Source organism: Candidatus Tectomicrobia bacterium (assembly GCA_016192135.1).
Classification (GTDB): Bacteria; UBA8248; UBA8248; order UBA8248; family UBA8248; genus 2-12-FULL-69-37.
The window spans coordinates 169,850-227,520 of record JACPUR010000013.1; the positions used below are offsets into that span (position 1 = coordinate 169,850).

Genomic DNA, 57,671 nt, shown 5'->3' on the forward strand with positions numbered 1-57,671 from the left:
GGGCGAGCCGTAGCGGAACAACACGCTGGAGGCGGAAGAGACGGCGACGCCCTTCGGCTGGAAAAGATCGCAGAGCGAAAGTTCGAAGGCGCCCCGGCCGGTATAGATGGCCGCGGCTTCGGGGCCGGACTCCTCCCGGATCCGAAGGAGCCGCTCCACGATCTCCTCGTAGGCTTCATCCCAGGAAATCCGCTCGAAGCGGTTCGTGCCTTTGGAGCCGATCCGCCTCATGGGATGCCGGAGGCGGTGTCGCGAGTGGACGATCGCGGGGGCATGCCTGCCGCGGAGGCAGAGCATTCCGAGGGGATGGGTGGCGTCCGGGCGGATATCCGCCAGCTTGCCTCCCCGTACCCCCGCTTCCACCCAGCAACCGGCCGGGCAGATCCCGCAAATCCCCCGCTTCCACTTCATCCCGCGTGTCCTGTCATACCGTAAGGTCCCAAGTCCCGCAGGTTTCACCCCGAAGAATCACGGGCACACAGATCGCAGGGAAAGCTGGAAGGCCGCGGGTAGAACCCCGCGGCCTTCCTCCGCGCAACCTCCTGATTCCCGTCCTTGTCCGATCGTCCGGCGCCTACTTCGCCGGGATAATCGGCAGCAGAAGATGCGCCGGCCGCCCCGGCCCCGTATGAAGCGTCACCTTCCGCCCGAACACCCGCAGCGGGCGATCCTGCGGATGGATGTGCCGGAACGGCCCCACGCCGTAGTAGACGCGCTCGCTCGCCTGCTTGGGCGGATTCTCGAAGCCGGGATAGACGTAATCCCGCCCCCGGACGCTCAGTCCCACCCGGTGGCCCTTCGGCACCGCGATTGAGGTCGGCCAGATTTCCACGTCGAGCTCGTATACCTCGCCCGCCTTGAGCGGCTGCTTCTCGTCGTGCGTATGATAGGGCCTGTAAGGCAGGGATTTCCTCGGATCCAGCTTTCGGTGCGAAGCCCTCAGCCAGCCGTGCCCCACGGGCGTGTGCGGGTCGTTCGAGCCCTGGAATGTGATCTCCCGCATCTCGGGGTCGAACACACGCAGCACGAGGAAGAGGTCCGCGTCCTCCGTTTCCGACGAGATGAACAGCTTGGCCGCGGCGGGCCCGGTGATCTCCGTCTCCTTCTCGAAAGGCGCCGTCAGGAAAGTGAGACCCTTCCCCACGGCCTCGTATTCCGCCGCTCTCTCCTTCTCATGAGGCTCCGTGGAGAGAGTGGCGTTCCCGGGATGGAGATAGAATTTCGTCCACCGCGTCCGGGCGAGGGGCCACTCGCTTTCGGCGCGCTCGACGAACTTTTCGCCCGGATGGCGGACGTGAAGAGCAATCTTGGGCTGGGTGGTCCAGCAAGTATCCTCACCCTTGAGGAAGTGGCCGAAGAAGCGCTTCTGCAGGGCGAGGCCGTAGTCGGTGTAGAAGTGGGTGAAATGGTCGAGCCCGTGCATCTCGAGCCACTTCTGCTCCGATGCGGCGTGCATGAATCCCTCGATGTTTCCCCGCGGGTGCAGTCCCACGCCTCCCCAGTTTCCGGCCGAGAGCAAGGGCACGTTGATCTTGGAGAAGTCCGGCATCCGGGCCTTCCAGTATTCGTCGATCAGCGGGTGATCGAGGAGGTCCTGCCCGTAATCGCAGCGGTTGGCGTTGAGTTCCTCGTCCGAGAGGGTCTCGGGCCCCGAGCTCCACTCGCCGTTGATCCGGCTGCGGAAATCGCGCTCCCCCCGCCCGTGCTGGCGGCGCACGACGGTGTCCTTGTACCAAGTGTCGGCGAAGATGCAATAAATCCCGCCGTGGTGGCTGAGGTCGCGGTACCAGTCCGCGGCACCCTCCCAGACGCACATGGCCGCGAGGTGGGGGGGCTGGAGAGAGGCGACGCACCACTGGTTCATGGCATAGTAGGAAATACCGTTCAGCCCCACCTTTCCGCTGCACCAGGGCTGCCCGGCCGCCCACTCGATGCAATCGTAGAAGTCCTTCATCTCCCGGGGGGAAAACACTTCCATGAAGCCTGGGGAACGGCCCGCGCCGCGCGAATCTACCCGGACGCAGGCATACCCGTCGGGCACCCACTTCTCCGGGTCCGCCACCTCCCAGTTCGCGTACTTGCCCGAAGAACCCGCCAGCGACTCGGGATACTTCTCGGTCAACACCTTCCACTGGGCGGGATAACCGTCCATGAGGTGCAGCCACTTGGCATAGGGCCCATAGGTCATGATGGCGGGGTACTTGCCCTCGGCGACGGGGCGGTAGACGTCGCACCGCAGGACGACGCCGTCATCCATCTCGATCGGGACGTCCCAGTCGATTCGCATCCCATTTCGCACTTCACTCTTGAAAGCCTCCATGCTCCCTCCCGTCTGGCGCTTCGTGCCATTCGTTGCGCACCACAAATCCCGCTCGGGGAAATAAGCGTGCTTTCGCGTGCAACTGCATCAAGCTTTTCTCACAGCCCCCCGCGTCGGCGCCTTGCTTCGGCCTCAGGCCGGCGGCGAAGCGGGGGCTGAGGAGGATTCAGCGGGGATTGGCAGGGGGCCCCCGGCCTCCGCCTGCCCCCGCGCGCGGACGTTCTGAACCACGATTCCGGCGATCATCAAGAGCGTTCCCAATGAGAACGTCCACCACACATCGGAGAAAAGAAGGAACGCGGCCAGCAGGAAGTTCGCGCGCTCCAAGACCTTAAGCCTGCACCGCAGGAATCCCTCGAATCCCGCTGCGGTGCAATAGAAGCCCATGAAGGTGGTCACCCATACCACCAGGATGTGCGGCCAGGAGGCATCCTTGTTCATGAGAATCGGGGTGTACGCCATGAGGAAGGGCACGATGTAGAGCGCCCAAGCCAGGCGCACCGATGCGAACCCCGTCCGCATGGGGTCCGCCCCGGCGATGCCCGCCGCGATGAAGGCACCCAGCGCGAAGGGGGGTGTGAGCGGAGCGGTAACGGTGAACCACAGGGTCAGGAGATGCGCGTTGAGGAGCGGCACCCCCAACTTGAGCAGCGCGGGCACGGCCAGGACGGAGAGGAGGATGTAGGCGGCCGAGGCCGTCATGCCCATCCCCATCACGTAGGCGGCCGCCCCGCACAGGAGGATGACCATCGGCAGCTCGGTCCACTGCCAGCCGAACAGATCGACGAAGGTCTGGGCATATCCCAGGACGATCGAGGGAAACTTGAGGCCCAGGCCGGGAAGCGAGATGCCGGCCAGCATGACCCCCACCACCCCCGCCGTTACCCCGATGATGAGCGAGTTCAGGGCGCCTTTTTCCAGGCCATCCAGCACCCGGGGGGAGGAAAGAACCAGGATCGCCGTGACGCCCCAGAAAAGGGATTGGCCGGCCTCGGCGCCCGCCAGCAGGAGGACGGCGGGCACGGCGGTGCCCGCCGCCAGCATCCAGTTCTCCCGCCAGAAAGTTCCGCGGGGGGCCGCCACCGCCTCGGCGACGATGCGCTGGTATTCCGCCTCTATCTTTTCAGCGGAATGGTGGTCCCGGAGCATGGCCGCCTTTACCTCCTCGGCCCTGACCCGGGCCCAGTCCACGCCGGTGCCCCATGGGGGCACGCCCAGGGCGCGCGCGACGAGAGGAGGAAGGCCGATGATGCGTGTATCCTCCCGGAAGAAGCCGAGGAAGATGGAGAGCATGATGGCCCAAAGGGCCGCATCGAAGGGGGAGCGCCCGATGACGAGGCGGATGACAAGCACCAAGACGGGGAGGAGGAGATAGCCCTCCTTCCGCATCACTTCGCCGAGGCGGGGCAGCTCTTCCTTCGGAATGCCGTGGATGCCCCATAGGCCGGCGCGGTGATGGACCGACATGTAGCACTGGTAGTAGTACATCACGGCGGGCATGAACGCGACGAGGGCGATGTAGTTGTAGTCGATCTCGGTGAAGGCGGCCATGAGGAAGGCCGCCGAGCCCATGACCGGGGGCATCAGGATTCCCCCGGTCGAGGCGACCGCCTCCACCGCGGCCGCGAAGTGTGGCATGAAGCCGGATCGCTTCATCATCGGGATGGTGAAGGTGCCCGTGATCACGATGTTGGGCGCTCCGCTCCCGCAGATCATCCCCACGAGCCCGCTCGATACGACGGCCGCCTTGGCCGGGCCGCCGCGCAGATGGCCCACCAGGGCGAACGAGAGCTTCACGAAGACATCCCCCACCTTCGTCATCTCCAGGAACACCCCGAAGATGATGAAGAGGAAGACGTAGCTCGCATAGACCCCCGCGACCACGCCGAAGATACCCTCCGAGCCGAAGAGGAAATAGGAGAGCTCATTCCAGGTGAAGCCGGCGTGATGCAGGCGGCCGGAAATCGCGTTGCCGTGGACCGCGTAAACACAGAACAGAATACCGAGGGCGGGCAGGACCCAGCCGAGGAGCCGACGGCACATCTCGATGGAGATGGCGGCCGCGAGGAAGCCCATGATCACGTCGTGCCAGACGATGATTCCCGCCCGCTCGCCCCGGTCCGCGAAGTTCACGATGTAGTTGAGGACGATGCCCAAGGTGATGACGAACAGCAGGACGTCCACCACCGAGGGTCGGTGCTTCGGGGACCGCTCCCTCGCGGGATAGTAGAAGAAGGTCAGTATCGCCGTGAAGAAGATGTACAGCGTGAGGTAATACTGGAATGCGTAGAGCTGCAGGGTGGGAAACTGGAAGGTTCCCCATATCCAGGAGAGATTCTTGGAGAGCCCGGTCGGAAGGACCGGGCCGAGGAAATAGACCAGCGGCTCGCCGAAGCCGAGCAGGAGATCCACCCGGGCGCTGTTGGCCGCGCCGTAGAGGAAATACCCGCTGAAAACGACCGCCGAGAGCCAAATCGCCACGCGGGGGAAAAGGCATACCCCCGTCGTGTAGAAGAAGAGGACCCCCGAGACCGACAAGCTCAGCAGGGGCAGCCGGATCTCCTGCCAAGCCCATTCGTAGTCAATGGGCATGAACAGGGTGAACGTCCTCCCTCCGATGAACAGTTGATAAATGACAAAAAGAACGGTCAGGACCGCCCAGAGGGGGAATAGTTCCTTCTGAAGGCCTGGCGCCATGATCCGGCGGGGTTTCATTTCTGGGGATATGAGGAATTTCAAGCAGCTGAGCAGGTTTCTGATGCCCGGGCTCATCGCCACCGCGAGCCTTCCTCTTTAGCAAGAACCGGAAGAGAAAAATCCCCGGACGGGATGCGCCCCCGCCCGGGGAAGGTTCGCTGCCCTAATCCACCTTGAAGCCCTTTTCCTTCCAGTACCGCGCCGCTCCGGGATGGGTCTTCATGCCGGTCATCTGCATGATCTGGAGGAATTCCGGGTCCTTGGCCTGCTCCAAGCCGCTCTTCCATCCGACGGCGATGTTCACCATCAGATCGGCGTTCTTCGGGTCGTAGGTGTGCCGCGTCACCTCGTAGACGACGTCGTTGGGCACCTGCGTGTTCGATACGAGCATGGACATGTAGACCACCGTGGTGAACGGCTCGTCTTCCATGCCCTTGTAGAGGTTCGTCTTATACGTCTTCTTGTAGTATCCCTTGCTGTAATCGATGAACGCCTGGATAACGTCGTCGGGCAGGGTCAGGATCCGGATCGGCGCCGAGTAGGAGGCCTGCAGGATGGCAGGCGCCCCGAGCGGGTTCGGAATGCCGAAGGCATCGAGCTTGCGGTCCACCATGTAGGTCGCCGCGTCGTTCCAGTTCATGCTGTCCTTGCGGACGCCCTCCCACAGGCCCGCCTTCTTCAAGGCGTACTCGATCATCCAGGCCGAGTTGCTGCCCTTGGGCCCCAGGCTGACGCGCTTGCCCTTGAGGTCCGCGAAGGTCTTGAGCCCGCCGTCCTTGAGTACCGCCAGCTGCAGGATGGCGTCCCCGGAGGGGCCGATGCCGCGCAGGGTGTCCCGCGCGCCCGTATCGCGCTCGAAGGGATTGAGCTTGCGCTGCCAAAAGTCCACGAAGGGGCCGCTCGACATGGCGATCTGCACCCGGTTGCGCGCGACCAGACGGGTGCCCTCGACGAAGCCGCCCGACTCCCGGTTCGTCGCCTGAAGCATCTTGCTGTTCCGGTTCACCACCTCGGCCACCGCGGCCAGAGCCCGGTAGGCGTTCGCCCCCTTCCCCGCGCCCGTGACGGTGATGCTGGTGGGCGCGGCTTCCGCCGCCATCGGGACGGCCAGACCGCTGGCGAGGCCAAAGGCCGCCAGCCAAAGAAGGGAATTCTTGGGCAGCCATTTCATTTCTCAGCCCTCCTTGAAATGAAAATAATGGCACGAGGATATCTAGGACTTTAAAATCGTAAAATGCACAATCGAGGTTGTCAACTCAATTCAGACTCATTAATCTGCTTAACAGGTGCCAGGATATCTCACTCACCCGGAAGAGGGAAAAATCCTTCAAAAAGAGTGTCTTATTTGGCGAGAAAACAGAAAAAACATGCGCCTTCGGAAAGGAGCCAAGAGATTTCCATGAACACGCCAGCCATTGAGTCGGAGGACTTCTTCATCGGCGCCCTGGATCCCGGCATCCGCCTGCATCTGCGGGAGAAACGCCTAAGAGGGATGAACCGCTTCGAATCCGTTTCCACCCTCCTGATGGTGCCGGGCCGGGGAGCGCCGGGGCCGGTCTCCTTCGACATCTCCGTCCCCGGATATTCCTGGATGGATTGGATGGCCTCCCGGGGGTGGGACGTTTGGACCCTGTCCTTCCGCGGGTTCGGCCGCTCGACCAAGCCCCCGGAGATGCTCGACGACCCGGCGGGCCAGCCCCCGGCCCTCCGGGGCCGGACCATGGTGCGCGACGTCGCCGCGGCGGTGGCGTTCATCCGCGAGAGGCGGGGGGTGGACCGGGTGAATCTCCTCGGCTGGTCGTGGGGCACCACCATCAGCCCCGCTTACACCGCCGACAACAACGACTCCGTGGGCCGCCTCGCGCTCTATGCCCCCTACTACGCCTATGACAATCCCGCCCGCGCCGCGCGGTTCGAAGATCCGGCCCGGCCGGGGGAATGGGACGCGAGGCGGGGCGCCTGGAGCTGGGAAACCGAGGAGGACGTGCGCCGAAGGTGGTGGGGGCACATTCCCGGCGAGGCGCACCATGCGTGGCGGGACGAACGGCTGGCCCGTGCTTATATGGACGAATGGTTCGACCTGGACCCGGAGGGAAGGCACCGCCATCCGCCTGCCATGCGCTCGCCGAACGGCTCCCTGCTCGACGCCTACGAGCGGTCGAAGAATACTCCCATTTATGACGCGGCGAAGGTGCGGCGGCCGGTCCTTCTTATCTATGGCGACCAGGATGGGGCATCCAACGAGGTGGAGGCCTGGGGGCTCTACCAGAAGCTCGCCTCTAGCCCGGAAAAGCGCTACATCGTCATCAGCGGCGCCACGCACTTCTTCCAATACGAGTTCCGGAGGGAGGTCTTGTTCAAGGAGGTGCAGCTCTTCCTAGAGGGTTGACGCGGGAAGAGAGCCTATCCCGGGAACGCCAGCTCCTCGATGAACGAGTCTTGAAAATCCTTCCGCCCTGCCAGTTCCACATACCGCGCCTTGCTCTTGAGCGATGAGGCGCGCGCCAGCTCCGCCCGGGAGAGGAGGGCGAGGCGCGCTCCGCTCGCGGCGGCGTTGTTCACGACGCGGACGCGACCGGCGGACTCCCTGGGCAGGAGGCCGATCCTGCACGCCCGTTCCGGGCGCAGATGGGCGCCGAAGGCCCCGGCGAGACAAACTTCGTCCACCTGCCCCCACCGGAGGCCCGCTTCCTGGAGGAGAAGCTCCGCGCCCGCGCGCACCGCCGCCTTCGCCGCCTGGAGCTTGCGGACATCTCCCTGGGTCAGGACGACCGCTCCTCCCTTTCCGCCACCGCCCAGGAGAACCCCCCGCCCCCCCTCCTCCTCGATGATGCGCCGGCGCAGGGGCCCCTCCTTGAGCGCGGCTGCCGCGCGTATCTTCCCCGATGGGTCAACGACGCCCAGGTCGAGAAGGCCCGCAGCCGCCTCGATGAGTCCCGTCCCGCAGATCCCGGAGGCGGATAGTCCCCCGACCGTGCGGAGGGTGAAGTCCCCTTCGCCTGGTTCCATCGCGCAGATGGCACCCGGGCCCACACCCATCCCGCAGCGGATCTCGCCCCCCTCAAATGCCGGGCCGGCCGGGGTCGAGGCGCACCAGATCCCTCCCCCCGGCGTCCCCAACAGGATTTCCACGTTCGTCCCCAGGTCCAGGGCCAGGCAGACGGACTTCCGCTCCGGCCGGCCGAGCCCCAGGGCGAGCGCCACCCCCACCGCATCCGCGCCGACGAAGCCGGCGAGCAGAGGGAGGAAATGCGCCTCCGCCGAGGCCGGCAGGCGGAGACCCGCTTCCCGGGGGCGGAAAGGAACACCTCCATCCGCCAGGGGCGCGTAGGGCGCCGTGCCGAAGGATTCCACCGGCATCCCCAGGAACAGGTGGTGCATCACGCTGTTTCCCGCGAAGACCAGCCCGGCGACCTGGCTCCGGCGCGCCCGGATGGAGCGGAGCAGGTCCGTGAGAAGGAAATCGACGTCGTGGCGGACGGCGCGGGTGAGTTCCTCCCCGGCGCCCCCTCCGCCCGTCTCCCGGGGGCTGGCCGCCAGCACCCGCGTCATCAGGTCGGCGCCCCAGGTGCGCTGGCTGTTCGGCCTCGAAGCCTCGGCCAGCAGGGCGCCCGTTTCCAGGTCGATGAGATAGCCGCACAAATTGGTGGTGCCGATGTCCACCACCGCGCCGTACGCCTTCGCCTGCGATGAAATTCCATTCCCGCAGCACCAGGGATCAATGCGCAGCGGAAGCGAGGTGTCCATCGTCTTGGGGACGGGGCTCTCCCCGGGCGGCGGGGCGAGGACGGCGAGCCTCCCCTCCACCCGGACCTGACAGGCCAGGCGCCATCCCGCCCGCAACTCTTCCCGGGAGAGCTGGAGAGCCTCGGCGGGATTGGGAGGTCCAAGCCAGGCGGGCGGCCCCTGGTTCGGGTCCGCGCTCCCCAGAGGAATGACCCGGCAGCGGGTGCATTTGCCGAAGCCGCCGCAGTCGGTCGCGATGGGAAAGCCGGCGGTCCGGGCGCCCTCGAGAATGGTGGCGCCTTCGGCGAGCCAGCCGCGGCGGGCGGGCTCACCGGAGAGAGGAGAGGCGCCCTCGGAACTCTCCGGGGAGAGACGGTAGAAAAGGACCTCGAAGCGATTTTCCCCGTCCTCCTCCCCAGGGGCGGAGGCTCTCTCAGTAGCGGCCATATTCCATCGCGGCTTCGAACATGGCGCAGACGTTCTCGGGAGGGACCTCGTCCTGGATGTTGTGGACGAAGTTCAGGACATAGCCGCCGCCGGGGGCGAGATCCCCGATGCGCCGCTTCACCTCTTCAAAGATCTCGGCGCGGGTGCCGAACGGGATCACGCGCCCGGTGTCGATGCCCCCCCAGAAGAACAGGTCCTTGCCGAACTCCCGCTTGAGCCGGGCGGTGTCCCCCATATTCTTGGCGGAAACCTGCACAGGGTTCAGGCCGTCCACCCCCACCTCGATCAGGTGGGGGAGGAACATGTCGATGCAGCCGTCGCAATGGTAGAGGAGCTTTCCTTCGGGCGCCGCCCGTTTCATCGCGTCGAAAAGGATTTTCTGGCGAGGCTTCACGAATTCCTTGTACATCTGCATCGAGATCATGGGGCCGTTCTGCGTTCCCAGGTCATCTCCCAGCAGGAAAACATCCACGTAGCCCCTCGTCTCCTCCAAGGCGCGCCCGATCATCTCCAGCTTGATCTCGACAACCTTGTCGAGAAGCGCGTGGATGAACTTCTTGTTCGTCACGAGGTCGGAGTAGAACTCGCCGAAGCCTCGCAGCCATTCGGCTTCCGCCCAGAATCCGCCGCGCGGGTAGAAGACCACCGCGTAATCCGTCTCCTCATGGAGCTTCCTCGCTCTCTCCCTCAGGCCGCGGTAGAGGCCCGGGTCCTTCGGATCGGGCCACGGGAAGCGCCGGAGCGCTTCGAGGGTTCCGTTCCCGTCTCCCTCGAATGGCCCCTTCAGGAGAAAATAGGAGTTCGATTCCTCGGTCTTTTCCCACTGGACGCCCCATTCGTCCTGATAAGTGCGCGGGCCGATTTGGATGTCCCGCCAGTCCTCCGAGGGGCCGAGGAGCAGGGGGCGCGTGTCCACGTGGAAGCGCCCGAGGATCTCCTCATCCACGAAGGCGACCTGCCCCTGCTTGGTCATGATGCGCGTCTCGGCTTCGACCCCCATGAAGCGCTTCAGCTTCTCGTAGGCCAGCGCCGAGATGCTGCTGACCGAGGTCGAGCCGAAGTCGATCGGGACCCGGTCCGCCTCCTGGTGGCTGATCGCCCGCCGGACCCGCTCCCTCGGGGTCGGCGCCCCGTTTCGGGAAGTCATCTTAGGTATCTCCCATGGGCTCAGAGCGCCCGGACGTGGGCCGGCGCGCACAGCGCCTTGAAGCGGTCCACGGCGACGGCTGCGTCCTTGGCGTAGCCGTCCGCCCCAATCTTCCTGGAGTAGGCTTCGTCGAGGGGGGCGCCGCCGACCACGATCCGGACCTCCGGCCCGAACGGAGCCCGGCGGATCTCCTGAATGATGCCACTCATGCGGTTCATGGTGGTGGTGAGGAGGGCCGACATGCCCAGCAGGCGCGCCCCCGTCCGCTCAATCGCTTGGATGAATTTCTCGGCGCCCGCGTTCACGCCCAGGTCGGTCACCTCGAATCCGGCGCCCCGGAGCATCATGGCCACCAGGTTCTTTCCGATATCGTGCATGTCGCCCTTCACCGTTCCGATGACCACCTTGCCGAGCGGCTTCACGCCCGTGGCCTCCAGCAGGGGGCGGAGCAGCTCCATGGCGGCCGTCATGACCTTCGCGGCCGCCATGAGCTCGGGAATGAACGCCTCTCCTCGGCCGAACTGGTCGCCGAGGATGTTGATCCCGGGGATCAATCCCTCGTTGAGGATCGCCACCGCGCCCCGGCCCGCATCCAGCTCGGCCCGGATCAGCCTGAGCACGGCTTCCTTGTCGCCCGATACGACTCCCTGCGTCAGCTCTGTATCGTGTGGCATGGCTCTCCTCTTTGCGACGCGGGTTTCCTCGTCCGCCCCGGTTCAATTGCCCCGCCGCAGCGCCTCGCTCATGGCGCGGATGTGGGCGGGCGTCGTCCCGCAACACCCTCCGATGTACCGGGCTCCCCCCTCGCGGCATCGGACCGCGTGGGCGGCCATCTCCCGGGCGCCCGCCTCGTAGCGGACCTCCCCCTCCCTCGCCCGAGGGATCCCCGCGTTGGACTGGACGATGAGGGGGAGGCCGGGATTCGCCAGGCTCATCTCATTGAGAATCTTCTCCATCTCGGAGGGGCCGTTGCCGCAGTTGGATCCGATCGCCCGGATGCCGGCCCCCGCCATCTCCAGGGCGGCCCGTCTCGGGGAAACCCCCATCATGGTGCGGCCGTGCGTATCGAAGGTCATGGTGCAGAAGACGGGCAGTCCGCAGGCCACGCGAGCCCCCTCCGCCCCGGCGCGAACTTCCTCCAGGTCGCTCATCGTCTCGAGCAAGATGAAATCCGCCCCGCCCTCGGCGAGCCCCCGGCACTGTTCGGCGAAGATGTCCCGGGCGTCCTCGAAGGAGAGCTCCCCCACCGGCTGGAGAAGCGCGCCCGTCGGCCCCGCCGATCCCGCCACCAGCACCCGCCGCCCCGAGCCGTCCGCCGCTTCCCGGGCAATTCCGGCGCCCGCCTGGTTCAGCTCCCTCGTGCATCCATTCAGGCCGTGAAGGGAGAGACGGAAACGGTTTCCGCCAAAGGTATTTGTGGTCACGACATCGGCCCCGGCGGCGATGTAGGCCTCATGGATGGAGCGGACGACCTTGGGACTCGCCGTATTCAGCCGCTCCGGGGCGTCGCCCGGCTCCAGGCCGGCGGCCTGGAGCATGGTGCCCATCGCGCCGTCTCCGATGAGAAGGCCGCTTCCCGCAAGCCATTCGTCCAGAAGGCTCATCTCTGGAACTTCCCCGGCAATGCTTCCCTCAACAGCCCCGGCGACCATCAGTATTTAAGAGTAACATATCCTGTATAGGCCCAAAAACTTCCTCTTGCCCCGGGATGTAACCGCCTGGTTTCCCCCAGCCTGCATTCGGCGCAGGTTCCGGCCATGCATAAACCGATGGCGCCTTAAAAGGGGGCCAAAAATCGCACAGATCAGGCAGCGGCCGGGCCACGCCAGGGCCGGCCGGTTCCCGTGCGGGCGGCCTGATAGGCCCGGGGAACAGGGGATTGGACTGGAAAAACCGGGGGCCTCCCGCTTTATCGCGGGACGGCCCCCGGTGGATCGGATGCTTTAGTTGAGTTTGGCCTTCCAGCCTTCCGGCGGGTTGTTGCCGTCGAAGTCGTAGCTGTCCACGTTCTTGGGCGTGACGATGACGGTCCGGTTCCACGTCATCCCAGGCACCTTCTGCCCCAGGGCCATCTTCACGGCCAAGCGCATGGCATCCCTCGCCATGTTCACGGGCGTGTTGGGCACCAGGACCTGTACATAACCCTCCCGTAGGGCTTGCTCCTGATGCTTGGCGATGTCCTGACAGGAGACCATCACGTCGCCCGGCTTCTTGCCGCGGGCCTTGAGGGCCTGCACGACCCCCTGCTGAATCAGGCCGCCGAAGCAGTACACCCCCTTCAGGTCGGGATGGGCTTGGAGGATATCCTCCATGTTCTTGAGGCCCTCGGCCGGATCGCTGGCGGACCACTTGGTGACCACGACCTTGATGCCCTTGAAGCGCCGGAGATATTCGAGCGCGCCGTCGTAGCGCCACTTGGCCGCGTCGGCCCCCGGAGGGCCAGGGAGCATGGCCACCTTGCCCTTGCCTCCGATGGCTTCCGCCAGCCCTGCCCCGTTCAGCATCCCGATTTCGTAGTCCGACTTCATCACCTGCACCGCGACCGGCGTGCGGAGAGCGATGTTGTCCACGACCACGGGAATCTTGGCCGTGACCGCCTTTTTGTACGTCGGCACCATGCCCGTGCTGCTGACTGCGTTGAGGATGATGGCATCCGGTTTCGTCTGGATCGCATCCTCGAACTGCTGGATCTGCTTGCTCAGGAAGGCATAGCCGCCCGCGTCGAAAATCTGGAAGGTCACGCCCAGCCGCTTCGCCTCGTCCTCGTATCCGTACCACTTCGACTGGAAGTAGGGGTCCGGCCCGTTGGGGATGAAGACCACCACCCGGATCTTCTTGCCGGCCGGGACCTTGGGGGCGGCCACCGCCGCCGCGTAGTGATCCTCCGCCGCCCATAGTTCGGGGACCGGGCCCAGGAGCAGCATCGCCAGGGGCACTGCCAGCAGGGCCAGCCACAGCATCTTTCGTCGTGTCATAGCGTCTTCCTCCCGATTCGACTCGACCGCCACGGAACCTGCAACTCCCTTTTCTCTCCCGCTACGCGACCCGCCGCCGCGCCACCGAGAGCCAGAAAGCGGCGATGATGATGCCCCCAATGATCATCTGCTGGACGAAGGTGGACACCCCCAGGATGTTCAGGCCGTTCCCCAGGAAGGCGATGATGAGGACGCCCATGGCCGTCCGGTAAATGCCGCCCTCGCCGCCCATGAAGTTTGTCCCTCCGATGGCCACGGAGGCGATGCCGTCCATCAGAAGGGGGAAGCCTCCCAGGTGGGGATGTCCCGAGGCCGAGCGGGACGAGAGGAGATAGGCGGCGACGGCCACGCAGAGGCCGCTCACCATGTAGATGACCATCTTCACCCGCTGCACCGGCACCCCCGACATGGCGGCGGCCTCCTCGTTCCCGCCGATGGCGTACACGTACCGGCCGAAAGGCGTCCGGCTCATCAGGAGGTACAGGAGGCCCGCCACCCCCAGGGCCACGAGGAGAGGGACCGGGACGGGGCCGATGTGCCCCTGCCCCAGCCAGAAGAAGACGGGCGCTTGCACGCTCTTCCCGGTCACGTCCATGAAAAAGAGGGTCCGGCCGGAGGTATAGACCAAGGCCAGCCCGCCCGCGATGTAGAGCATCCCGACCGTCGCCAGGAACGGCTGGATCCGGACGTAGGCCACCATCAGCCCGGTGAAGAGCCCGGCCGCCGCGCCCGCGAGCAGTCCGATGGAGGTTCCGGCCGCGAAGCCGAAGTGGATGATGGCGTCCACGGCGACGACGCTCACCAGGCTCGCCACCATCCCCTGCGAGAGATCGATACCCGCGCTGAGGATGGTGATGGTCTGGCCCGCGGCGATGATGTAGAGGATGGCCGCGTGGCGGATCACGTTGCCCAGGTTCTCGCCCGTCAGGAAGTGCGGGCTGCGGAGCGAGAAGAAGACCCCCATGCCCACCAGCGCCGCCGCCAGCAGGACCACCTGCCAGTCCACTTCGGCAGGGAGCTGAGGCCGCGCCACCGCCGTGCGAATCCGCGCTGCGGCACCGGCCGCGTCCAAGGCTTGCGTTCTCTCGGGTGCCGTTTCCATCGGTCTTCCCTCGGCCATCCTCAGCGCCGCTGCACGCCCCGCATGGCCGTGGCGGCCACGGAGGCCAGAATAATTCCGCCAATGACCACCTGCTGAATGAAGGTGGACATCCCCAGCAGGTTCAGGCCGTTCACCATGAGGCTGATCACCAGCATCCCGAGGAAGGTCTTGAGGACGCCCCCCCGGCCGCCGAAGAGGGAGGTTCCCCCGATGACCACCGATCCCAGGGACTGGAGGAGAAGATCGCCGCCGCCCAGGAGCGGCTCGCCCGAGATCGCTCGGGCCGTGAGGATGTATCCCCCGATGCCGCTCAGTATCCCGCTCAGGGTGTAGACCCCGACCAGCACCCAGGGCACCCGGATTCCCGAGGTAAGCGCCGCCTCGGGGTGCCCGCCCACTGCGTAGATGTGGCGGCCCAGCCGCGTCCGCTGGAGAAAGAAGTGAAGGAAGACGAGCCCGATGCCCATGAACACGGCCGGGACGGGCACCGGGCCCAGGCTTCCCTGCCCCACCCACGCGAAGTAGGGCAGGATGTCCTCTGGGATGCCGGCGATGGGCTCCCCCCCCGTATATTGCAGGGCGAGGCCGGCGGCCACGAACGATGTGCCCACGGTCACGATGATGGGGCTGAGGCGGACGATTCCCACCAGGACGCCGTTGATGAGCCCCACCACGAGCCCCACCAGAAGCCCGGCGCCGGTGCCCGCCGCCAGGCCGAACTGCATCATCACTCCAATGGTGATCACGCTGGTCAGGCTCACGATTGAGCCCTGAGAGAGGTCGATGCCGCCCGCCAGCAGACAGAGGGTCTGGCCCATCGCCAGGAAAAAGAGGGGGCTGGCCTGGCGCAGGATATTGGAGAAGTTCTCCACCCGGAGGAAGTGGGGCGAGAGACTCGTATAGACGACGCCCATGCCGGCCAGCACGGCCAGGAGAGCCACATCGCTCCAGGCGATGTTCCAGCCCTTCCGTCCCGGCAGATGACCCGCGGCCGCCTCGACCGTCGCCATGGTTCCTCCCTCAGACCGCCGCCGGCGCGGCGGGCGGGGCTTCGTCCAGCATGGCGGCGCGGAGGATCTTCTCCTGGGTGGCTTCCGCCCGCGAGAACTCGCCCGTGAGGCGGCCCTCCCGCATCACCAGAATCCGATCGCTCATGCCCAGGATCTCCGGCATCTCCGAGGAAATCATCAAGACGCCGGCGCCGCCCCGGGCCAGCTCCACCATGAGCCGGTGCACCTCGTACTTGGCCCCCACGTCGATGCCGCGCGTCGGCTCATCGAAGATGAGCACATCCGCCCCCGAGCAGAGCCACTTGGCCAGGACCACCTTCTGCTGATTGCCACCGCTCAGGAACCGCACCTGGCGGTCCAGCCTCGGCGTGGCGATGTTCAGCCTCCCGGCGTACTCACGGGGCAGGACTGCCTCGCGCTTGCGGTCGAGGAACAGCCACCGGACAAGGCGCCCCAGGGCGACCAGGGTGATGTTGGCGGCCACGGAGAGAAGGAGGATGACACCTTGGTTCTTGCGATCCTCGGGGATGAGCCCCAGGCCCCGGCGGATGGTATCGCGCGGGGTACGGGGGCGGAGGCGCTCACCTCTCAGCACGATGTTTCCCTGGTCGGCGCGATCCACCCCGAGGATAGCCCGGGCCATCTCCGTGCGGCCTGCGCCCACCAGCCCCGCCAGACCCAGGATTTCCCCTCGGCGGAGCGAAAAGCTGATGTCCCGGAAGGCGTTCCCTTCCCCCAGGCCCTCCACCCGGAGCACCTCCTCGCCAGCCTCCCGGGGCTCCCAGGGGAACTTCTCCGCCAGCTCCCGGCCCACCATGAGGCGGATGGTGTCTTCCGGCGAGAGCTCCTGTACCGGACCCGTGTGCACGTGACGTCCGTCCCGCAGGATGGACACCCGGTCCCCGATTTCCGCCACCTCCTCGAGCCTGTGGGAGATGTAGATAATCCCGACCCCCTGTTCCCGCAGGCGCCGGACGACAGCGAAGAGAGCCTTCACTTCCTCCTGGTCCAGCGATGAAGTGGGCTCGTCCATCACCATGATGCGGCAGCGGGCGCGGATGGCCTTGGCGATCTCCACCATCTGGCGGTCGGCCACGCTCAGCTCTTCCACAGGGATGCGCGGATCCAGCGAGCGGCCGAGGCTCCGAAGGAAATCGGCCGAGACGGAATTCATGGTGGCCCGGTCGATGAGACGGGCAGGGCCGACCGGCTCCTCGCCCAGGAAGATGTTTTCCGCGACCGAGAGCTGAGGGATCAGGTTCAGCTCTTGATAAATCGTGCGTATCCCGAGCTCCCGGGCGCGGCGCGGCGAGTCTATTTCCACCTCCTTCCCCTCCAGAAGGATGCGGCCTTCGTCCTTCTGGTAGAGCCCGGCGAGAATCTTGATGAGGGTGGACTTTCCGGCGCCGTTCTCGCCCAGCAGGACGTGTACCTCCCCGGCGCGCAGGTCGAAATTCACGGCGTCCAGGGCGCGGACCCCGGGGAACTCCTTGGCGATTCCTTCCATGCGGAGCACCATCGAAAGCGTCCTTCCCGAGCTCGCGCCGCATCTCACGCCCGCCGCTGGAACCGCCCGGCAAGATCGAGGAGATGCCCGGCGTGAGCGCCAGACTGGAGGGGCCATGCCGGATAACAGGGTGCCCAACCGCTGGGGAAACAAGAGAAATATAGTTTCTACTCCGATTTTATGTCAACCTCCCTATCTCATTTTTACCGCTTATTAGCTGGCCGCAGATGATCCCCGTAATTTTTAAGGGCCCAAATGGGACCAAAGACATCCAATTCAAAGACTTGTCCGACGGCTCGCCCGGACGGCCCGAGCCCGCCGGGAGGCTCCCACCCCCGTCTTGCCGCATCGTGTTCCGGAGATCTGGGGACCCCCCCTGAATGCGCTTTACCTCGGCATCAAGCCGACGAGCGTCTCTCGCCCGGATGTCAGGCCGGATTGGCGATCTCGCTTCGCCAGCCCAGTTCCTCCTCGCACCAGCGGGCGGCCGCCAGGAGATCGGATTCGCCGAAGCGTCTCCCTCCCAGTTGAAGCCCCATCGGCAGGCCCTCCTTTCCCCTTCCGGCCGGAAGCGTGATGCAAGGCAAGCCCGAATGGCTGAACGCCTCCGTGGCCAGCCGGTTCACCTGGGAGGGCTTCCCCCCCGGAGCAGCTCCCCAGGGAGGCGGGAAGCTCGCCATGGAAGGGAGGAGTAAAAGCTCGTGGCGCCTCAAGAGCGTTTCCAGCTCTCGGGCGAGCCGGGCCCGGAAGCGCAAAGCCCGCAGATAATGGACGGCGGGAATCATGAAGCCCGAGAGCACGGTTTGCCGGATGGTCGGGGCGTAGTCTTCCGGGCAGGCACGGAAGAGCGCCTCGTGGTAGCTCGCCGCCTCGGCCCGCATGATGATCCGGTGGGTGGCATGCATGAGGTCGAAGTCGAAGGGCAGATCCCCCTCTTCCACAGCGACCCCCGCCTCCCGCAGGCGCGCGGCCTCGCGCAGGGCGGCATCCGCGACCTCCGGATGGGCCCGGGAAAGAAGCCCTTTCAAGAAGAGCACGCTCCCGGGCCGGCGGGGGAGCGACTCCGCCGGGTAGTCGGGGACGGGCGCGTCGGCGGCGGTGTCGTCCGCGGGATGGGCCCCCGCGATGTGGGCGAGCAGAAGGGCGGCGTCCTCCGCGGTCCGCGAGAGGACCCCCAGGTGGTCCAAGGTCCAGGAAAGCGAGAACACGCCCGCCAGGGGGACGCGCCCGCGGGTCGGCTTGAAACCCACCACCCCGCAGAAGGTGGCCGGTCCGATGACGGACCCCCCGGTCTGGCTCCCGAGGGCCGCCGGGACCATGCCGCAGGCCACGGCGGCGGCGGAGCCGCTGCTCGAGCCGCCGGGGGAGCGGGAGAGGTTCCAGGGATTTCGGGTGGGGCCTGGATCCGGATTGGCGAATTGGGTGGTGACCGTCTTGCCGAGGATGATCGCGCCCGCCGCCCGGAGCCGCCCGGCCGCGACCGAATCCTCCTCGGGCACGTATCCCTTGAAGAGGGGCGAGCCCGCCTCGCGGACCAAGCCCTTCACGTCGATGATGTCCTTGATCCCGACGGGAGCGCCGGACAGCCCTCCCCGCATTTCTCCCTGATCGATTCGTGCCGCGGCCGCGAGCGCCCCTTCCCGATCCACTTGCACCCACGCCCGCACCCGCTCCTCGAGCGCGTCGACCCGGCCGAGCAGGGATTGGACCCACGCCGATGCCGTCAGCCTCCCCTCGCGGATTCGGCGGATGCCCTCGGAGAGGGTAAGCCGCCACGGCTCATTCATGCGCGCTCTCCGCCCTCCGGCGCCGGGGCATGGCGAGCCCCTCCTCGGGGCGCAATTCGGCTCCAGAAAGCCTTTCGAGGTCCTTGGCCACCTCCTCGGCGGCGGCCCGGCTCCGCGCATCCACCGGAAGGCCGTAGATGAGGCGCATCGCCTCCTCAATCTGCGCGGGAAGCAGTCCTTTTTCAGGCATCCCTCACCTCATCGGCGGCGGCCTATAGGTACTTGCCGAACCAGTCCAGCATCTCCCGTGCCCCGATTGCGTGCATCTCGGGATTCACGAAGTAATAGGAATCGTAGTGATTCGCCTTGGGGAGCATGACGATCTTCTTCGGCTCTCCGCACGTCTTGTAGCACTCAAGGGCCTCTTCGACCGGCACCACGCTGTCCCGCTCGGCGTAGATGAACAGGACGGGGCGGGGCGCTATGCGGCTTACCACCCATTCCGGCTTGTAGCGCAGGTTCGTCTCCGCGCTCTCCAGATCGTACTCCTTGACATAAAGAGGATGCTTTTGGTGGTGGGCTTGGCTGATGCCTGCGGTGTGGGGATCGCGCGGGTACATTTCGGTGGCCGGAATCATGGTGCGCTCGCCCGTCCGGACCCGGCGCCTCGCCGCCTCCTGGATCCGGTCGCGGAACTCGTACCACTCGTAGCGCCGCCGCCCGTTTCGCAGCCAGCGCTCCCCGTCGTGAACCCCCACCGAGGAGACGACCGCCTTCACCCGTCCATCGAAGGCGGCGACCCAGATCGCATTCGCTCCGCCATAGCTCGTCCCGTAGAGGCCGATCCGCTCTGGGTCCACGCCCTCGACCGTCTGCAGGAAGGTGATGCCGTCGTGGACATCCTGCGCCTGCTCAAGAGGACGGTGGCGCCCCCGCACCCCTTCGCTTTTTCCAAAACCCCGGTGGTCAGGCGCTAGGGCGAAGTAACCGGCCTCGCAGAGCTCCCGGGGCACATCCAGCCCGTAGATTTCCTTCATGCCCGTATACCCGTGGAGGCAGATGACGGCCGGACGGGGAGAATCGCCCGCCTTCCAGTCCTTGGGCTTATAGAGATAGGCCGCAATCTTCAGTCCGTCGCTGTAGTAGTTCACCTCTTCATACAAGAACGAGTCTCCTCTCGCCCTCTGCGGATACCCTGGTGGGTCCCGGCATGCAGGACAACCCGCTTATTTGTCCAGCCAGACGTCCCGCATCGTGAAATTCGCCTTATTGAGGAAGACGAAGCCCTTCACGTAGTCCCGGGCGGCCTGGATGAAAGGCGAGCCGCCGATCGCCGGGTAGTAACCCTGCTCCAGAATGTAGCGCTGAAGGCGGTGGCTGATCTCAAGCTGCTTCCGGGGGTCGATGCTGGACCGCCATGCCTCCACCATTTCGTCCACCTTCGGGTCTTTCATGTTGTAGTAGTCGAGGAAGTTCTTAGAGTAAAAGGTGTGGCTCCCCGAGTTCATGTCGTAGGTGGGGAGGGAGTCCTGGATGGTCATGTCCACCATGCGCTGCCTGACGAAGCGGTTGCCCCAGGTGCCGCGATCCACGACCTGGATGTCCATCTGGACGCCGATTTGGGCGTAGGTCGTCTTCATGACCTGCGCCACCTCGGAGTAGGTGGGGTCTGTATTCATCACCACCATGGTGAACTTGAAGGGATTCTGCGGGCCGTGGCCAGCCTCGGCGAGGAGCTGCCTGGCCTTGGCCGGGTCGAAGGGACACCCCGCCGTGAGGTCGATGGCATCCTTCGCGCCCGGCGAGGAGAAAGTGGTCCAGGGGGCGGTGAGGCCGCGCAGCGCCGTCTTCACGATGAGGGCCCGGTTGATCCCGTAGCAGCCGACGGCCTTGCGGATGCGGATGTCCTTGAAGGCGCCGCGCTGGTTGTTGATGGGCGCCGCCAGGGTGGTCGCGGTCTTATCCGTATAAAGCTTGACGCCGGGCATCTTCTCGAGAGTCTGGACGAGCGACAGGGGGACGCTGTTGATCATGTCGATCTCGCCGGCGCGCAGGGCGTTCAGGCGCTGGCTCGCATCGGGCATGTAATAGACTTCGATGCGGTCCAGGTAAGGCCGGCCCTTGATGTAGTAATCGTTGAACCGCTCCATCTTCACGTACTGGTTGTGCTTGTGCTCCACGATTTTGAACGGCCCACTGTAGACCGGCGACCTGCGGAACCGATCGATGTTCTTGCCGTATGCGGTCGGGGAAACAAAGACAAACCGCGTGAAGTAGCCGGCGAGAGCGGGGAGTGTCATCCCTTTGCCAAGATCCTGCTGGTGGAGCCGCACCGTATGCTTGTCTACCACCTCCACATTCTTCACCTGGTAAAGATAGAGATTGTAGGTCGTGTTGAACTTGTACTTGGGGTTCTTCTTCTTCTCCTCCTTCATCCATTCCGTCTCGATCCGTCCGTTGATGAGATCGAGATTCCATTTCACCGCCTCGGCGTCAAGCGGCGTGCCATCGTGGAACTTGGCCCCGGGCCGCAGGTGGAAAGTGATAACGCGGCCATCGTCCGAAACCTCCCATTTGTGGGCAAGGTCGCCCACGATTCCGAACTTCTCGTTCAGCATCACAAGATTTGATCCGGCGATTTCTCGGTAGAACTTGATGATGGTGCCCGTCACGGTGGCTCCGTCCAAGTGGGGGACGTTCCCCTCGATCGCCACCCGGAGGGTGCCGCCGCGCTTGGGAGCCCCCTCGGCAGGCAGAAATCCCAATGAAAGGATGATGCCAGCCATTCCTGCCGCCACAAGAATGCGACGCATTCGCATTCCTCCCCTGAAATGAAAGTCAACTTAGGTCCGTCATCTATCTAAGGAAAGCGATTGGTTCTAGATACAAGATACGGCTGCAATGGGCAATCCGGGTTTCCGATGGGCCCTGCGTGGGTTCCAACCGGTGGGACAAGGCAATCCGGCAGGCGATGGTCCCGCTGCCTTGCCCGCAATTCGGGCCCGATTCCCGTTCCGAAATGGACCTCAGCGAAATTCGAATATATCCGCCATCATCCCCTTGATCCGGCCGTCGCACAGGTGCCCGGCGTAGATCTCATCGAGCTTCCCCTGGCCCGCCGCTGAGCGTCAGGTGGAGGTGGACGTAGGGCTCCGGCTCCCCCTTCCACCGGTGCGTCGGCAGGAGGGTTTCGGGCGGAGCCTCGGGCCAGGTGATGACCCCGTGGCCGTGGACGTCCCGCCGGTCACTCAGGTGCTTGCGGGTCTGATCGTGGAGAGGCATCGGAGGAGAAGGCGAGAGCACCCCGGGGATGATGTCGCACTCGTAGAAGGCCCCGATGAACAGCACAAACCCGGAACGGATGCGCTTCTCCATCACGAAGCGGACGAGCGAGCCGTAGAAATCCTCTCCTTCGCCGAAGCCCAGGCTGAACATTCGCCCCAACTTCCGCTCCCTCACCTTTATGGCTCTCTCCCGCCGGCTGCCTAGGCGATGCGGACCTCGGCCTGATTTCCCTTCAGGCCCAGCCGGGTTCCCAGTTTCTTAGAAAGCTCCTCCATGGTGCCGAGAATGTCCCGGCACTTGGGTCCCCCCTGCCCCGGGATGCCCGGCCGCCCATCCTCTCCGATGAAGACCGGCTGCCACGTCGGATAGAGAGATCAGCGCCCCCCCCGGATGGCGCCGGGTGGAAAGATTGACATCCGAGAGCGGCGGCCCGGAACCGCTCTATGGTTTCTTCATCAGCCCGGGATGCCGTCCGGACGCGGACGGGCAAGGATGGGAAGGTAGACCCAGAGATAGAGGAGGAACGCGGCCGCCCAAAGCGCCCCGGAGAAAATGAGCGCCTCGCGGTAGCTTTCGTAGATCGCGATCGGCGCCAGGGTGCGGACCAGCGCGGCCGCGGACACGAAAAGGTAAGCGGCGGCGATCGCGGGCCGGATTTCAGCCGGCCGTCCCGTATGCAGGAGGCCCACGATGGACATGACGGCCAGAACCATGGTGCCGATGCCCCCCGCCGTCATGGCGTGCAGCCCGCTCACCCAGGGCACGGGTCCTCCCAGGTACGCCCAGCCGACTAGCGCCATGCCGGCGGTCAGCCATGCGTAGCCCAGGTGCAGGGCGCAGATGAACGGCTTGAGCAGCTCGCGTCCCGCGCGCCACACCGCCATGCGCGCCGCCTGAGCGAGGGCGGTTGCGAGGGCCGCGCCGCCCGCCCATGCCGACTCATGCATGAAAAGGTCGAGGAGAACGAACAACGCCATCGAACCGACGGCCAGTCCCTCGAGCCAGGGGCGGAAGGCCGGCTTGCGGGGAAAACCTCGTCCCAGCCTCGCCACATTCAGGAAGGTCGGGACGATGCGCCCGATGATGATCACGATCAGCAGGGCGAGTAGGTTCACCCCCAGCCGCAGGCCCACGGCAGCCGCCCCCGCCACCCCCGTCCACGCCTCCAGGTGCACCAGGGCGTTGGCCAGGAAGAAAAGACCCAGGGCCAAGAGGAAGAGAAGATTGTGCCGGTTCCCCCGCGACAGGAGCACCGGCAGGATGGCCGCCGCGAGAATCGGGAACAGGGCGAGATCCGCGGCCGCGACGAGGATGGACGGCAGAATTCCGGACAGCCACATCGCCGCCCGGCCGGCCGCCCATGCTCCGATGACCAGCGCGAGCTTCCGGCCCGTCACGGGCGGGATCTGGCTCCAGGTGGACGAGGCCGTGAGAAGGAATCCGCACACCGCCGCGGCGGCGAACCCGAACACCATCTCGTGGCCATGCCATACGACGGGATGAAAGGCCACCTTCACGGGCAAGGATTCCACGAACGCGGCCAGCCACAGCGGCAGGAACAACGCCCCATAGAGCGCGGCCAGCAGGAAGAAGGGCCGGAATCCGTGGCTCAGGAGAGGCACGCAAGCCGGCCTTTCCGGAGGCGCCGCAGAAATCGTCAGCAGCGGCGGCGCCGCCCGCCGGTCCTGCGCCGCCGGGAATGCCCCGCGGGAAGGCGGAACGGATGATTGTCCGCGCGTCACGGGGAGGTGCATTTGCAATGGCATGGATGAAACCTCACTCGATCCGAAGCTTGTACCACGTGGTGACGGATTTCTGGCCGTTTCGGTCCCGCCGGAAGCCGTCCCACACCGCGAAGCCGATGGGGTGGATCGAGCCCGCCAGGAGCTGGGCATCCTGCTTGCCCGGGCTCTCCATCGAGCGCGTGAAGACCACCCGCCACTTGCCCCTGAACCACCGCGCCTGCCCCTGGACGTTCTGGTCCTTCGGGCCCTGGGGCTGGAGGGTGCCGAAGCCCCCCGCGTTCAGGTCCATGAATGGCCGGGCCAGGCCGGGCGTGGAGATGGGGTTGCCGGCCGCCCAGGCCGAAACGAAGGGCGTCCGCGTGGCGCGCGAGGCCGCGATGGGGGGGTGCCCCATCTCCTTCCGGGGATAAGGTTTCCCCGAGAGAGGATAGTCGTCCACGGCCATGCCCGCGTAGGTCGCCTCCACATCCACCGGAGGTGCGGCCCAGTGCCAGATGTTCACGAGGTTGTCGCGAGCGCCCATCACGAAGAGGGGCGGATCCTTCTCGCCGAGGGAGAACTGGATGGCGGCGGCATCCCCGAAGGTGCCGACCGACCCCATCCGGTCGGGCGTCGCGTCGTCCCATTCCAGGAGGATGGAGATGCTCGTCTCGTCGTGGAGGGCGCGGACGTTCATCTCGATGGGCGGCCGGCCGTCGTTGTTGAGCTGCATCATGGGGATGGGCGTGGGGATGACCTTGGCCCATTGCGGGTCGTCCGTCCGCAGGGACGCCTTGCCCTGCGCCCGCCGGGCCGGGATGACGCCGGTGCTCGGCTGCCAGAAGTCGCGGCCCTTGGAGAACTGCCGCACGTAGTGGGCCAGGGCGATCACGTCCTCTTGCTTTTCGAGCACTTCCGCGTGGGAGGGCATGGGGGTGCCCTCGATGCCGGTCAGGATGCGGGTGATGATGGACTGGACGTCGCCCCCTCCCTTGAATACCCCTTTCGTGTAGTCGTTCGGCCGGATGGGCCGCTTGAGATAGTCCTTCAGCTCGGCCGCGCTGGTGCCCTTTCCGTCCCCCTTGTCGCCGTGGCACTTGTTGCACTCGTACTTGAGATAGGCCGCCTTGCCCTTGGCGAGCCATTCGGGCGTCGCGGGGGGCGCCTTGGGGATTTTGACGAACTCGGCGGGCTCGTTCTCGAAGCCCGCCAGCGAGAGGACGTACTCGGCCACTGCCCGGAGGTCGCTCTCGGGGAGTGAGACGAAGCTCGGCATGGTGGAGCCTGGAAGCCCCAGGAGGAGGACGCGCACGATGTCCGACCGCTGGGGCGCCTCGCCCGAAGGGGTGGTGCGGATCTTGAACATCTTGGAGGTGAAGTCGCGCGGGGCGGGAAAGAGGAGATAGGCGGCCTCGCCGTCCCCCTTCCCCGCCGGGCCGTGGCAGACCGCGCACTCGCGCGCATATACGGCCTTGCCCCGCTCGGCCAGCTTGGCGTCGATCTTCATGGGGGCGGCCCAGCCGGGGGAGGCGGCCACGGCGAGGAAGAGCGTCCCAGCGGCGAGGACCATTCCCTGTCTCAAAAGCATGGCGAGTCCCTCTCAGAGCGAAGCCGGGCCGTTCTCCCCGGCGGTTTGCCAATCGGAGGCGTCCCACTCGTCGGCGGCCATCGGGAGGAATTCTCCCCGCGTGACATCGGCCACGGCGGCGGGAGAGGCGGCATTCGCCCGCGCCTCGGCGGCGATGTAGTCGGCCAGCATCCGCGCCGCGGCTCTGTAGGGCCCCTCCGCATTCCAGCGCTTGAGGCGCTTCGCGAAGACCCCCGCCCAGCGGCCCAGGTGATCCTCGATGAAGGAGACTTGGGCATCCCGGCAGACGCAGGCCGCCTCGGCGTCCCCGCCCTCCAGGGCGCGCGCCTCCTTGAAGGCCGCCAAATGGAGGAACTCGAGCTGGATGGCGAGGTGATCGAGGCGCTCGGTCCCTTCCCTCACCCGTACGCCGAAGGCGCGGTAGAAACCGGCCAGGTCGGCGAGGAAATCGGACTGCTGGAAGAGGTGCATGTTGGTGTACTCGGTCTCGTAGGGCGGGCACTGCTTGGAGATGGTGTGGCCGAAGACCTCCCCGTAGGTTTCGCGAAGAGCGCCGAGGCTCCCGATTCCGCGAAGCCGCATTCCCCCGCCGTGGAGGCGGAGGGCCTGGTAGGGCGCCTCCTCCCCGAGGAGGGCGCAGGCGAAGGCGAGGGTGGCGCGGGACTTCCTGCCCGTGAGTTCCCTCCAGGCGGCCTCGTCGGGATAGCGGAAGCAGGCGGCGAGGTAGGCGTAGAGGCGCGACCTTGCATAGGCCGTTACCGCCGGTGAGCCGGTCATGGCGCGTCTCCTCAGATGCTGTTCGCCCGCTCTTCGGGCCGCTTGTGGAAGGGCTCCTCGACGGTCACCCGCACCAGCTCTTGGCCCTTGTCGTCGTAGCCGATGACGGTGTCGTTGTAGAGGGACCAGGGCTTCCCGTTGATGGTGGTTTCGAACACCTTGGGCCCGGGCTTGATGTCGTAGCGGAAGATGACGGCCTGCTGGGCCCGGAAGAGCTGGAGCACGGCCAGCAGCTCGCGGGAGGGGGCGGAGTACTTCTCGACCGCCTCATCCGCCCCAGGGCCGAACATCTGCCGCAGGTAGGGGCGGGGCACCCAGCGCGGCGGGATGTAGTAGCCGTTGGGCTCGGTGCCGAACTGGGGATAGAGGGGCAGGGCCACCTTCTCCTTCTTCACCAGGAAGTAGAGGGGGTTCTGCGGGTCCTCGGCCCAGTCGCCCGTCTTCTGATCGACTTTGACGAGGCCCTGCATCCGGATCTTGCCCACGCAAGCCGCCATGCAGCGCGTCTCCCATATCCGGCCCTCGGCGAGGGGCTCTTTGCCCTCGATGCGGGGGTAGCAGCCCACGCACTTCTCGCTCGTGCGGGTGGTGACGCGGAACATGGACTTCTTGTAGGGGCAGGCCTCGACGCACTTGCGGTAGCCGCGGCAGCGCTCCTGATCGATGAGGACGATGCCGTCCTCGGGCCGCTTGTAGATGGCCTTGCGGGGGCAGGCGGCCAGGCAGGCCGGGTAGGTGCAGTGGTTGCAGATGCGCTGGAGGTAGAAGAACCAGCTCTTGTGCTCGGGCAGCCGGACGCCTTCCTTGTCGAAGTTGAGGGCGGCGCCCTTCTGCCCCTTGGGGGCGTCCTCCCCGATGTTGGGGAAGCGCCACTCCTCGTCCGTGGGAAGGTAGCCCAGCACCCGCTGGGGGCCCTCGGGGCCGATCCGGCGCTGGGCGGCCTCGAAAATGGTCATGCCCTCGAAAGCGCCGTAGGGGCGGCGGGCGCCGTTCTTTCCGGCATCCCACACCTGGCCGTCCGGATTGGCCTCCTCGAGGAGCTGGAGGATCTTCACGTCCCAGTGCTGGGGATAGCCGCCGTAGGGCTTGGTCTCGACGTTGTTCCACCACATGTATTCCTGGCCCTTGGAGAAGGTCCAGGTGGACTTGCACGACATGCTGCACGTCTGGCAGCCGATGCAGCGGTTGATGTTGAACACGAAGGCGAACTGCCGCTCGGGATGGCGCTCTTCGTAGGGGTACTCCATCTTCCTCCCGAGCTGCCAGTTGTAGACCTGGGGCATGGGGTGGTCTCCTTATCGAACGGCCGAGGGCCAGCCGGCGAGGGCTTGGGTCACGATTTTTCGGATCTCGTCCTCTCCCATGGCCCGGCAGAGATTGTGGAGCACCGAGTAGAAGGGGTCCCGGAACATGGCCAGTATCTCCTCCGGCGTGTGCCCCATGCGGAGGTATTCTTCGGCCAGGCATTTCGCCATCTCGCGCTCTATCTCCGCCGCGGCCCCGGGCATGGGGATGGAAACGAGTTCCATCGGGTCTTCGAATTCGAACTCATCCTTGGGCATCGAATATCTCCCTATGCCTTCTTCACCCTGACCATGCCTTCCAGATAGCGGCGCATGAAGGCGTTCTCCCCTCCGGCGGAGAAACCGGTCGCCGCCGGGGCCCAGACGCCGCGCCCGCCGAGGCCCCCGTCCTCCGCCTTGGTGATCTTCACGAGCGTCTCCTTGGGGACCGTGTTGACGGCGTGATTGTCCGCCTCTCCCCCAAGGATGAAGCCCATGAAGGCCTTCGTTTTATGGAATAGGGTATCGAGCTGGTGCATGGGCATGAGCCAGCCCCGCGTGATGGATTGGTGGGAGCCGTAGCGGTAGCTCGCCTGATAGCCCGTGTCGGCCGAGACGGCGCGGCCGTCCTTGCGGGTTTCGTGGCCTTTCACGCTCTTCTCGGTGGCGCACCAGGCGCCGTGCTTGATCATGACCACGTTGTAGGGATAGGCCGGATTGAATTTCAGGCGCAGCATGAGGCGCGCCACCTTGTAGAAGGGATCGTCCGGCTTCCAGCCGATATAGGGCCGGTCGGCCGGGTTCGCGTCCACGTAGACGTAGTCGCCCTCCTTGAGCCCCAGCGCCTTGGCCGCCTCGGGGTTCATGCTCACTTGGTTCTCGGAGACGCCCGGCTGGCGCTTGTCCATGCGGTAGGGGTCGCCGAAGTCGCTCCCCCAGATGAAGTTCCAGTCCGTCACCTGCCAGGAGGAGTGGGTGGTGTGGCGGCTCTTGGGAGTGAGGCAGAAGAAGCGGTAGCCGGCCTCCCATAGAGGGTTCTTCGTCCGCTTGGCCTCGGCCCAGGGGAGCCTGATGTTCCGCACCTGGCGCTCGTCCCAGCCCATGTGCCCGCGCGGGATGCCGTAGTCCTCGGGCCGGATGTAGGGGTTCGAGCTCACGATGACGTTCGGCAGGTAAGGCGTCGCTTCGGGCCCCTCGCGGTGGACGATGAAGTTCTCGCCGTACTCGATGGTCTCGGGCTCGTCGTTGTAGGCCTGGAGGCGCCCCGTCGCGGTGTAGAAGGGGACGGAATCCTCGATCTGCTCGAGGAAAGGAATCCGCGGATAGGACCGGAAGAGCATGAGCGCAGAGCCCGGCTCGCCGTACTTGCCCGCCATGATGTCGGCGTACTTGTAGCCCCGCGTGGTGGTGGAGGAGTCGAGGAGACGCTGGATGTACACCTCGGACTTCCGCTCAAGAGCGAATTTCCAATAATCGGCGAAGCGCTTGTCGCCCAGGAGCTCCCCCATCTTCTGGGCCATCTCGGCCATGATGAGGGTGTCGTCCTTGGTGTCATAGATGGGCTTCACGCCGCCCTTCCAGATCTGGAGGAAGGGGTTTGAGCAGGAAGCCGTGATCTCGGGCTGCTCGAACTCCATCCAGGTGTTGGCGGCGAGGATGATGTCCGAATACTCGGCGGTGGAGGTCATCTCGATCTCGGAGCAGACGATCATCTCCACCTTCGGATTCACGTTCTTGAGCATCTCGTAGAGCCACTTGGCGTTGTTGAAGAGGTTCACGTTCGTGAACCAGAGCGCCTTCGTGGGAGAGGGCATGTGGGTCATGCCGGTGAACACCTTGCGCCCGTACTTGGGGGTCTCCACGACCAGGGGTTTGTCGCCGTAGTTCCAGTAGGCGGGCTCCTCGTCCTTGGTGTAGCCGTGGGCGTGAATTTCCTTCCCGTCGGCTCCTGGGTCGAGGTTTACGTCGAAGGGGTCCTCGGCCACCCAGCCCTTGAAGCCGGGGCCCGTCCAGGCGGAGCCCTGGAAGAGGGCCGCCTTGTAATTGCCCGCCCAGGTGTGCGAGCCCGCGCCCGGCTTGCCGATATTCCCGGTCAAGATGAGCGGAAGATAGGTGGCGCGGTTGATCCCCGTCGCGTGGAACCAATGGTTGATGCCCTCGCCCACGTGGATGGCGGCGGGCTTGATGGTGGCGATGTCCTTCGCGATCTGCTCGATGAGCTCCTTGGGCGCCTGTGTGATCTCGTGGACGGTGTCGAGGTCGTAATCCTTGAGATGATGAGTCTTATACATCTCGAAAAGGGGCATGACCTCGACGGTTTGGCCATCCACTGTCTGGACCTGAAACTTGCCCTCGAGGGCCGGGTCGAGGCCCTTCTTCACGAAATTCTTCCCGACGTCGTCCCGGGTGATGACGGCAGCGCGGTTCGTCCGCCGATCCCACACCATGAAGTCGCCGGTAATTTCGCGCAGCTGGGGCGTGAGGCCGTGGACCTTGAAAGAGGCTCCTTGGGAGATGTCCTGGTTCTTGTAGCCGGGGACCACGTCCTGGGGCTGGAGCCGCTTCAGGGTGTCCGTCCGGACGAGGAGGGGGAAATCCGTGAATTCCTTGACGAACTTCTCGTCGTACCATTTGCGGTCTATGAGGATCTTGGTGACACCGAGCAGGAGGGCGGCGTCCGACTGCGGCCGGATGGGGACCCAGTAATCCGCCTTGGTACCCACGGGGCTGTACTCGGGCGTGATGACGGCGACCTTGGCGCCGCGTTCCATGCACTCGATGAAGAAGTGGCTGTCGGGCCGTTTGTTCTCGACGAGGTTCTTTCCGATGTGGAGATGGTATTTGGTGGAGCGCAGATCGTTGAAGTCGCAGTCGGAGGCCTGAAGGCCGTGGACGAAAGGGTGGCCCGGCGCCTGGTCGCCGTGCCAGGTATAGTTCGACCAGACGCGCCCGCCCTTGGCCTTATCCGGGCTCACCCCCCGCACATGGGTATCCAGCAAAGCCATCGTGTTGGCGAAGCGGTACATGCCGTACTTGCCGATGACGCCGAGCAGGCCCATGCCCCCCCGGAACTTCATGACCCGGGTGCCGGCCCCCTCCACGTGTGAGAGCATCTCGGGGGCGTAGCCCTGGGCGAGGAGGCGCTTCTTTCCTTCCTCTCCGCTATAGGTCCTGGCGATGTGGATGAAGCCCTTGGCGGCATAGGTGTAGGCCTCGTCCCAGCTCACGCGGAGGAAGGTATCCTGCCCTCGGGCGGTGAAGCCGTACTTCTGGGCGTTCGCCGGGTTCAGCTCGGGGAAACCGTCGTCCGCCCAGCGCTTCCAGCCGCGCCGGATCATGGGGTAACGCACCCGGTAGGGGCCGTACATGCGGCGCTGGAAGGTGAAGCCGTTGGCGCACCCGCGCGGATTCCAGTGGTGGGTGGCCTTGTTCCCGTCGAGGTCGCTGATCCGGTGCTGGTCGTAGTTCTGCTCCGCCCGAAGGACAACGCCGTTCCGGGTGAAGGCGCGCATCCGGCACTCGTGGGTGCAGTTGGGCGAGCAGACCCAGGTGAAGGATTCGTCCCATTTGTATTGATCGCGGTAGACCTTCTCCCAGCCCCGGGAGGGATAACTGCCCAGGGGGTTGTCCACCTCGCTGACAGGCGCCAGGGCCGCGAGGGAGAGCCCGCGGGCGCTCCATGCGAGGAGCCCCGCGCTGCTGGCTGCCAGGAACTGGCGTCGGGAGACGTTCATCGGCGTGAGCCTCCAGTCAGGGATGGTGTCCGGCCGTCGGAGCGGGACACCGGGGCGAAGAACGCCCCGAGAAGATAGCGGTTCGCGCACTGGGTGCAGAGACCCTGGGAGGGAGACCAGGCGGGGTAGTCGGCTTGAACGGCCTCGATGAGTCCTGGGGAGGCCTCCGCCCATTCGAAAGTGGTGAAGCGGCATAGTGGGCAGGGAGATCCGCCCGGGCTGCGGGCGGGCCGTTCCCTGGAGGCGGATGCCTCAAACGGAATGCCCAGGGCCGCGCACAGCTCCGGAGCGCCCCTCACCATCCGGCGGAAGGCGGGATCGGAGGGGCGGGGCCCTGACCACAGCGTCTCGATGGCCTTCGCGGCGCTCTCCTCATCCAGGGCCGGGAACAGGGAGCGGAACTCGGCGGCGCGACGTTCGCGGACGTCGGAAGGGAGCCGCCCCGACCGGCCGAGCCGCCCGTCCACCGAGAGATCCCATAAGGTGCGATAGCGGTCGCGGAGGAGGCTCTCCTCGGAGGGAGCGGCCGGAGCGAGGGGTGACGCGGGGTCATGCTCGAAACGCGGATCCAGCATGTCCTGAATGTGGGTGAGCTCGTGGCGAAGGAGGTAGGCGCAGGCCGCCTCGTCCAGCAGCGTTTCGGTCCGGATCCGCACTCCCAGTATGCTCGCATCCTCGCTGAGCTGGATGCCTTCTTCCTCGCCCTTGAAGGCGCGGGAGAAGAGGCATGCCGCAGGCAACAGGGCGTCCGGCTCTATCTCGCAGATGAGCCTTTCGAGCCGGCCGGCATGAGGGAGGGCGGCCAGGGTCCTTTGATAGAGGGAGAGAAATGCCGCCTGGCGCCTCTGAAGAGGGATGGTCCGGTAGATGGCGTCGGCCGCCCTGCGGAAATCCCGCATGGCGGCGGGGTCGCCGCCCCGAACCTGGGCGCCCATCTCCCTCTCGACCACCTCTTCGCATAGAGCGTCGTCGAAGAGCAGTTTCATTCTAGGCTCCAAAAAAGAATTAAAGAGATTTATTTCCTATATGGTGCCACAAGAACTCTCCACCCTTTGCTGCCCCGTCTCCGTCTGAATATTACCTCAATAGAAGAAAATAAGATATTATTTTCAATATATATCCCTTTTTCTTCCCCGCAAGGCCTCCTGCAAAAAAAGATTCACGTGAAAAAATGACGAAAATTGCCCCGCCGGGAAACGCTTCGCGAGGCGAGCCCATCACAGGGCACGGGGAAAAGGACGGTTTGGAGGGTCTTTTTCCAGGAATGCGGCTGCCGGTTCTGCCAGCCGCCCCATGAAAGACAGGGGAATTCAAAGCGGAGGGTTCTCATGATCCGCTTGAGCGTCAGGACGGAAAGTCTATCCCTAGGCGGCCGGCGATCATTACTTCCGCGTGCAAACCAGAGCCCCACCGTAGGTGCACTCGATGGGGCCGAGGTTTCGCCAGAATTCTTCAAAAAGATAATTCACATTTCGATAGAGGTTCTCCGTCCCGGGAGCCGGCCGGATGAGCGCGTAGTCCCGATCGAAGGGGCCGACGATGTGGCCCGAGGAAGTCTCATTCCGGCGGAACACGGCATCGGCCGGAGAGTCAGGAGGCGATTCATTGGATTCGCCCAAGGAAACGGGATTTGGGGAACCTCCCGCCGGTGTCTGGGTCGTGCCGATGGATGCGGCGACGGTGTTCGCCTTCTCATAAGTTCCAGGAAGTGGATTCGGCGTTTCCGGAGTCGTGACCGCCGGGGCTGGCGCAGGCGCCGGAGTGTTCGGCGCCGGGGTTGGAGCCGGCGCGGGAGCCCCAATCGGGTGGCCGTTCATCGTATAAGGCCCGGCCTTGGGTCCCTCAATGGTGATCAGGGCCGCGGCCCCGGCGCCGCCCGCGCCGGCGACTTTCCCCGTGAGGACCGCGCTGGCGCCCGAGATGGTCAGCGAATTCACGTTCAGGTCGCCGGTGATGGTGCCGCTCGCCAGCAGTTTGGTGTTTCCGGCGGTCATGTTCCCTTTGATGTCGGTGGCCTTCACCGTGACGGCCCCGGCCGCGTCGAGGCTCGCCGTGCCGAAGTCCGTTGTTCCGCTCCCGGCGTCCTGCGTCAGCGAATTCACCCGGAGGACGTTCCCCACAGTCACGTCCCCCGCGCTTTCGATGGTCAACGCTCCGAGCCGCGCCGTTCCGCCCGCCGCCGCGTTGAAGGTGACGTCGCCGGAGGTGCCGGCCCTCAGGGTGAGATCCTGGCCCCCGGCGGACGCCGCGTTCAGCGCGCCGTTCAAGGTGATGTTCCCGCCGGCCACGGTCTCCCCTCCGTTCGTCGTGTCGAGCGTGAGGCCCGAGCCGAGGGTCAATCCTTGGTTGAAAGTGATGCCGCCGCCGGCCCGGGTGGAAATGACTCCCCCCGCATTGATGTTGTCGTTGACCGTCACGCTCAGCGCGTTCAGCGTGAACCCGCCGGCCCCGGTGATGCCCCCCGCCGTGGCGTCCAGGGTGAGCGCCCCGGCCGAGGTGAGGGTCACCCCCGCCGCGATCCGGATGTCGTCGTTCGCGTCCGCGGCGTTGTTCGAGTTCCCGTCCAGGGCGAGGCCGCCCGTGTCCGTCGTCAGGCTGGCGTTGAGGCTGATGCGGTCCCTAGCCTTCACCGACAGGGCATTAAAGGTTGAAGCGCCGCCGGAGAAGGTCACCTGGCCCCCCGCCGCCGTGGCCTCGAGGGTGAGGGTACCGGAGACGTTGTTGCTCTGGCCCGCGGTGACCCCATCCACGGTGATCCCGGTGGTGTTGGCCCCGCCCAGGGTGAGGCCGCCGGCCGTGATGTTCTGAAGCTCGGCGCCGCTGATGTTCATGTCGCCTGCCGCCCCCAGGCCGATCGTCCCCGCCGAGGAGCGGGAGATGGTGGTGGCGGCCCCCCCGCTGCTCAGGCCCCCCTGGAGGCCGAGGTCGGCGGCGGTGATTGTGAGGGAGTTCCCCCCGGTGGAGAGGGACATGCCGGCCGCCACGGTGAGGGTTCCCGTCCCGTCGTTGTTTGTGTCGGCGTTGACTGCCGTCGCTCCCCCGGTGGTGAGGCTCTGGCTGAGGGTCACCCCCGCCAGGGCGTTCACGTTCAGGGGCTTGTTGATCGTGGAGGCGGCCCCGGAGAAGCTCACCGTGCCCCCCGCGCCGGTGGCGGTTAGGGTCAAGGTCCCGGAGATGCCGGCGAGGTTGGCCGCGGTGACGCCGTCCACGGTGAGGGTGGTGGTGTTGGCCCCGCCCAGGGTGAGGCCCGCCGCCGTGATCTTCTGGAGCTCGGCCCCCGAGATCGCGAGCCCGACCGCAGCCCCCCCGAGGCGGAGCGTCCCCGCCGAGGAGCGGGAGATGGTGGTGGCGGCCCCGCCGCTGTTCAGGCTCCCCTGGAGGTCGATGTCGGCCAAGGTGAGCGTGAGGGAGTTCCCCCCAGTGGAGAGCGTCATGCCGGCCGCCACGGTGAGAGAGCCCGCCCCGTCGTTGTTGGTGTCGGCGTTGCTCGACGTCGCTCCCGCCGTGGTGAGGCTGTCATTGACCGTCACGCCGCCCGCGGCGTTCAGCGTGAGCGCGCCGGCCCCGACGATGCCCCCCGTCGTGGCGTCCAGGGTGAGGGCCCCGGCCGAGGTGAGGGTCACCCCCGCCGCGATCCGGAGGTCGTTGTTGGCCTCCGCTCCACCGCTATTGCTGTTGTTGGCGTCCCCGTCCAGGGTGAGAGCACCCGTGTCCGTCGTCAGGCTGGCGTTGACGCTGACGCGGTCGTTGGCGTTGACCGCCAGGGTCTTGAACGTCGAGGCCGTGGTCTGGAAGGTCACCGCGCCCCCCGCTGCCGTGGCGTTGAGGGTGACGGTCCCGGAGATGCCGGCGAGGCTCAGCGCGGTGATGCCGTCCACGGTGAGAGTAGTGGTGTTGGCCCCCCCGATGGTCAGTCCCGTGGCCGTGATGTTCTGAAGCTCGTCCCCCGAGATCGCGAGCCCGACCGCCGCTCCCCCGAGGCTGATCGTCCCCGCCGAGGAGCGCGAGATCGTCGTGGCCGCCGCGCCGCTGTTCAGGCTCCCGGTCCCCTGGAGGTCGAGGTCGGCGACGGTGATGGTCAGAGGGTTCCCCCCGGTCGAGAGCGTCATGCCGGCCGCCACGGTGAGGGTTCCCGCCCCGTCGTTGTTGGTGTCGGCGTTGACCGCCGTCGCCCCCGCCGTGGTCAGGCTCTGGTTCAAAGTCACGCCGGCCAGGGCGTTCACGTTCAAAGCGCGGTTGACCGTCGAAGCTAACCCCGAAAAGGTTACCGTCCCCCCCGCGCCGGTGGCGTTCAGCGTCAGCGGCCCGGTGACGGTATTGAGGTCGGCCACCGCGAGGTTGTTCACCGTCAGCCCGGTGGTGTTCGCCCCCCCGATGGTGAGCCCGCTCGCCGCCGTGATGCTCGCTAACTGCGCCTTGCTGAGGGTCATGTTCGCCCCCGCGGCGTCGCCTAGGCCGATCGTCCCCGACGAGGCGAGGGTCACGGAGCCCGCGCTGTTGAGCGTGCTGTTGAGCGCAATGTTGGTGGCTGAGATCGAGAGGTTCCCCGTGTCGGTCGTAACGCCGACGTTCATCGTGGCCGCGCCGGTGGCGTTCACCGACAGGGCGTTGAAGGTCGAGGCCGCGGTCTGGAAGGTCACCGCGCCCCCCGCCGCCGTGGCCTCGAGGGTGAGCGTGCCCGAGACATTGTTGCTGTTCGCCTCCGAGATGTTGTCCACCGTGATCGCGGTGGTGTTGGTTCCCCCGATGGTCAGCCCCGTCGCCGTGATTTTCGCCAGCTCGATCTTGTCGAGGATCAAGCCCACCGCGCCGTCACCAAGAGTGATCGTCCCCGCCGAGGAGCGGGAGATGGTGACGGAGCCCGCGCCGGTGTTCACCGTGCCCACAAGGGCGAGGTCGGCGGCGGAGATGGTGAGGGAACCGCCTCCCGGCGCGGTGAGGTTGTCGTTCAGCGTGACGATGCCCGTGGCGCTAAGGGTGTGGGCGCCTGCCCCGTCCAGGACGATGCCGCCGGTCGTGGCGTCGAGCGTGAGGGCCCCGGCCGAGGTGAGAGTGACTCCCGCCGCGATTTGGATGTCGTTGTTCGGGACCCCGGCGTTGTCCGCATTCCCGTCCAGGGTGAGGGCGCCGGTGTCCGTCGTCAGGCTGGCGTTGACGCTGACCCGGTCGTTGGCGTTGACCGCCAGGGCGTTGAACGTCGAGGCCATCCCCGAGAAGGTCACCTGGCCGTTCGCCGCCGTGGCCTCGAGGGTGAGCGTGCCGGAGATGTTGTTGCTGTTCGCCTCCGCGACGTTGTCCACCGTGATCTTGGTGGTGTTGGTGCCGCCCAGGGTGAGGCCATTCGCCTTGATGCGCTTGAGCATGGCCCCGCTGAGGGTCATGTCCCCCCCGGCCGCCCCGAGGCCGATGGTGCCGAGGGTCGAACGCCGGATGGTGGTCGCGGCCGTCCCGCTGTCCAGGCTCACGTTGCCGTTGAGGCTGAGATTGGCCGCCGTGACGGTCAGGGTGTTGTTCCCCGTGGACAGCGATCCGTTCGGCGCCGCAACGGTGAGGGTGCCGATGCCGTCAGCGTTCGTGTCGGCGTTGACGGTGGAGGCGGCGGCCCCGGCGACGGCGTTGGAGATGGTCACGCCGTTGCGCCCGTTGAGAGTGATGCCTCCGCCGCCATTCGTGTTCAGCCCGCCGACTGTGACAGTGGCTCCGTCAATGCGGATACTGGCCCCATTGGTCCGGATGGTGTCGCCGATATTCATCGTGAAGGCGCCGGCGCCGTTGCCATCCGCGTCCGCCGTGAAAACCACCGACGCCGTGGCCCCCAGAGCCAGCAGGTTGTCGTCGAGGTTGCTGATCGTGATGTTGTTGTTTGCTTGGAGGATAATGGTAGCCTGAATCAGCCCTTCGAGCGCGGTTTCCGAGATGGTGTAGGGAGTTGGAGGAGTGGCAGCAAGAATGATGCCGCCTTGTGCCACTAGATCCAAGTCTTGCGCGCCGCCACCGCCGTCAACGATATTGATGTCGTCGGGATCCAGCAAAAGCGTGCCCGTCCGGCCCTTGGGCGCGCGGGTGTCCACCCATCCCCGGAAGGCGAGGTCCTGCTTGCCCGAGACCTCGACGAAGCCGCCGTCCCCGCCCGAGGGCCCGCCCCGGGCGGTGATGGAGCCGGCGAACCAGGTGGTCCCGTCGGCCCAGACGATGACCTTGCCGCCGTCGCCGAGCGTCAGGGCGTCGGCGGTGAGGGAGGCGCCGGGGGCCACGTAGGTGACGGCGGCGGTGGGGATGGCTCCCTTGCCCTGGTAGTCGCCCCCGATGAGGGCGGTCCCGCCTCCCCCATCCCCCGAGACGTCGATGAGGGCCCCGCCGAAAAGCCCGATCCTGTTGCCCAGCACCTCGACCCGCCCGCCCCGCTGCCCCGCCTGCTTGCCGGAGGCGTCGAGGGCGCCCGAGACGCGGACGATGCCCTCGTCCCCGCCGGCGAGGATGATCTCGCCGTTTCTCTGGACGGCCGTCCTGGCCTCGACGACGCCGCTCAGGTTGATGACGTTGTCGACGATGCCCTTCGCGGCCTGGGCGGTGAGGAGGATGGTGCCGCCCTCGGCGCTGATGCGCCCGGAGTGGGCGAGGAGGTCGGCGACGGGCGTCCCGTCCGGCCCCGTCATCTTCTCCAGGACCTTGCCGTCCGCGGCGAGCTGGATGAGCCGGTCCCCGTAGAGGTCGAGGGTGAAGGTGAGACCCGCCCCCAGCGCGACGCGCCCCAGGCGGGCCTCGATGACCCCGGAGTTCTCCACCCACGGCGCCACCAGGGCGACGAGGCCGCCCTCGGCCGCGGTGATGGTTCCGCGGTTGATGACGTAGCCGCCGCCCGCGCCCGGCGTCTTGAAGCTGTACCGGCCGGCCAGGAAGTCGTCGTTGCGGATGTCCGAGGTGGTGGCGACCAGGCCGTTGACGTCGATCCGCGCGGATTGCCCGAACAGGATGCCGTTGGGGTTGACGAGGAAGAGGTTGCCGTTGGCGGTGAGCCGGCCGTGAATCTCGGAGACGTTGCCTCCGGTCACGCGGTTGAGTGTGACGGAGGAGGCCGAGGGCTGCTGGAAGTCGGCGTGCTCGCCGGCGCCGATGCTGAACGAGCGCCAGTCGATGATCGCCTTCTGGGTGCCCTGAACGACGTTGAGGCGCTTAGGGGAGGGCTGCTCGATCCGGGCGGAGCCCGCGATCAGCCGCCCCCCCATGGGGTTGGCGCGTGCGGCGGGGGACGCGAGCAGGCTCGCCGCAAACACGGCGGCCCCCGCCCGCCGGGCGAGCCCGGCCCGGCGGGGGGACATGCGGGAGCGTCTCCTGGACAGCCAAAATCCGCATTCGTCCATCGTTCTCGGGCGTGAATACCTCTTTAAATTTTCCTGAACTGAGAATTAACATATTAATCGGCATCCTCTTGAAATACCACGAATTTTGAGGTTTTTCCGGATGATAGAGCTGTTGCGTTTTGAGAATCCGGGGAGTGATATATCTGGTATTTGCGTTTCAGATTCAGAATCTCATTACGACCCCGAAAAAAAGACGGGGATCATCCCCATCGCCTCCGCGCGCCGCCACCCCCCGGGTGAGAGGAACGGCGATTTCCAGATGGCCGGAAATCATGTCGGTGATGTTGAGCCGGACTCCCCCGCCCGCCGACGCCAGCGATTCCCGCCGCCCGCCGCCGCTCGTTGCGCGGTTCCAGACGGCCCCAAAATCGTAGAAGGCGTACAACTGGACGCCCCGGGCGGCCCGAAGACCGAAGGGCTGATCAAGCCGAAGCTCCGCCTTCAGCGCGATTCCGTGGTCGCCGACAATCTCGGAGGGATCGTAAGCCCGGCCGAACTGCCCGCCCCCCACGCCGAATTCTTCGGAGGCGAGGAGCTGGCTGCCTCCGTACTGCCCCTGAAACGACATGAAAAGCGACAATTCCGAGAACAGGTGCTGAAGACGCGACAGTTCCGCCGTCACTTTGGTGAAGTCGCTTTTCCCATTCTCCCGGGAGAGGTTCGGGGAGCCGGTTTTCGTTTCGCCAAAGATGTCCAAACCTTGGCTCAGGCCCACGTCCAGCAGGGTCACGCCGCGCAGGCGGTCGGCGAAATCGTAGGTGAAACCGAAGGTGGCGATGCGCAGGCGGTCTTCCGTCAGGCGCTCCCCCAGTATCTCGCTCTCCGACCGCCGGGCGGTGATCCCGGCCCGCATCAAGAGGTTTTGGGTGCGGGAACGAATGAAGGGCTGAATCAGGGTGAGTGAAACCGCCGTATTCCGGTTTTCGAACTCAAGCGGCTTCAGGTCATCGCCCGGCTCCGACCGGCTGTGGTTGACGGAAAAGATCGCCTTGGTGCCTTCGGCGCCCAATGGGATCTCGTGCATGAGCTGGCCGAATCGAAGTTCCTTCGGCGGCAGGGCGTGTATGAACCGCAGATCGGTTCTTTCAAACAGCCCGAAGGCCGAGTTGAAGGCAAGGCCGTAATAGAGCTGGTGGGGACCGATGAACTCGGTGCCGCGGTTGTCGAAACTGACAAACCCGTCGAAGTTATCCTGGGTGACCTCCAGGATGAGGTCGGAGGCTCCCGGCTGGGTCTCGGATGGCACGAGCACCGACCGCACGCTCACACCCGGAAGGTCGTTCGCGAGCAGAAGGTAGTGTTCCAGCTCCCCTACCCGGAGAGGGCGCGACCGCTCGATTTTGCCGGCGTAACTTCTAAGGAGAGCCGATGAGCCAAGTATCTCCCCTTTGATAATGACCTGATTGATGAAACCCTCGATCACCCTCAGCCGAACTATGCCGCCGCGGATGTGCTGGGGAGGCACGATCACCTGGGAGAGGATGTAGCCATCGTTCCGGTATTTGGCGGTGATGGCCGCGGCGATCCCGTACACGTCCGCGAGCGAAATCTCTTTTCCTAAGTGATGCTCGTAGAACCGCAGAAAATCAGAATCTTTATAGACGGTGGAGCCTTCGACCACCACTCCGGCGAGGGCGAAGCGTATCTTCCCGGCCTCGCCCGGGGGAAGCGCCCGCTCCGCCGGCGGGACCACCGGCTCGATCGCCGATCGCGGCCTCTTGGGCGCTTCGAACCGCTCTTCGATTCGCCCAGGCTCCACAGTGGGAGGTACCGCCTGAGCGGAAGCTTCTTTCATGCCCAGCGCGGTCGAGAGCGCGACAAGAACCGTCATCCAACAAAAAAAGCGGGTCGACCCTGTGCCAGAGCTGCGAGATTTCAGGCGGCTGGCGGTGTACAAAACGGCTCCGTACACCCGGGCGGGGATTCTTGAGAAACGGCTGCTGTCCTTATTTTACGAAAGCTTAACACAACAATCCGCCTTTAGGGCGCTCCCAAGAGCCATATTTCCCCTCTTGACATCCTCAGTACGATCTATCGTCACGCCCCTACCGCTAGGGTGGACGCCTGCGCCGGATGCCGCCGCGGGAGATGTCATTCCCTCGCTCCTGGGATGACCGCGACAGCGATGTTCTTCCTAGATGGTCAATTGAATTCGTTCGCTTCCTACGGCAACTTTTGGGCCGCCGTGAGGACGTGAACCACGTCGGACGCCAAGTGAAGAAAGACGGTCATGTCACGCATGATCTTCTCGACGGGCGCATCGCGCATGACGCCCATCCCTCCGAAAATCTCCACCGCCTGCTGAGCCACCTTGATGCAGGCCTCGGTCGTGAAAACCTTCAGGAGCTGCTTCGAAGCCGAATCGAAAGCGGCTCCTTTCTCCATGCAGCCCTCGACCACGCGGAACAAATACCCCCGCCCCGCCTCAAGACGCATGTACATGTCGGCCAGCTTGAGGGCGACCCCCTGATGCCCGATGATAGGGCGGCCTCCCTGGACGCGGTTCCGCGCGTGCTCGAGGGCATGCTCGAAGGCGGCCTGCGCCATCCCAAGCATGTTTGCGGCGAGCTCGACGTCGTTGAATCCCGAGACATTCTCCTGCCGGACGCTCTTCCCCTTGTTGACTTCCCCAAGGCGGTGGGCATCGGGGATGCGGCAATTCTCGAAGATGAGCTCGGCGTTCTGATACGTCCGCCATCCGACCTTGTCGTGGGTTCGCCCAATCCGGAATCCAGGGGTATCGGCCGGGACGAAAAACATCGTGGTCCCCTTGGCCAGGGGGACTGCCGAGTCGGTCCGCGTCATGATGATATAGAGTTTAGCCACTCCGCCGTTGGCGATGAAGTGCTTCATGCCGTTCAATATCCAGTCGTTTCCTTGCCGGACGGCCGACAATTTCAAGCCCAGCTTCGGGTCGCTGGAAGGCCAGCGGTTGTCCGACCCCGCATCAGGCTCGGTGCTTCCCATCCCCAGCAAATAAGCATCGTCGTTCATGAAGGGAGGCAGGAAACGCTCCCGCTGTTCATCGTTGGCGAGTTCCGTGAGCATGGGGGTCCACTTCCAGCATTGGCTGAAAGTCTTGGCGATGCCTCCATCCCCGCGGGCGAGTTCCAGGATGACCAGCGTTTGGCCCATCAGATCCACACCCGGGCCTCCGAACCGCTCGGGCACCGCGAGGGTGCGCAAGCCCAGGGCAGAGCCCTTCCGGATGACGTCCCAACAGATGGTCTCCCGAGGGTTGACGATGCGGTCCCTCTCGGCCGAAATGGGGCGTATCTCTTTTTCGGCGAACTCCCTCGCCAGCTGCTGCAAGGCCAAGTTTTGTCCGGAGACTTGCGCGACGGCTAGTTCCATTCGATACATCCTCCCCAAGAAGGCTCAACCGCGTTTTGGCGCCGTGAGTGCAGGAACCACGGCCTCATCAGGCGCAGGTTCGCCTGATTTCGGCGGGTGGCGGCGTCTCAGCCGCCCATGTCGTCGGGGTTGGCGATTTTTCTGATCAAAAACATGATGGCCAGCATCATGATGGTCTGAATCATGGAATAGGCGGCGATCTGGGGCGCCGGGGCATCTTGCAGGAGAAGGAAGAGGATCACGGACATCACCTCGTTCCCCTCTGAGTACAGCAGGATGGAAGCGTTCAGCTCCCGCATGAAGATGAGGAAGAGCACCATCCAGCCCGAGAGAAGGCCGGGCTTGACGAGGGGAACCAGAATGCGCCGCGCCGTGGTGAGCCAGCGGGCGCCGCAGAGCCGGGAGCTGTCCTCCAGTTCCTGCGAGAGAGAGAGAAGGATCGCGGAAACGTTTTTCACCCCCAGGGGAAGGTACCGCGTCACGTAGGCGATGAGAAGGAGCCAGATGGTGCCATAGAGAGGGGTCCGGATGTAGGCGATCAGCACGCCCATGGAGAGGAGAATCGCCGGCATGCCGATGGGCATGGATAGAAGGAAATCCAGGACGGCTTTGGATTTTCCCTCCAGATGATGAACCGTATAGGCTAGGACGAAGCACAAGGTCATGGCCGCCGTCGCGCCGAAGAATCCAAGAAAGAGGCTGTTGGAGATGCCCCGCTGGGTCAGGGGATAGCTGACCAGGACGTAGAAATAGTGCTCCCAGGTCAGCCGGCTCAGGTCGATCTGCCCCAGCCACGCCTCGGAGATGGAGACGATGAAAAGAGCCAGGATGGGCAAAATGACGGCCATGAGCAGATAGAGGAACTGGAAGGTGAATGTAAGGTACTTCCATTTCCCCAGGTCGATGACCGCCGGCCGGTAGCCCTTTCCCGTGACCGTGGTGAATTCGCGGGGCAGGAGAATCTTCCGCTGCACCAGGAAGATCGCAAAAGTCGTGAAAAGGACGAACATTCCAAGGGCGGCGCCCAAATTATAGTTCGGCGTGCTCCCCTCGATGGCGCCATAGAGGGCGGTGGCGAAGACCTCGATCCGCACCGGAATGCCCAGCGCCGCCGGCACGCTGAACAGCCCCATGCTCGTCACGAAGGTAAGGCTCAGGCCGAAAAGGATTCCGGGAAGCATGAGTGGCAACGTGACCCGAATCGTCGTCTCCAGCATGCCGGAACCGGCCGTGCGCGCCGCCTCTTCGAGAGCCGGATCCATCTTCCGGAACGAGCCCACCGTGAACAAGTACATATAGGGGGCATAGAAGAGTCCCATCACCCAGATGATTCCCGTCCTGGAGTAGATGTCGAAAGGTCCCGAGGCGAGGGCGAATAGGCCGCTCAGCCATTGGTTGAGGAGGCCCACCGAGGGCGAAGCCAGGTACATCCACGCGATGGCGCCGACGAGAGGCGAGAGGTAGAAGGGGATCAGATTAAAAGGCTCCAGTGCGCGGGCCCCGAAGGAATTGGTCCTCGCGTTGATCCAGGCCAAGGCAATCCCGAGGAAACCCGCGAGGAGGCAGGTACCGACGGAGATGAGCAATGTGTTGGCGAAGGCCATCAGAAGGCGGGGCTCGATGGCCTTGCGGTAATGCTGGAGAGTGAACCCGATCGCCTCTCCCCAATCGTCCGTCCGTTGGAAACTCCCGAGGAGCAGGGTGTAGAGCGGGTAAAGGATGAGGAAGGCGGCCAGCAGGGCGGCCAGCCCCATTCCCAGGTGGGCGAGAGACCAATCCTGCCGCCTCGGCACGAATTGGCGGAGTTCAATCACTTTCGCTGCCCAGGCCAATGCCACCCCCGCTCAAAGCGGCCTGAGGGATGCCCTCGCGCCCATCCACGTCCCCGGCCCGTCCGGGAAGCCCTTGCGGGCCAAGGATGAACCTCCGCTGGCCACTACTTGGTGTAAAAAATCTGCCGGTATTCTTCTTTCCAGTTATTCATTTCCTTGCCGATCCTCTCCCACTCCATCGGGACGATTTTGAGTCTCTCCAGGGGAGGGCTGAAGGCGGTAATGTCGGAGGGAAGCTGAATGCCCCTCATGCCGGTGGAAGCGGCCTTGAGCATCATCCATTTCAGATGGCCCCGCTTGCCGTGCAGATAGTCGATAAAGAGCTTGGCGGTGTTGGGGTTGGGGGCCTTGGCCAGGATGCCGAACGGGTAACCCAAGGCGACGGTCCTGCCCTCGGGGAACACCACCTTGAGAGGGGCCCCTCGCTTCCAATCGGGGTAGGCCAGGCCGGATGTGATGGGAAGAGCGATCCACTTCTCTCCGGTCGCCACCTTCTGAACGCTCTCGCGCTGGGCCAAGATGAAGATGGGATCCATTTTGGCGAGCTTCTCGAAGTATGAACGGGGAAGAATCTGCCGCATCCCCACATACACGTATGAGATGGTCCCCGACTTGGTGATTTCCGAGACGATGATTTTCCCGTTGAACTGGGGATCGAGGACATCGTCCCAAGTCTTGATTTCCTTTTTGACGTATTTGGTATTGTAGAGGATGGAGGAAATGTTCACCTGGCCCGAGATGTAGTACCCAACCGCTCCGTCGGCGCCTTTCTTCTCTCCGGTTACCTCGGGGATGAAATTGTTGTATGCGAGAGAGCCGTACTTCATCAGGGCCTTTCGCTGGAGAAGCTGATGGAAAAAGTCCGGCGAGCCGACCTGAAGGAGGTCAAAGCTGTGCCGGCCCGCGCTGATGTCGTTGCGAAGGGTGGAGATGACCCCGCCGGAGCGCTTCATCGTGTGGCGCATCCGGATGTGCCCGAGTCCGTAATATTCCTGGAAGTCCTTGTACAAGGCCTGGGCGAAGGGAGGATCGAGGGAATTCGTGATGATCACGAGCTCATTTTCTTTCTGGGCGCCGGCCAGCAGCTTTGCCGTATGCGCTCTCTCAGCCCCCGAAAGTTCCCGAAGGACCGGCGGCTCGGCCGCAAGAGCCGGTCCTGGGCTCATCCAAAAAATCACGCTCAGCGCGAGCCATGCCATCTGTGTCGGGAACGTCGTCTTTGGCACCATGGGCGCCTCCTTTGCGGCGACGGGTCGCAAGGCTTCCCATCGCATCGGGACAAGGGTCGGCTGCAAGTTAACGTAAATAAAGACCTGAATTTCGGCTATTAACTCAAATATGTTGCCTGGTTGGGCAATGTCAATGGCGCTTGAACATAAAATTCGCCGGCTGGAAATCGGACCTGGCTGCCATCGATGCGTGGGACGCTACGGCTCCCCTCGGATTGAAGAAGAACTTGGTCGGGAAGCCAGAAGATCGAAGCAGGGAAAACAAACAATTATCAGCGAAATCTGCTTTCCCTTTGGGATGGACAGGATGCCGTCTCCCTTTTTTCCCCGCCTCCCGCGAGGCGATTTTTGCCTGCCCATGGTTCTTTGAACGCCTTCTCTTCATTATAATGGCCCTATATCCATCGGACTGAAGGGCACATGTTCGCCGGTAGGTAGAGTGGCGTGAGGCCGCCTTCGGGTCATCCGGCGAACCGTGGTATCGAGGCTGTTGGCGATGGATGAGGGGGCGGGGCCTCAATGGGAGGGGGTGCCATGACAGAAAGCCGCAAGCTCAACCGCAGGACGTTCATCGGCGCGATGGCGGCAGGAGGAGGGTTGCTGGCCGCGGGGATCGCCCGCCCGGGCACGGCCCGCGCGGCCAAGCCCAGCGGCAAGCCGGTCAAGATCGGCCACATGTGCGTCCTCTCGGGCGTCCTCGGCGGCTACGGGCAGTTCATGCAGATGGGCGCCACCCTCGCGGCCGAGGAGATCAACGCCGCCGGCGGCATCCTGGGCCGTCCGCTGGAGTTCCAGTTCCGCGACACCCAGGTCAAGCCCGACGTCGGCGTCAAGAACGCCCGCTACTTCGTGGACGAGTGGGAGGCGGACTTCGTGGCGGGAATCGACTCCAGCGGGGTGGCGCTCGCCGTGGGCAAGATCATGCCCCAGCTCAACAAGGTGTTGATGATCACCCACGGCGCCACCGAGAAGGTCAACGAGCAGCTCGTCTACAAGGAGGGAATCAAGCAGATCTTCCGGATATCCGTGCCGGTCTACCAGGACGGCATCGCCTCGGCCATGATCGCCAAGGACTTCCCGATCAAGCGGTGGGCGACCATCTCTCCCAAGTACGAGTACGGCTACACCTCCTGGGAGATGTTCAAGAAGACGCTGAAGCAGTTCCGGCCCGACGTCCAATTCGTGGAGGAGTCGTGGGCCCCCTTCGGGACGCAGGACTTCGGCCCCCACATCTCCAAGGTCATGTCCGCCAACCCGGAGGGCATCTTCACCACCGAGTGGGCCGGCGAGGCGGTCTCGCTGGTGAAGCAGGCGAAGCTGTTCGGAGTCTTCGGCAAGATCAAGGAGTGGGTCAACCCGATGGGCGGGGCCATGGACGTGCTCGAGGGGCTGGGGAAGGATTACCCCGAGGGACTGTGGGTGAGCAGCCGCTATTGGTTCCTTTACCCGCCCACGGGCGTCAACGAGAGCTTCGTGCAGCGCTTCCACAAGCGCTGGAACCGGTATCCCCATTACTCCTCCGAAACCTCCTACTCCGCCTATTGGGCGATCAAGCAGGCCTGCGAGCGGGCGGGGAGCACCGAGACGGACAAGGTCATCAAGGCTCTTGAGGACATGACCATGATCAGCCCCGGGGGGCGGCGCTGGTTCCGCAAGGAGGACCACCAGGCCGTCTACGAGGTGCCCTGGGGGCGGACCAAGGCCGATCCCAAGTATCCCTTCCGCATCCTGGGGGACATCAGGACGGTCCCGGCCGAGATGTACTACCGGCACCCCCCGTTCACTTCCTAAGCACTTTCCGGCGACCCGGTCGCGGGCCTCTTCCAAGGAAGGAAGAGGCCCGCGCTCCCCCGTGCGAGGAGGCCAGGAAGTTGCTTGAGCAGCTGCTCTACCAGGGCATGATCGGGCTGAGCCTGGCCATGTTCCTGTGGCTCGTCGCCGCGGGCCTCACCCTCATCTTCGGCGTGCTCGGGGTGCTGAATTTCGCCCACGGGAGCCTCTACATGCTGGGGGCTTACCTCAGTTACAGCGCCGTGCGCATCCTGGGGATGGACTTCTGGGTGGGGCTGGCCGTGGGTCCGCTCCTGGTGGCCCTCGTGGGCGGCCTGATGGAGCGCTTGTTCATCCGGCGCGTGTACCACATCGACGAGGCCTACCAGCTCCTCCTCACCTTCGCGTTCATCCTGATCTTCGCCGACCTGGTGAAGTGGGGCTGGGGACCCGTCTACCAGTCGGCCCCGGTTCCCGGATTTCTCGCGGGGGCGATCTCCATCCTCGGGCGGCCCTTCCCCGTCTACAACCTCTTCGTCATCGCGCTGGGGCCGCTGGTGGGCCTGGGGCTGTGGCTCCTGCTGGAGAAAAGCTGGTGGGGACGCACCATCCGGGCCGCCGCCGCCGACCGCGAGATGGCGGCCGCCATCGGAGTGAATGTCCCGGGGCTGTTCACCGGGGTGTTCATGTTCGGCTCTTGGCTGGGGGGCGTGGGGGGGGCGCTGGGAATCCCCATCCGCACGGTGTCGCCGGGAATGGCGGAGGACTACATCATTCAGGCGTTCGCCGTGGCCGTCATTGGGGGGCTGGGCAATTTGAAAGGGGCCTTCTTCGGGTCCATCCTCATCGGGCTCGTGAATGCCTACGGGCACCTCTACGCCCCGGTCTTCGAGCTGGCCTTCATGTACATCCTGATGGCGGCCATTCTGCTCGTCCGCCCTCAGGGCCTCTTCGGGGCTTCCTAGGCCCGAGACAGGGAGGGAAGGGAATCCATGCGCGCCTTGCGTTGGACCTTTTGTCTGGCGGCCGCGATTCTCCTGCTGTGCATCCCTCTCACCGGCGAGCGATTCTACATGTATCTCACCATCCAGGTCCTCATCCTCGCCCTCTTCGCCATGGGCTTCAACCTCCTGTTCGGCTACACGGGGCTCCTCTCATTCGGCCACGCGGGCTTCTACGCGGCGGGCGCCTATGCGACGGGCCTCCTGCTCATGCGAACGCCCTTGTCTCTCCTGCCGAGCATCCTCGGCGGGGCGCTCGTCGCCGGCGGGCTGGGGGTCGTGATTGGATTCTTCTGCGTCCGCCACACGCGCATCTACTTCGCCATGCTCACCCTGGCATTCGGGATGATGGTGTACGCGCTCGCCTTCGACTGGAAGTCCGTGACGGGCGGGGACGACGGGCTGATCGGCATCCCTCGGGGATCCCTCTGGATTCCGGGCATGGGCGCCGTGAAGATGAACGCGCTGTGGACCTACTACTACCTCGTCCTGGCGATCACCGCGGCCGGCGTGGGGATGATCCACCGCGTGGTCCACTCCCCCTTCGGCCTCGTCCTCCAGGGCATCCGGGAGAACGAAAACCGGGCGGCCTTCGCAGGCGTCCCGGTAAGACGCTACCGCTTGGCGGCGTTCGCCCTCTCCTCGTTCATCAGCGGCCTGGCAGGCGCCATGGTGGCTCCCCTCGAGAACACCGTCGCTCCTACCGCGGCCCATTGGACCAAGTCGGCCGCGCCCGTGCTGGCCACCCTCCTGGGCGGCATCCATACCTTCGCCGGCCCCATGGTGGGGGCTTTCCTCTTCTACGTGATCCAGGAGTTCATCGAGCGGATGACGGAATTTTGGCTCCTCGGCTTCGGCCTGGTGCTGCTTGTCCTCGTTCTGGGATTTCGGGGAGGCGTGGTCGGATACTACGAGGCGCACATCCGGCCGGCGCTCTGTAGGCGGCTCGGTTGACGGGCCCCGCTCGTCCCGAACTTCTCCGGACGGAGAAGTTGCATAAATCCTTCGGCGAGGTGCGCGCCGTCGACGGCGTCGACTTGGAGCTGAAGGAGGGCGTGCTGACAGCCATCATCGGGCCAAACGGCGCCGGGAAGACCACGTTCATCAACCTGCTCTCCGGAAACTTTCTCCCCGACGCGGGCCGGATATTCTTCCAGGGCGAGGAGATCACCCGGCTCCCCGTTCATCAGCGCGTGCGCCGCGGCCTGGGACGATCCTTTCAGATCACGAACGTCTTCCCCCAGCTCGCCGTCCATCAGAACGTCCAGATCCCCCTCTTGAGCCATCTCGGCACCGCCTGGCGTTTCTGGCGCGCGGTGGACGTGAATGGGGAAATCCGCCGGAGAACGGAGATGATCCTGGCCGAAACCGGCCTGGAAGAGAAGGCGAATCTTCCGGCCGCCACCCTTTCACACGGCGACCAGAGGCTGCTGGAGGTGGGCATCGCGTTGGCCGCCGAGCCGCGCTTGATCCTCCTGGACGAGCCCACCGCGGGGATGAACCCCGCCGAGCGCGCCCGCATCCTGAAGCTGATCTCGGACCTCAGCGCGGCGGGGCGGACCACCTTCGTGCTCGTCGAGCACGACATGGACGTGGTCTTTTCACTGGCGCACGAGATAGTGGTGCTCCACCAGGGCCGGATTCTCGCCCGCGGAACCCCTTCCGCCATCCGGGGGGATGCGCGGGTGCGCGAGATTTACCTCGGAGGGGAGGTCGCATGATCCTCCGGGTGGAGAATATCAATACCTTTTACGGCGCCAGCCACATCCTCCAGGATGTCAGCCTGGCGGTCGAGCGGGGCGAAGTGGTGTGTCTCCTGGGCCGGAACGGCGTCGGCAAGACCACCACGCTGCGCAGCGTCATCGGGCTGGCGCCTCCGCGGAGCGGCCGAGTCGTATTCATGGAGCGGGACATCGCCGGCCTGGCGCCCTACCACATCGCGCGCCGCGGGGTGGGCTATGTCCCGGACGATCGCCGCGTCTTCGCCGAGCTAAGCGCGGAAGAGAATCTTGAGCTGGCACGCCGTTCCGCGGGCAGCCGGGAGGGTGCGTGGACGCTCGAGAAGGTTCTCGACCTCCTGCCGGCCCTGAGGCCCCTGATTTCCCGGCGCGGGAGCCATCTCAGCGGCGGCGAGCAGAAGATGCTCTCCATCGGGCGCGCGCTGATGACCAATCCCTCGCTCCTCCTCCTCGATGAACCCTCCGAGGGGCTCAGTCCCATCGTGGTACGGAGCCTCGTCGAGATCATCCGCACCATACGGGAAGAGAAGGTGACCATCCTGATGGCGGACCAAAACCTCAGGTTCTCCCGCTTGGTGGCAAGCCGGGCCTATATCCTGGAGAAAGGGGCCGTCCAGCACGCGGGGACGCTGGAGGAGATCTACGCCGACGAGCAGGTCGTGCGGCGCTACCTGGCAATTTGATCGGTGCCGGAGCCGAAGCGCTCTCTTCTAAATATCGGCCAGATCGCGGATGACCTTGACCGAGGTCTTGATCCCCTTGCGGAAAAATTCGAGATCCAGGTTCTCGTTCGGGGCGTGGTTCGCCTCGTCGTAGTTGCCGTAGGGCACCTTCACCATCGGGATCCCCAGGAGCTCGTTGAAGATATAGCTGGGGTTGGAGCCCCCGGTGACCGGGTAAAGCAGGGGCTCCTTGCCGAAGATCTCGCGCACGGCCGCGACGACGGCCACGCTCATCGGGTGGTCGAGCGGGGTCTTGGAGGGGTGATAGGTGAGGAGCTGGATTACCTCCAGGTCGCCAAAGCCATGCCGGCGGGCGTGGGCCTTGAACTTCTCGAAGATCTCGGGCGGGGTCTGGTTCTTCACCAGCCGCATGTCGATCTTGGCCGAGGCCGTGGAGGGGATGACGGTCTTGGTGCCGGGGCCGCCGTAGCCCGAGGTGAGCCCGCAGATATTGAGGGTGGGCTGGAACATGATCTTCTCGAAATAGCCCATGCCCGAGGGACCCGCCTCCTCGGCCACGCCGACCTCCCGCTTCCAGGCCTCCTTGTTGAAGGGGATGGCCGCCAGGGCACGGCGGTCCGCCTCGGTGGGGGGAATGACGCTATCAAAAAAGCCTGCGACGGCGGGCCGGCCGTCAGGGTCCCGGAGGGTCTGGAGGAATTCCACGAGCCGCCAGGCGGCGTTCGGCATGGGCCCCCCGAATTGGCCTGAGTGGACGTCACGGCGCGCGGTGCGGACCCTCACCTCCACATAGCAGGAGCCCCGGTTCCCGAAGGAGAGGAGGGGCACGTTCCCCTCGGCGGCGATCCCGTCGGCGTTGTAGCCGAAGTCCGCGCGGAAGAGATCGGCGTGGGAGGTCACGAACGCCTCCAGCATGGGGCTCCCGATCTCCTCCTGGGGATCGAGGAGGATGCGGAGGTTGAGGGGCACGCCGCGCCCGCTCCGCTGGAGGGCCTCGACGGCCTTGAGGTGGGCGAGGAACTGGCCCTTGTTGTCCCCCGTGCCCCGGCCGTACATGCGGCCGCCCTTGATCGCGGGCTCGAAGGGCGGGGTGTCCCAGGCGTCGAGGGGCTCGGGCGGCTGGACGTCGAAGTGCCCGTAGATGAAGAGGGTGCGCCGGGCGCCCGGGGCGTCGAGGCGCCCGTAGACGAGGGGCGGGTTGTCCGGCCCTCCCATGGTCATCACCCGGGCGTCGATTCCAATCTCTTTCATCCCGCTTACGATATGACGCGCGCAGTCCTCCAGGCCCTTTTTCTGGGCGCTCACGCTGGGGATGCGGCAGAGGGCGGCCAGCTCCTCGACGAAACGGTCGAAGTTCCGGTCGATGTAGGCGAATGCTTTTTCCACGTTCCCCTCCCCTCTGCGCGGCCGGCTCAGCCCGCCAGGGACGCGAGCGCCGCGGCGCCCATCTTGATCCCCATCATGAAGTGATCGATGCGGATGCTCTCGTTCGGGCCGTGCTGGCCGCTGTTCGGCTGGGAGTAGTTCGTGGTGATGACGGGCAGGCCCAGGTACTGGTTGAACACCTGGGTCGATGCGTTGCTCCCCCCCGAGATGGGCATGACGAGGGGGGAGGCGTCGAGCACCCCCTCCCGGTGCATCCGCCGGAAAGCCTCCAGGACGGGGCGCACCATGGGGTGGTCCAGGGGCGTCTTGTTGGGCAGGCTCCCCCTCGTCAGGCTGAGGGTGGCGCCGGGGATGCCCTGGGCCTCGACGTGGCGCTTGATCTTCTCGAAGGTGCCCTCGGGGGTCATGTTCTTCACCAGGCGCGACTCGAGGTAGCACATGGCCTGGCCGGGGATGATGGTGGACTCCATCCCGCACTCGAAGCCCTCGATGGTGAGGGTGGGCCGGAAGAAGAGCTTCTCGCTCACGCTGTACCGGGGAGAACCGTAGATCTTGGAGATGCCCAGCGCGCGGCACACCTCGGCCTCGTCGTCGGGGATGTCCGCGAGGGCTTGGCGCTCCAGCTCACTCGGAGGAGCCACCTCGTCGTAGAAGCCCGGGATCAGGACCTCCCCCTCGGGATCCTTCATCGTGTGGAGGATGTGGACGAGGTCCCAGGCCGGGTTGCGGACGAGTTCCCCGAAGTTCCCCGAGTGGACGTGCTTCCCGATCTCGTTCCGGACCACCAGCCGCATGCAGAGGTTGCCGCGGTTCCCGAGGCGGACGGTGGGCCGGCCGCTGGTGTGCCGGGGGCCGTCCGAGGCGTAGTAGAGGTCGGCCCGGAGCTCCTCTCGGTGGGCCTCCGCGAAGCCCTGGAAGCTCTTGCAGCCGATCTCCTCCTCCCCCTCGAAGACGAAGATGACGGCCACCGGGAGCCGCCCCATCTCCTTCAGGAGGCGGACGGCAATGGCGTTGGCGAGGAGCTGGCCCTTGTCGTCCGCCGCGCCGCGGGCGTAGATGGCGCCGCCGCGCTCGGTGGGCTCGAACGGAGGCGACTCCCACTCCGAGAGATCGCCCACCTGCTTGACGTCGTAGTGGCCGTAGACGATGACCCGCCGTCTGGCCCCCGGCGGCTCCACCTTGCCGAGAACGACCGGATGGCCCTTCGTGGGCACCACCCGGGCCTCGGCCCCCCAGCCCTGGAGCCAGCGGCACAGGTGCGCCGCGCACTCCGAAATGCCCTCCCCCGTGTAGCTTACGCTGGGCAGCCGGAGGAGGTCATTGAGCTCCGCGATGAACTTCTCTTGTCCCCGGTCGATGGCTTCGTAGACGTCCTTCATGGCGCTCCCTTGTCCGAAGAAAAAAACTAGGCCGCCTGGTGCGGGTCGAGAAAATCGCGCAGGGCGTCGCCCAGCAGGTTGATGCCCAGCGTGGTGGCGAAGATCGCGATGCCCGGGAAGGCCGCCAGCCACCAGAGGTTCAGCATGTAGGTCCGCCCCTCGCTCAGCATGCCCCCCCAGGAGGGGATGGGCGGCTGGACCCCCAGCCCCAGGAAGCTCAGGAAGGCCTCTCGGAGGATGTTGTGGGCCACCTCGAGGGTGCTCACGACGAGGATGGTGCTGATCAGGTTGGGGAAAATGTGCCGCAGGATGATCCGGCCCTGGGTGCCCCCGATCCCTCGGGCGGCCAGGGTGAATTCCTGCTCCCGGTAGCTCATCACTTCGGCGCGGACCACCCGCGTGTAGAGCGGCCAGCTCGTAATCCCCAGGACCACGATGAGGTTAAAGAAGCTCGGCCCCAGCACCGAGATGACGGCCAGGGCCAGGAGCACGCCCGGGAAGGCGAGCATCACGTTCACCGCGAACGAGACAAAGTTGTCCCACCTCCCCCCGAAGTAGCCCGCCGTCACGCCCAGCGGGATCCCGATCAGGGCGGCGAACAGGGTGGACAGGAAGCCCGCAGCGAGCGAGATGCGCGAGCCGAAGATGAGGCGGGAGAGGTAGTCGCGCCCCACTTGGTCCGTGCCCAGGAGGTGGAGCGTCGAGCCCTTGGCCTCCCAGGCCGGGGGGATGAGCCGCTGGCTCACGATTCCCCTATAGGGATCATGCGGCGCCACCCAGGGAGCCAGGAAGGAGCCAGCGAGGATGACGAGGACGGCGAAGGCGCCGATCAGGCCGTAGCGCACCCGCCAGAGCCGGTGGCGCAGGGGGACGCTCCCGCGGACATCCAAGGGCGCCTCGCGCCAGGCTGCGGCCGCCTCTGCCATCCGGGTCTCGGTCGCCATGGCCTATCTCCTCGAGATTCGCGGGTCCAGCCAAGCCACGACGATGTCGGCGACCGTGTTCGCGGCGACGATGAAAATCGCCAAGTAGAACGTCGCGGCCTGGACCACGGGAAAATCCGCGTTGTAGATGGAGGAAACCACCAGGGTGGCCACCCCCGGCCAGGCGAAGACTGTCTCCGTCACCACCGCCCCTCCCATCAGGCGGCCGAACTGGAGGCCGATGATCGTCACAACGGAGATGGCCGCGTTCCGCAAGGCGTGCCGGAAGAGCACCCCGCGCTCCAGGACGCCCTTGGACCGAGCCGTTCGGATGTAGTCCTGGTTGAGCACGTCCAGCATCCGCGAGCGGGTAAGCCGCATGATGATGGGCGCCAGGTTGAGCGACAGGGTGACGGCGGGAAGGATGAGGTGGAGGTAGGTGCCGCTTCCCGACACGGGCAGCACCTTGAGCTGCACCGCAAAGATGATGATGAGCATGATGCCGAACCAAAAGATGGGCATGGCCTGGCCGCTCACGGCGAAGCTGGTGCAGAAGGTGTCGATCAGGGTATTCCGGCGGAAGGCCGCGAAGACACCCAGGGGGATGGCCACCGCGAGCGCGATGGCCATGCCCGCGAGGCTGAGCTCGAGGGTGGCCGGCATGCGCTCCCAGATGAGCTGAGAAGCCGGCTGGGCCATCACGAAGGAGTCGCCGAAATCCCCCTGGAGGAGCCTTCCCATGAAAAAGGCGAACTGGACGGGTAGCGGCTGGTCGAATCCCATGGCCTTGCGGAGGGTTTCGATCTCCTCCTTGGTGGATTCCGGCGGGAGCAGAACGTAGACGGGGTCGTGCGCGATCCGAAGAAGAAGGAAGGTGACCACCGCTACGCCGAGGCAGACCAGGACGGACTGCCCGATCCGGCGGATGATGAACGCCCGCATGAGCGCCTCCCCGGCCTTACGGCCCCGCCGATGGAGAGCTCCGCCGGACGCCGGAGCGCGCCCGACGGGGATATGATCGGCCCAGCCGCGAACCGGCTACTTTTTCCACTTGGCCTCGTAGAGGCGCAGGATCTCGTCCCCCGCGGGCTCGAACTCCAGGTCCTTGTTCACACCCACGATTTCGTGCTGGCCGTACATGGGCACCGCCAGCATCTCGTCCAGGATGATCTTCTGGGCGCGCGCGTAGATCTGCTTCCGCCGCTCGGCGTCGACCGTGGAAACTCCGGCGTCGATCTCCTTGTCAAGCGCGGGCACCTTGGCGTAGCTCAAGGGGTCCTTCGAATGAAAGATGGGAAGAAGTATCTGATGGGCGTCGAAGATCGATCGGCTGCCCCAACTGGCGAGCGTGAGGTCCCCGCGCTTCCCGCCCGTTCCCATCTTGGTATAGACCCCGACGTTGTCGAAGTGGAATATCTTGGTCTCAATGCCGACCTGCTTCAGGTCCGCCAGGATCGCCTCGGCCACCTGCCGCTCCGCCATGACAGAGCCGCTGTAGGTGTGCAGGGTGACAGAAAAACCGTTGGGGTAGCCCGCCTCGGCGAGGAGTTTCTTGGCCAGGGCGGGGTCGTGCTTGGGCGGTTTCGCCGAGTCGTCGTAACCGAAGGCCAGTGGGCTGATCCCCGTGGCGCTGCGCATGGCCCGGCCCTGGAGGATGTGCTTGATGATGGCGTCCACGTTCACGGCGTGGGCGATGGCCCGGCGGACCCGCAGGTCCCGCAGCGCCTTGTGCGATCGGGAGTCCCGGCCCGCCTGATCGATCTGGAGATAGACCACCCGGAGGACGGGCGCCGACTTCACCACGGCCGTCCCCGACTTGTTGATGAACTCCGCCTGGTCGGGGGGGACCTGCCGGATGACGTGGACGCCTCCCCTAAGGAGCTCGGCTATCTGGGTGGCGGATTCCTTGATGGGCCGGATCACCAGGTTCTTGATCGCCGGCTTCTCGCCCCAATAGTCGTCGTTGCGGACCAGGACGAGGCTCACCCCCTTCTTCCAGCTGACGAACTTGTAGGGGCCCGTCCCGATGGCCCGGGCGGCCATCCCCGACTTGCCCGCCTTCTTCGCGTGTTCGGGAGGAACGGGCAGGATGGCGGTCAGCAATTCTTCGACGAGAGGGAAAGGCTTTTTCGTGAGGATGTGGACCGTGTAGGGCTCCTTGACGACCACTTCCGAGACCCAGGTGGCATTCCCGCGATTGAGGAATTTGTTCGCGGGGTCTTTCATGGAGTCAATGGTGTATTTGACGGCCTCGGCGTTGAAGGGCTCGCCGTTGTGGAACTTCACGCCCCGGCGGAGCTTGACCTCCCAAGTAAGCTCGTCCACGGGCTTCACCGAGAGGGCCAGGGCCGGCTTCACCTTCCCCGTCCTCGAGTCGCGCCGCAGGATGGGATCATAGACGTGCCAGTCCTTGATGATGCCCACGCGGGCCCGGTGGTCGCGCGGATCCATCGTGGGCTGCGGCGAGCCCAGCGCCATGACGACGGTGTCGTCGCTCTTGGCCGCCTGGGAGGCCCCGGGCCAGCCGGCAAGCAAGAGAGCGAGCGCCGCGAGGGCCGGCGCGCATCCTGCCGCAAATCGTCTCATGTCGGATTCTCCCCTGATGAGGCTCGTGGATGGGTCCGGGGCTCCCTTGCCGCTCTCCGCGCAAGGGGCAATCTCATTTTTTCGAGGATTCAAGAGAATTGTATACCAAGCGGAGCGAAAAAGCGTGTCCCCTAAAAGCGGCGGCCCGCCTGGCCGGCCAAAAGAAAACAGGTCGCGGCCACATCTGCAATTCTTTGATTTCGCTTCGTAAAGGACCTTGCTCAGCCAGCGGTACCTGCGCCGGGCTCCTTCCCGCAACCGCCGCCGGCAGGAGATTCATGCAGGGACCCCGCTTCGTCAGCCTTTATCTGGCAGAGAACAATCTTTCCGGAAGGACGGCGCATGCGGTTCCAGTGACCGCGCGAAACGGAAACAGTCCGGCCGCCGCCTCGCTTCAAGGGGAGGCGGCGGCCGGCGGAAAGGCGCTGCCGGATAGCTGGTGGCTCAAACGGGCATCCGCCTCACAGCTTTGAAACCCCAGCATGCATTGCGGCGGGACGCCCGGGCCGTCCAGAACACGGGCGACATCCATCAGCGAGATGTCGCGGGCGGAACACGCCAAGGCGAACCTCTGCCATAAGAGGGAATCAGACCGGGGGAAATTGCACGGCCCCAGATAAGGGACTCTAGGAGGAAAGCAACTCCCTCGCGTTCTTATACATGGCGTAATCGACCAGCTTGCCTTCAAAGGAAATGGCGGCCAAGCCTCTCGACTCGGCTTCCTCGAAGGCCGCGACAAGCCTTCTGCTGTATTCGAGTTCCTCGGGCTTGGGCGCATAAATCCCGCGGGCGATGGAGATGTGACGGGGGTGAATGAGAGGACGGCCATCGTAGCCGAGGCGCCTGGAGAGGATGCAATCGGCCTTCAGGGCCTCGTCATTTTGGATATCGCTGAAAACCCCGTCCAGCACATACTTGACCCCGGCGGCCCTGGCCTCAAGAACCACCTTGGAGCGCGCATAGAGCATCTCCGTCCCTTCAAGGGACCAGGCGCATTTGAGACTGCGCTGCAAATCGGCCCCCTCGGCGCCTCCGAAGACGACGCTCTCGACCCGCTTCGCCGCGGTTGCCACCTCAAAGCACCGCAGAACGGAGAGCGCCGTCTCCATCAGGAGCATCAGCTTTACGGAATTGGGCTCGAGATTCCTCTCCCGTTCGAGGCTTCCGATAATGCCGTCGGCCTTCTTTACCAAGTCCACGCTGTCCGGCTTGGGAAGCGTGATGCCGCATATATGCCTGGAAACAACCGCCTTGAGATCATCCTCCAGGAATTCGGGCTCGCCGTTCACCCTTACGAAGGATTGTACATTCAGGGCGGGGATGAGCTTTGCCACCTCGTGCCGGGTCTTTTCTTTCAGATGGACGGGCACGGCGTCCTC

General features: G+C 65.2%; 41 protein-coding genes (2 of these 41 running past the window's edge). 6 read left to right on the plus strand and 35 right to left on the minus strand.

What is annotated here, in order from left to right:
* From HYZ11_04900 to HYZ11_04915, 4 genes are all read right to left on the minus strand, one after another.
* Window positions 1-411 carry the beginning of an aminotransferase class V-fold PLP-dependent enzyme gene (locus HYZ11_04900; protein ID MBI3126924.1) on the minus strand. 2,970 nt of this gene lie to the left of the window's left edge, so 411 of the gene's 3,381 nt are visible here — the first part of the coding sequence; its start codon is at window positions 409-411; the stop codon falls past the left edge of the window.
* Window positions 412-574: 163 nt separating this feature from the next.
* Window positions 575-2,287, minus strand: coding sequence for a CocE/NonD family hydrolase (locus HYZ11_04905; GenBank protein ID MBI3126925.1), 1,713 nt, complete (start codon window positions 2,285-2,287; stop codon window positions 575-577).
* Between the two features lie 165 nt (window positions 2,288-2,452).
* Window positions 2,453-5,017: a TRAP transporter fused permease subunit gene (locus HYZ11_04910; GenBank protein MBI3126926.1), complete on the minus strand. Its 2,565-nt coding sequence runs from the start codon at window positions 5,015-5,017 to the stop codon at window positions 2,453-2,455.
* 163 nt (window positions 5,018-5,180) lie between these two features.
* Entirely contained in the window at window positions 5,181-6,188 is a 1,008-nt protein-coding gene (locus HYZ11_04915) for a TAXI family TRAP transporter solute-binding subunit (GenBank protein MBI3126927.1), read from the minus strand.
* A gap of 228 nt (window positions 6,189-6,416) precedes the next feature.
* Between HYZ11_04915 and HYZ11_04920 the strand changes: the two genes are divergently transcribed.
* Window positions 6,417-7,406 (plus strand): alpha/beta fold hydrolase, encoded by a 990-nt coding sequence (locus HYZ11_04920; protein ID MBI3126928.1) that lies wholly within the window; start codon window positions 6,417-6,419, stop codon window positions 7,404-7,406.
* Between the two features lie 14 nt (window positions 7,407-7,420).
* On the opposite strand, the gene HYZ11_04925 is transcribed toward HYZ11_04920, so the two are convergent.
* The 25 genes from HYZ11_04925 to HYZ11_05045 all read right to left on the minus strand — a co-directional run bounded on the left by HYZ11_04925 (window position 7,421) and on the right by HYZ11_05045 (window position 44,855).
* Entirely contained in the window at window positions 7,421-9,190 is a 1,770-nt protein-coding gene (locus HYZ11_04925; protein MBI3126929.1) for a DUF4445 domain-containing protein, read from the minus strand.
* Window positions 9,177-10,337, minus strand: coding sequence for a hypothetical protein (locus HYZ11_04930; protein MBI3126930.1), 1,161 nt, complete (start codon window positions 10,335-10,337; stop codon window positions 9,177-9,179). Before HYZ11_04930 ends, HYZ11_04925 begins: the two co-directional genes overlap by 14 nt.
* Before the next feature lie 20 nt (window positions 10,338-10,357).
* A complete protein-coding gene (locus HYZ11_04935; protein MBI3126931.1) occupies window positions 10,358-11,011 on the minus strand; it encodes a corrinoid protein in 654 nt (217 codons plus the stop codon).
* A gap of 42 nt (window positions 11,012-11,053) precedes the next feature.
* On the minus strand, window positions 11,054-11,941 hold the full coding sequence (locus HYZ11_04940; GenBank protein MBI3126932.1) for a homocysteine S-methyltransferase family protein: 888 nt from the start codon (window positions 11,939-11,941) through the stop codon (window positions 11,054-11,056).
* A gap of 339 nt (window positions 11,942-12,280) precedes the next feature.
* On the minus strand, window positions 12,281-13,312 hold the full coding sequence (locus tag HYZ11_04945) for a sugar ABC transporter substrate-binding protein (GenBank protein MBI3126933.1): 1,032 nt from the start codon (window positions 13,310-13,312) through the stop codon (window positions 12,281-12,283).
* 61 nt (window positions 13,313-13,373) lie between these two features.
* Window positions 13,374-14,384, minus strand: a complete 1,011-nt coding sequence (locus HYZ11_04950) for an ABC transporter permease (GenBank protein ID MBI3126934.1) — start codon at window positions 14,382-14,384, stop codon at window positions 13,374-13,376.
* 50 nt (window positions 14,385-14,434) lie between these two features.
* Window positions 14,435-15,424 carry an ABC transporter permease gene (locus HYZ11_04955; GenBank protein ID MBI3126935.1) on the minus strand — a complete coding sequence of 330 codons (990 nt, stop codon included), beginning with the start codon at window positions 15,422-15,424 and terminating at the stop codon, window positions 14,435-14,437.
* 10 nt (window positions 15,425-15,434) lie between these two features.
* A complete protein-coding gene (locus HYZ11_04960) occupies window positions 15,435-16,943 on the minus strand; it encodes a sugar ABC transporter ATP-binding protein (protein ID MBI3126936.1) in 1,509 nt (502 codons plus the stop codon).
* A 416-nt stretch (window positions 16,944-17,359) separates the two neighbouring features.
* Window positions 17,360-18,718 (minus strand): amidase, encoded by a 1,359-nt coding sequence (locus tag HYZ11_04965; GenBank protein MBI3126937.1) that lies wholly within the window; start codon window positions 18,716-18,718, stop codon window positions 17,360-17,362.
* Complete coding sequence (locus HYZ11_04970; GenBank protein MBI3126938.1) at window positions 18,711-18,908, minus strand: hypothetical protein; 198 nt, start codon at window positions 18,906-18,908, stop codon at window positions 18,711-18,713. Before HYZ11_04970 ends, HYZ11_04965 begins: the two co-directional genes overlap by 8 nt.
* 22 nt (window positions 18,909-18,930) lie before the next feature.
* Complete coding sequence (locus HYZ11_04975; protein ID MBI3126939.1) at window positions 18,931-19,821, minus strand: alpha/beta fold hydrolase; 891 nt, start codon at window positions 19,819-19,821, stop codon at window positions 18,931-18,933.
* A gap of 63 nt (window positions 19,822-19,884) precedes the next feature.
* Window positions 19,885-21,444, minus strand: a complete 1,560-nt coding sequence (locus HYZ11_04980; protein MBI3126940.1) for an ABC transporter substrate-binding protein — start codon at window positions 21,442-21,444, stop codon at window positions 19,885-19,887.
* Window positions 21,445-21,754: 310 nt separating this feature from the next.
* A complete protein-coding gene (locus tag HYZ11_04985; GenBank protein ID MBI3126941.1) occupies window positions 21,755-22,117 on the minus strand; it encodes a hypothetical protein in 363 nt (120 codons plus the stop codon).
* A 281-nt stretch (window positions 22,118-22,398) separates the two neighbouring features.
* The gene (locus tag HYZ11_04990) at window positions 22,399-23,565 is read right to left on the minus strand and encodes an NnrS family protein (protein ID MBI3126942.1); all 1,167 of its coding nucleotides are present in this window, start codon (window positions 23,563-23,565) and stop codon (window positions 22,399-22,401) included.
* Window positions 23,566-23,719: 154 nt separating this feature from the next.
* Complete coding sequence (locus HYZ11_04995) at window positions 23,720-25,237, minus strand: c-type cytochrome (protein ID MBI3126943.1); 1,518 nt, start codon at window positions 25,235-25,237, stop codon at window positions 23,720-23,722.
* A 30-nt stretch (window positions 25,238-25,267) separates the two neighbouring features.
* Window positions 25,268-26,032: a molecular chaperone TorD family protein gene (locus HYZ11_05000; protein ID MBI3126944.1), complete on the minus strand. Its 765-nt coding sequence runs from the start codon at window positions 26,030-26,032 to the stop codon at window positions 25,268-25,270.
* Window positions 26,033-26,043: 11 nt separating this feature from the next.
* Window positions 26,044-27,315, minus strand: coding sequence for a 4Fe-4S dicluster domain-containing protein (locus HYZ11_05005; GenBank protein MBI3126945.1), 1,272 nt, complete (start codon window positions 27,313-27,315; stop codon window positions 26,044-26,046).
* Window positions 27,316-27,327: 12 nt separating this feature from the next.
* Window positions 27,328-27,594, minus strand: coding sequence for a hypothetical protein (locus HYZ11_05010; protein ID MBI3126946.1), 267 nt, complete (start codon window positions 27,592-27,594; stop codon window positions 27,328-27,330).
* Between the two features lie 11 nt (window positions 27,595-27,605).
* Window positions 27,606-31,049, minus strand: coding sequence for a molybdopterin-dependent oxidoreductase (locus HYZ11_05015; GenBank protein ID MBI3126947.1), 3,444 nt, complete (start codon window positions 31,047-31,049; stop codon window positions 27,606-27,608).
* Window positions 31,046-32,035, minus strand: coding sequence for a hypothetical protein (locus tag HYZ11_05020; GenBank protein ID MBI3126948.1), 990 nt, complete (start codon window positions 32,033-32,035; stop codon window positions 31,046-31,048). Before HYZ11_05020 ends, HYZ11_05015 begins: the two co-directional genes overlap by 4 nt.
* A 396-nt stretch (window positions 32,036-32,431) precedes the next feature.
* A complete protein-coding gene (locus HYZ11_05025) occupies window positions 32,432-38,368 on the minus strand; it encodes a filamentous hemagglutinin N-terminal domain-containing protein (protein MBI3126949.1) in 5,937 nt (1,978 codons plus the stop codon).
* Window positions 38,369-38,573: 205 nt separating this feature from the next.
* Complete coding sequence (locus HYZ11_05030; GenBank protein MBI3126950.1) at window positions 38,574-40,307, minus strand: ShlB/FhaC/HecB family hemolysin secretion/activation protein; 1,734 nt, start codon at window positions 40,305-40,307, stop codon at window positions 38,574-38,576.
* A gap of 266 nt (window positions 40,308-40,573) precedes the next feature.
* Entirely contained in the window at window positions 40,574-41,764 is a 1,191-nt protein-coding gene (locus HYZ11_05035) for an acyl-CoA dehydrogenase family protein (GenBank protein ID MBI3126951.1), read from the minus strand.
* Window positions 41,765-41,871: 107 nt separating this feature from the next.
* Window positions 41,872-43,578 carry an iron ABC transporter permease gene (locus HYZ11_05040; protein MBI3126952.1) on the minus strand — a complete coding sequence of 569 codons (1,707 nt, stop codon included), beginning with the start codon at window positions 43,576-43,578 and terminating at the stop codon, window positions 41,872-41,874.
* Between the two features lie 122 nt (window positions 43,579-43,700).
* Entirely contained in the window at window positions 43,701-44,855 is a 1,155-nt protein-coding gene (locus tag HYZ11_05045; GenBank protein ID MBI3126953.1) for an extracellular solute-binding protein, read from the minus strand.
* A gap of 549 nt (window positions 44,856-45,404) precedes the next feature.
* Here HYZ11_05045 and HYZ11_05050 point away from each other — a divergent pair.
* The 5 genes from HYZ11_05050 to HYZ11_05070 all read left to right on the plus strand — a co-directional run bounded on the left by HYZ11_05050 (window position 45,405) and on the right by HYZ11_05070 (window position 50,018).
* A complete protein-coding gene (locus HYZ11_05050; GenBank protein MBI3126954.1) occupies window positions 45,405-46,616 on the plus strand; it encodes an ABC transporter substrate-binding protein in 1,212 nt (403 codons plus the stop codon).
* Window positions 46,617-46,696: 80 nt separating this feature from the next.
* Window positions 46,697-47,560: a branched-chain amino acid ABC transporter permease gene (locus HYZ11_05055; GenBank protein ID MBI3126955.1), complete on the plus strand. Its 864-nt coding sequence runs from the start codon at window positions 46,697-46,699 to the stop codon at window positions 47,558-47,560.
* 27 nt (window positions 47,561-47,587) lie between these two features.
* Window positions 47,588-48,550: a branched-chain amino acid ABC transporter permease gene (locus HYZ11_05060; GenBank protein MBI3126956.1), complete on the plus strand. Its 963-nt coding sequence runs from the start codon at window positions 47,588-47,590 to the stop codon at window positions 48,548-48,550.
* A complete protein-coding gene (locus HYZ11_05065; GenBank protein ID MBI3126957.1) occupies window positions 48,547-49,317 on the plus strand; it encodes an ABC transporter ATP-binding protein in 771 nt (256 codons plus the stop codon). The genes HYZ11_05060 and HYZ11_05065 overlap by 4 nt, the downstream gene beginning before the upstream one ends.
* Window positions 49,314-50,018: an ABC transporter ATP-binding protein gene (locus HYZ11_05070; protein ID MBI3126958.1), complete on the plus strand. Its 705-nt coding sequence runs from the start codon at window positions 49,314-49,316 to the stop codon at window positions 50,016-50,018. Before HYZ11_05065 ends, HYZ11_05070 begins: the two co-directional genes overlap by 4 nt.
* Window positions 50,019-50,045: 27 nt before the next feature.
* Here HYZ11_05070 and HYZ11_05075 read toward each other — a convergent pair whose 3' ends face one another.
* The 6 genes from HYZ11_05075 to HYZ11_05100 all read right to left on the minus strand — a co-directional run.
* Window positions 50,046-51,404, minus strand: coding sequence for a M20/M25/M40 family metallo-hydrolase (locus tag HYZ11_05075; GenBank protein ID MBI3126959.1), 1,359 nt, complete (start codon window positions 51,402-51,404; stop codon window positions 50,046-50,048).
* A gap of 26 nt (window positions 51,405-51,430) precedes the next feature.
* Window positions 51,431-52,783 carry a M20/M25/M40 family metallo-hydrolase gene (locus tag HYZ11_05080; protein ID MBI3126960.1) on the minus strand — a complete coding sequence of 451 codons (1,353 nt, stop codon included), beginning with the start codon at window positions 52,781-52,783 and terminating at the stop codon, window positions 51,431-51,433.
* 26 nt (window positions 52,784-52,809) lie between these two features.
* A complete protein-coding gene (locus HYZ11_05085; GenBank protein ID MBI3126961.1) occupies window positions 52,810-53,709 on the minus strand; it encodes an ABC transporter permease in 900 nt (299 codons plus the stop codon).
* A gap of 21 nt (window positions 53,710-53,730) precedes the next feature.
* The gene (locus HYZ11_05090) at window positions 53,731-54,648 is read right to left on the minus strand and encodes an ABC transporter permease (protein ID MBI3126962.1); all 918 of its coding nucleotides are present in this window, start codon (window positions 54,646-54,648) and stop codon (window positions 53,731-53,733) included.
* Between the two features lie 96 nt (window positions 54,649-54,744).
* Complete coding sequence (locus tag HYZ11_05095; GenBank protein MBI3126963.1) at window positions 54,745-56,292, minus strand: hypothetical protein; 1,548 nt, start codon at window positions 56,290-56,292, stop codon at window positions 54,745-54,747.
* A 626-nt stretch (window positions 56,293-56,918) separates the two neighbouring features.
* Window positions 56,919-57,671, minus strand: the 3' portion of a protein-coding gene (locus tag HYZ11_05100; GenBank protein MBI3126964.1) for a CoA ester lyase. Its footprint extends 99 nt past the window's final position; the window shows 753 of its 852 coding nt (coding positions 100-852); its start codon lies beyond the right edge, outside the window; its stop codon occupies window positions 56,919-56,921.

What these genes read in the sequence shown, in the direction of transcription:
- HYZ11_04905 (MBI3126925.1), bottom strand. Translation starts at nt 2,287, where the DNA reads ATGCGAATCGACTGGGACGTCCCGATCGAGATGGATGACGGCGTCGTC.
- HYZ11_04910 (MBI3126926.1), bottom strand. Translation starts at nt 5,017, where the DNA reads ATGGCGCCAGGCCTTCAGAAGGAACTATTCCCCCTCTGGGCGGTCCTG.
- HYZ11_04915 (MBI3126927.1), bottom strand. Translation starts at nt 6,188, where the DNA reads ATGAAATGGCTGCCCAAGAATTCCCTTCTTTGGCTGGCGGCCTTTGGC.
- HYZ11_04920 (MBI3126928.1), top strand. Translation starts at nt 6,417, where the DNA reads ATGAACACGCCAGCCATTGAGTCGGAGGACTTCTTCATCGGCGCCCTG.
- HYZ11_04925 (MBI3126929.1), bottom strand. Translation starts at nt 9,190, where the DNA reads ATGGCCGCTACTGAGAGAGCCTCCGCCCCTGGGGAGGAGGACGGGGAA.
- HYZ11_04930 (MBI3126930.1), bottom strand. Translation starts at nt 10,337, where the DNA reads ATGACTTCCCGAAACGGGGCGCCGACCCCGAGGGAGCGGGTCCGGCGG.
- HYZ11_04935 (MBI3126931.1), bottom strand. Translation starts at nt 11,011, where the DNA reads ATGCCACACGATACAGAGCTGACGCAGGGAGTCGTATCGGGCGACAAG.
- HYZ11_04940 (MBI3126932.1), bottom strand. Translation starts at nt 11,941, where the DNA reads ATGAGCCTTCTGGACGAATGGCTTGCGGGAAGCGGCCTTCTCATCGGA.
- HYZ11_04945 (MBI3126933.1), bottom strand. Translation starts at nt 13,312, where the DNA reads ATGACACGACGAAAGATGCTGTGGCTGGCCCTGCTGGCAGTGCCCCTG.
- HYZ11_04955 (MBI3126935.1), bottom strand. Translation starts at nt 15,424, where the DNA reads ATGGCGACGGTCGAGGCGGCCGCGGGTCATCTGCCGGGACGGAAGGGC.
- HYZ11_04960 (MBI3126936.1), bottom strand. Translation starts at nt 16,943, where the DNA reads ATGGTGCTCCGCATGGAAGGAATCGCCAAGGAGTTCCCCGGGGTCCGC.
- HYZ11_04965 (MBI3126937.1), bottom strand. Translation starts at nt 18,718, where the DNA reads ATGAATGAGCCGTGGCGGCTTACCCTCTCCGAGGGCATCCGCCGAATC.
- HYZ11_04970 (MBI3126938.1), bottom strand. Translation starts at nt 18,908, where the DNA reads ATGCCTGAAAAAGGACTGCTTCCCGCGCAGATTGAGGAGGCGATGCGC.
- HYZ11_04980 (MBI3126940.1), bottom strand. Translation starts at nt 21,444, where the DNA reads ATGGCTGGCATCATCCTTTCATTGGGATTTCTGCCTGCCGAGGGGGCT.
- HYZ11_04995 (MBI3126943.1), bottom strand. Translation starts at nt 25,237, where the DNA reads ATGGTCCTCGCCGCTGGGACGCTCTTCCTCGCCGTGGCCGCCTCCCCC.
- HYZ11_05000 (MBI3126944.1), bottom strand. Translation starts at nt 26,032, where the DNA reads ATGACCGGCTCACCGGCGGTAACGGCCTATGCAAGGTCGCGCCTCTAC.
- HYZ11_05005 (MBI3126945.1), bottom strand. Translation starts at nt 27,315, where the DNA reads ATGCCCCAGGTCTACAACTGGCAGCTCGGGAGGAAGATGGAGTACCCC.
- HYZ11_05010 (MBI3126946.1), bottom strand. Translation starts at nt 27,594, where the DNA reads ATGCCCAAGGATGAGTTCGAATTCGAAGACCCGATGGAACTCGTTTCC.
- HYZ11_05015 (MBI3126947.1), bottom strand. Translation starts at nt 31,049, where the DNA reads ATGAACGTCTCCCGACGCCAGTTCCTGGCAGCCAGCAGCGCGGGGCTC.
- HYZ11_05020 (MBI3126948.1), bottom strand. Translation starts at nt 32,035, where the DNA reads ATGAAACTGCTCTTCGACGACGCTCTATGCGAAGAGGTGGTCGAGAGG.
- HYZ11_05025 (MBI3126949.1), bottom strand. Translation starts at nt 38,368, where the DNA reads ATGTCCCCCCGCCGGGCCGGGCTCGCCCGGCGGGCGGGGGCCGCCGTG.
- HYZ11_05035 (MBI3126951.1), bottom strand. Translation starts at nt 41,764, where the DNA reads ATGGAACTAGCCGTCGCGCAAGTCTCCGGACAAAACTTGGCCTTGCAG.
- HYZ11_05050 (MBI3126954.1), top strand. Translation starts at nt 45,405, where the DNA reads ATGGCGGCAGGAGGAGGGTTGCTGGCCGCGGGGATCGCCCGCCCGGGC.
- HYZ11_05060 (MBI3126956.1), top strand. Translation starts at nt 47,588, where the DNA reads ATGCGCGCCTTGCGTTGGACCTTTTGTCTGGCGGCCGCGATTCTCCTG.
- HYZ11_05070 (MBI3126958.1), top strand. Translation starts at nt 49,314, where the DNA reads ATGATCCTCCGGGTGGAGAATATCAATACCTTTTACGGCGCCAGCCAC.
- HYZ11_05080 (MBI3126960.1), bottom strand. Translation starts at nt 52,783, where the DNA reads ATGAAGGACGTCTACGAAGCCATCGACCGGGGACAAGAGAAGTTCATC.
- HYZ11_05085 (MBI3126961.1), bottom strand. Translation starts at nt 53,709, where the DNA reads ATGGCAGAGGCGGCCGCAGCCTGGCGCGAGGCGCCCTTGGATGTCCGC.
- HYZ11_05090 (MBI3126962.1), bottom strand. Translation starts at nt 54,648, where the DNA reads ATGCGGGCGTTCATCATCCGCCGGATCGGGCAGTCCGTCCTGGTCTGC.
- HYZ11_05095 (MBI3126963.1), bottom strand. Translation starts at nt 56,292, where the DNA reads ATGAGACGATTTGCGGCAGGATGCGCGCCGGCCCTCGCGGCGCTCGCT.